The 54,066-nt window shown below is 65.4% G+C and carries 63 protein-coding genes and 1 riboswitch (1 of these 64 running past the window's edge); of the genes, 21 read left to right on the top strand and 42 right to left on the bottom strand.

Annotation, left to right across the window (positions count from 1 at the left end; translation table 11 throughout):
* On the bottom strand, positions 1-200 hold the 5' portion of the coding sequence (locus tag N0B71_RS15815; protein WP_259753496.1) for an acylphosphatase. 76 nt of this gene lie to the left of the window's left edge; the window shows 200 of its 276 coding nt (coding positions 1-200); it begins with the start codon at positions 198-200; the stop codon falls past the left edge of the window.
* On the bottom strand, positions 200-670 hold the full coding sequence (locus N0B71_RS15810) for a TlpA disulfide reductase family protein (protein WP_259753495.1): 471 nt from the start codon (positions 668-670) through the stop codon (positions 200-202). Before N0B71_RS15810 ends, N0B71_RS15815 begins: the two co-directional genes overlap by 1 nt.
* A gap of 30 nt (positions 671-700) precedes the next feature.
* Here N0B71_RS15810 and N0B71_RS15805 point away from each other — a divergent pair, with 30 nt between their 5' ends.
* A complete protein-coding gene (locus N0B71_RS15805; protein WP_259753494.1) occupies positions 701-2,110 on the top strand; it encodes a PilZ domain-containing protein in 1,410 nt (469 codons plus the stop codon).
* Between the two features lie 185 nt (positions 2,111-2,295).
* Complete coding sequence (locus N0B71_RS15800) at positions 2,296-2,691, top strand: hypothetical protein (RefSeq protein WP_259753493.1); 396 nt, start codon at positions 2,296-2,298, stop codon at positions 2,689-2,691.
* A gap of 4 nt (positions 2,692-2,695) precedes the next feature.
* Here the strand turns inward: N0B71_RS15800 and N0B71_RS15795 are convergent, their stop codons facing one another.
* Together N0B71_RS15795 and N0B71_RS15790 are read right to left on the bottom strand one after the other, a co-directional pair.
* Positions 2,696-2,890 carry a hypothetical protein gene (locus tag N0B71_RS15795; protein ID WP_259753492.1) on the bottom strand — a complete coding sequence of 65 codons (195 nt, stop codon included), beginning with the start codon at positions 2,888-2,890 and terminating at the stop codon, positions 2,696-2,698.
* Between the two features lie 158 nt (positions 2,891-3,048).
* The gene (locus tag N0B71_RS15790; protein WP_259753491.1) at positions 3,049-4,278 is read right to left on the bottom strand and encodes a YihY family inner membrane protein; all 1,230 of its coding nucleotides are present in this window, start codon (positions 4,276-4,278) and stop codon (positions 3,049-3,051) included.
* Positions 4,279-4,403: 125 nt separating this feature from the next.
* Here N0B71_RS15790 and arsC point away from each other — a divergent pair, with 125 nt between their 5' ends.
* From arsC to N0B71_RS15770, 4 genes are read left to right on the top strand one after another with little or no spacing between them, the layout of a single operon-like run.
* The gene (arsC, locus tag N0B71_RS15785; protein ID WP_259753490.1) at positions 4,404-4,757 is read left to right on the top strand and encodes an arsenate reductase (glutaredoxin); all 354 of its coding nucleotides are present in this window, start codon (positions 4,404-4,406) and stop codon (positions 4,755-4,757) included.
* Positions 4,754-5,350, top strand: coding sequence for an NAD(P)H:quinone oxidoreductase (gene wrbA, locus N0B71_RS15780; RefSeq protein ID WP_259753489.1), 597 nt, complete (start codon positions 4,754-4,756; stop codon positions 5,348-5,350). The genes arsC and wrbA overlap by 4 nt, the downstream gene beginning before the upstream one ends.
* Entirely contained in the window at positions 5,351-5,770 is a 420-nt protein-coding gene (locus tag N0B71_RS15775) for a DUF2069 domain-containing protein (RefSeq protein WP_259753488.1), read from the top strand. It abuts the gene before it with no gap.
* 3 nt (positions 5,771-5,773) lie between these two features.
* Positions 5,774-6,451 (top strand): alpha/beta fold hydrolase, encoded by a 678-nt coding sequence (locus N0B71_RS15770; RefSeq protein ID WP_259753487.1) that lies wholly within the window; start codon positions 5,774-5,776, stop codon positions 6,449-6,451.
* A gap of 13 nt (positions 6,452-6,464) precedes the next feature.
* On the opposite strand, the gene hda is transcribed toward N0B71_RS15770, so the two are convergent.
* Positions 6,465-7,169 (bottom strand): DnaA regulatory inactivator Hda, encoded by a 705-nt coding sequence (hda, locus tag N0B71_RS15765; protein WP_024764559.1) that lies wholly within the window; start codon positions 7,167-7,169, stop codon positions 6,465-6,467.
* A 145-nt stretch (positions 7,170-7,314) separates the two neighbouring features.
* The gene (locus N0B71_RS15760; protein ID WP_259753486.1) at positions 7,315-8,355 is read right to left on the bottom strand and encodes a DUF2066 domain-containing protein; all 1,041 of its coding nucleotides are present in this window, start codon (positions 8,353-8,355) and stop codon (positions 7,315-7,317) included.
* Between the two features lie 211 nt (positions 8,356-8,566).
* Here N0B71_RS15760 and purM point away from each other — a divergent pair, with 211 nt between their 5' ends.
* From purM to N0B71_RS15745, 3 genes are read left to right on the top strand one after another with little or no spacing between them, the layout of a single operon-like run.
* Complete coding sequence (gene purM, locus N0B71_RS15755; protein WP_259753485.1) at positions 8,567-9,628, top strand: phosphoribosylformylglycinamidine cyclo-ligase; 1,062 nt, start codon at positions 8,567-8,569, stop codon at positions 9,626-9,628.
* A complete protein-coding gene (purN, locus tag N0B71_RS15750; RefSeq protein ID WP_259753484.1) occupies positions 9,628-10,278 on the top strand; it encodes a phosphoribosylglycinamide formyltransferase in 651 nt (216 codons plus the stop codon). Before purM ends, purN begins: the two co-directional genes overlap by 1 nt.
* A 10-nt stretch (positions 10,279-10,288) precedes the next feature.
* Positions 10,289-11,005, top strand: a complete 717-nt coding sequence (locus tag N0B71_RS15745; RefSeq protein ID WP_259753483.1) for a DUF3108 domain-containing protein — start codon at positions 10,289-10,291, stop codon at positions 11,003-11,005.
* Positions 11,006-11,513: 508 nt separating this feature from the next.
* Here the strand turns inward: N0B71_RS15745 and N0B71_RS15740 are convergent.
* From N0B71_RS15740 to N0B71_RS15720, 5 genes are all read right to left on the bottom strand, one after another.
* On the bottom strand, positions 11,514-12,449 hold the full coding sequence (locus tag N0B71_RS15740) for a DUF2167 domain-containing protein (RefSeq protein ID WP_259753482.1): 936 nt from the start codon (positions 12,447-12,449) through the stop codon (positions 11,514-11,516).
* Between the two features lie 254 nt (positions 12,450-12,703).
* Positions 12,704-13,261 carry a glutathione peroxidase gene (locus tag N0B71_RS15735; protein ID WP_259753481.1) on the bottom strand — a complete coding sequence of 186 codons (558 nt, stop codon included), beginning with the start codon at positions 13,259-13,261 and terminating at the stop codon, positions 12,704-12,706.
* A gap of 48 nt (positions 13,262-13,309) precedes the next feature.
* A complete protein-coding gene (locus tag N0B71_RS15730; RefSeq protein ID WP_259759728.1) occupies positions 13,310-13,432 on the bottom strand; it encodes a hypothetical protein in 123 nt (40 codons plus the stop codon).
* Complete coding sequence (locus N0B71_RS15725; protein WP_259759581.1) at positions 13,429-14,622, bottom strand: MFS transporter; 1,194 nt, start codon at positions 14,620-14,622, stop codon at positions 13,429-13,431. The genes N0B71_RS15730 and N0B71_RS15725 overlap by 4 nt, the downstream gene beginning before the upstream one ends.
* A 73-nt stretch (positions 14,623-14,695) precedes the next feature.
* Positions 14,696-15,112, bottom strand: a complete 417-nt coding sequence (locus N0B71_RS15720; RefSeq protein WP_259753480.1) for a MarR family winged helix-turn-helix transcriptional regulator — start codon at positions 15,110-15,112, stop codon at positions 14,696-14,698.
* A gap of 173 nt (positions 15,113-15,285) precedes the next feature.
* Here N0B71_RS15720 and N0B71_RS15715 point away from each other — a divergent pair, with 173 nt between their 5' ends.
* On the top strand, positions 15,286-17,106 hold the full coding sequence (locus N0B71_RS15715) for an acyl-CoA dehydrogenase C-terminal domain-containing protein (protein ID WP_259753479.1): 1,821 nt from the start codon (positions 15,286-15,288) through the stop codon (positions 17,104-17,106).
* 124 nt (positions 17,107-17,230) lie between these two features.
* On the opposite strand, the gene N0B71_RS15710 is transcribed toward N0B71_RS15715, so the two are convergent.
* The 11 genes from N0B71_RS15710 to N0B71_RS15655 form a co-directional block, all read right to left on the bottom strand.
* The gene (locus N0B71_RS15710) at positions 17,231-17,896 is read right to left on the bottom strand and encodes an adenosylcobinamide-GDP ribazoletransferase (protein ID WP_442964681.1); all 666 of its coding nucleotides are present in this window, start codon (positions 17,894-17,896) and stop codon (positions 17,231-17,233) included.
* Positions 17,897-18,018: 122 nt separating this feature from the next.
* Entirely contained in the window at positions 18,019-18,606 is a 588-nt protein-coding gene (cobC, locus tag N0B71_RS15705; RefSeq protein ID WP_259753478.1) for an alpha-ribazole phosphatase family protein, read from the bottom strand.
* Positions 18,603-19,658 carry a nicotinate-nucleotide--dimethylbenzimidazole phosphoribosyltransferase gene (cobT, locus tag N0B71_RS15700; RefSeq protein WP_259753477.1) on the bottom strand — a complete coding sequence of 352 codons (1,056 nt, stop codon included), beginning with the start codon at positions 19,656-19,658 and terminating at the stop codon, positions 18,603-18,605. The genes cobC and cobT overlap by 4 nt, the downstream gene beginning before the upstream one ends.
* Positions 19,655-20,176, bottom strand: a complete 522-nt coding sequence (cobU, locus tag N0B71_RS15695; RefSeq protein WP_259753476.1) for a bifunctional adenosylcobinamide kinase/adenosylcobinamide-phosphate guanylyltransferase — start codon at positions 20,174-20,176, stop codon at positions 19,655-19,657. The genes cobT and cobU overlap by 4 nt, the downstream gene beginning before the upstream one ends.
* A gap of 211 nt (positions 20,177-20,387) precedes the next feature.
* Positions 20,388-21,827: a cobyric acid synthase gene (locus tag N0B71_RS15690; RefSeq protein WP_259759579.1), complete on the bottom strand. Its 1,440-nt coding sequence runs from the start codon at positions 21,825-21,827 to the stop codon at positions 20,388-20,390.
* Between the two features lie 8 nt (positions 21,828-21,835).
* Positions 21,836-22,837, bottom strand: coding sequence for a threonine-phosphate decarboxylase CobD (gene cobD, locus N0B71_RS15685; RefSeq protein ID WP_259753475.1), 1,002 nt, complete (start codon positions 22,835-22,837; stop codon positions 21,836-21,838).
* Positions 22,837-23,970, bottom strand: coding sequence for an adenosylcobinamide-phosphate synthase CbiB (gene cbiB, locus N0B71_RS15680; protein WP_442964613.1), 1,134 nt, complete (start codon positions 23,968-23,970; stop codon positions 22,837-22,839). The genes cobD and cbiB overlap by 1 nt, the downstream gene beginning before the upstream one ends.
* Positions 23,967-24,617: a 5,6-dimethylbenzimidazole synthase gene (bluB, locus tag N0B71_RS15670; RefSeq protein ID WP_259753474.1), complete on the bottom strand. Its 651-nt coding sequence runs from the start codon at positions 24,615-24,617 to the stop codon at positions 23,967-23,969. The genes cbiB and bluB overlap by 4 nt, the downstream gene beginning before the upstream one ends.
* On the bottom strand, positions 24,614-25,906 hold the full coding sequence (locus N0B71_RS15665) for a cobyrinate a,c-diamide synthase (protein ID WP_259753473.1): 1,293 nt from the start codon (positions 25,904-25,906) through the stop codon (positions 24,614-24,616). The genes bluB and N0B71_RS15665 overlap by 4 nt, the downstream gene beginning before the upstream one ends.
* A 226-nt stretch (positions 25,907-26,132) precedes the next feature.
* Entirely contained in the window at positions 26,133-26,744 is a 612-nt protein-coding gene (cobO, locus tag N0B71_RS15660; RefSeq protein WP_259753472.1) for a cob(I)yrinic acid a,c-diamide adenosyltransferase, read from the bottom strand.
* Positions 26,745-27,014: 270 nt separating this feature from the next.
* Positions 27,015-27,239: riboswitch (cobalamin riboswitch) on the bottom strand.
* A gap of 22 nt (positions 27,240-27,261) precedes the next feature.
* A complete protein-coding gene (locus tag N0B71_RS15655) occupies positions 27,262-29,304 on the bottom strand; it encodes an FUSC family protein (RefSeq protein WP_259753471.1) in 2,043 nt (680 codons plus the stop codon).
* Between the two features lie 131 nt (positions 29,305-29,435).
* On the opposite strand from N0B71_RS15655, the gene N0B71_RS15650 reads away from it, so the two are divergent.
* The 5 genes from N0B71_RS15650 to N0B71_RS15630 all read left to right on the top strand — a co-directional run bounded on the left by N0B71_RS15650 (position 29,436) and on the right by N0B71_RS15630 (position 35,194).
* Positions 29,436-30,584 (top strand): ABC transporter permease, encoded by a 1,149-nt coding sequence (locus N0B71_RS15650; RefSeq protein WP_259753470.1) that lies wholly within the window; start codon positions 29,436-29,438, stop codon positions 30,582-30,584.
* Entirely contained in the window at positions 30,581-31,366 is a 786-nt protein-coding gene (locus tag N0B71_RS15645; protein ID WP_259753469.1) for an ABC transporter ATP-binding protein, read from the top strand. The genes N0B71_RS15650 and N0B71_RS15645 overlap by 4 nt, the downstream gene beginning before the upstream one ends.
* A complete protein-coding gene (locus tag N0B71_RS15640; RefSeq protein ID WP_259753468.1) occupies positions 31,367-32,305 on the top strand; it encodes an MlaD family protein in 939 nt (312 codons plus the stop codon).
* Positions 32,302-32,934 (top strand): ABC-type transport auxiliary lipoprotein family protein, encoded by a 633-nt coding sequence (locus N0B71_RS15635; RefSeq protein ID WP_259753467.1) that lies wholly within the window; start codon positions 32,302-32,304, stop codon positions 32,932-32,934. The genes N0B71_RS15640 and N0B71_RS15635 overlap by 4 nt, the downstream gene beginning before the upstream one ends.
* 163 nt (positions 32,935-33,097) lie before the next feature.
* On the top strand, positions 33,098-35,194 hold the full coding sequence (locus N0B71_RS15630; RefSeq protein ID WP_259753466.1) for an acyltransferase family protein: 2,097 nt from the start codon (positions 33,098-33,100) through the stop codon (positions 35,192-35,194).
* Positions 35,195-35,252: 58 nt separating this feature from the next.
* Here N0B71_RS15630 and N0B71_RS15625 read toward each other — a convergent pair whose 3' ends face one another.
* From N0B71_RS15625 to N0B71_RS15615, 3 genes are all read right to left on the bottom strand, one after another.
* Positions 35,253-35,504 carry a hypothetical protein gene (locus tag N0B71_RS15625; RefSeq protein WP_259753465.1) on the bottom strand — a complete coding sequence of 84 codons (252 nt, stop codon included), beginning with the start codon at positions 35,502-35,504 and terminating at the stop codon, positions 35,253-35,255.
* A gap of 191 nt (positions 35,505-35,695) precedes the next feature.
* Positions 35,696-35,902 (bottom strand): hypothetical protein, encoded by a 207-nt coding sequence (locus N0B71_RS15620; RefSeq protein WP_259753464.1) that lies wholly within the window; start codon positions 35,900-35,902, stop codon positions 35,696-35,698.
* A 97-nt stretch (positions 35,903-35,999) separates the two neighbouring features.
* Positions 36,000-36,437, bottom strand: coding sequence for a hypothetical protein (locus tag N0B71_RS15615; RefSeq protein WP_259753463.1), 438 nt, complete (start codon positions 36,435-36,437; stop codon positions 36,000-36,002).
* A 255-nt stretch (positions 36,438-36,692) separates the two neighbouring features.
* Here N0B71_RS15615 and N0B71_RS15610 point away from each other — a divergent pair, with 255 nt between their 5' ends.
* The 5 genes from N0B71_RS15610 (at position 36,693) to N0B71_RS15590 (ending at position 40,874) form a co-directional block, all read left to right on the top strand.
* On the top strand, positions 36,693-37,694 hold the full coding sequence (locus N0B71_RS15610; protein ID WP_259753462.1) for a D-cysteine desulfhydrase: 1,002 nt from the start codon (positions 36,693-36,695) through the stop codon (positions 37,692-37,694).
* Positions 37,695-37,813: 119 nt separating this feature from the next.
* Positions 37,814-38,614 carry a cystine ABC transporter substrate-binding protein gene (gene tcyJ, locus N0B71_RS15605; RefSeq protein WP_259753461.1) on the top strand — a complete coding sequence of 267 codons (801 nt, stop codon included), beginning with the start codon at positions 37,814-37,816 and terminating at the stop codon, positions 38,612-38,614.
* Positions 38,614-39,285, top strand: coding sequence for a cystine ABC transporter permease (gene tcyL / locus N0B71_RS15600; RefSeq protein WP_171049556.1), 672 nt, complete (start codon positions 38,614-38,616; stop codon positions 39,283-39,285). The genes tcyJ and tcyL overlap by 1 nt, the downstream gene beginning before the upstream one ends.
* The gene (gene tcyN, locus N0B71_RS15595; RefSeq protein ID WP_259753460.1) at positions 39,282-40,049 is read left to right on the top strand and encodes an L-cystine ABC transporter ATP-binding protein TcyN; all 768 of its coding nucleotides are present in this window, start codon (positions 39,282-39,284) and stop codon (positions 40,047-40,049) included. Before tcyL ends, tcyN begins: the two co-directional genes overlap by 4 nt.
* 126 nt (positions 40,050-40,175) lie before the next feature.
* On the top strand, positions 40,176-40,874 hold the full coding sequence (locus N0B71_RS15590) for a pirin family protein (protein ID WP_259753459.1): 699 nt from the start codon (positions 40,176-40,178) through the stop codon (positions 40,872-40,874).
* A 62-nt stretch (positions 40,875-40,936) separates the two neighbouring features.
* Here the strand turns inward: N0B71_RS15590 and N0B71_RS15585 are convergent, their stop codons facing one another.
* The 6 genes from N0B71_RS15585 to ttcA form a co-directional block, all read right to left on the bottom strand.
* Positions 40,937-41,599 carry an O-methyltransferase gene (locus N0B71_RS15585; protein WP_259753458.1) on the bottom strand — a complete coding sequence of 221 codons (663 nt, stop codon included), beginning with the start codon at positions 41,597-41,599 and terminating at the stop codon, positions 40,937-40,939.
* A 15-nt stretch (positions 41,600-41,614) separates the two neighbouring features.
* The gene (locus N0B71_RS15580) at positions 41,615-42,145 is read right to left on the bottom strand and encodes a C40 family peptidase (protein ID WP_259753457.1); all 531 of its coding nucleotides are present in this window, start codon (positions 42,143-42,145) and stop codon (positions 41,615-41,617) included.
* An 80-nt stretch (positions 42,146-42,225) separates the two neighbouring features.
* Positions 42,226-42,852, bottom strand: coding sequence for a C40 family peptidase (locus tag N0B71_RS15575; protein WP_259753456.1), 627 nt, complete (start codon positions 42,850-42,852; stop codon positions 42,226-42,228).
* Between the two features lie 69 nt (positions 42,853-42,921).
* Positions 42,922-43,686 carry an NAD-dependent deacylase gene (locus N0B71_RS15570; RefSeq protein ID WP_259753455.1) on the bottom strand — a complete coding sequence of 255 codons (765 nt, stop codon included), beginning with the start codon at positions 43,684-43,686 and terminating at the stop codon, positions 42,922-42,924.
* Positions 43,687-43,714: 28 nt separating this feature from the next.
* On the bottom strand, positions 43,715-44,386 hold the full coding sequence (locus N0B71_RS15565; protein ID WP_259753454.1) for a DNA-3-methyladenine glycosylase I: 672 nt from the start codon (positions 44,384-44,386) through the stop codon (positions 43,715-43,717).
* Positions 44,387-44,406: 20 nt separating this feature from the next.
* The gene (ttcA, locus tag N0B71_RS15560; RefSeq protein WP_259753453.1) at positions 44,407-45,234 is read right to left on the bottom strand and encodes a tRNA 2-thiocytidine(32) synthetase TtcA; all 828 of its coding nucleotides are present in this window, start codon (positions 45,232-45,234) and stop codon (positions 44,407-44,409) included.
* Positions 45,235-45,487: 253 nt separating this feature from the next.
* Between ttcA and N0B71_RS15555 the strand changes: the two genes are divergently transcribed.
* Positions 45,488-46,405, top strand: coding sequence for a hypothetical protein (locus N0B71_RS15555; RefSeq protein ID WP_259753452.1), 918 nt, complete (start codon positions 45,488-45,490; stop codon positions 46,403-46,405).
* Positions 46,406-46,449: 44 nt separating this feature from the next.
* Here the strand turns inward: N0B71_RS15555 and N0B71_RS15550 are convergent, their stop codons facing one another.
* From N0B71_RS15550 to pflM, 11 genes are all read right to left on the bottom strand, one after another.
* Positions 46,450-47,442, bottom strand: a complete 993-nt coding sequence (locus N0B71_RS15550; RefSeq protein WP_259753451.1) for a phage integrase — start codon at positions 47,440-47,442, stop codon at positions 46,450-46,452.
* The gene (locus N0B71_RS15545; RefSeq protein ID WP_259753450.1) at positions 47,442-48,737 is read right to left on the bottom strand and encodes a hypothetical protein; all 1,296 of its coding nucleotides are present in this window, start codon (positions 48,735-48,737) and stop codon (positions 47,442-47,444) included. The genes N0B71_RS15550 and N0B71_RS15545 overlap by 1 nt, the downstream gene beginning before the upstream one ends.
* Positions 48,738-48,970: 233 nt before the next feature.
* Positions 48,971-50,266, bottom strand: a complete 1,296-nt coding sequence (locus N0B71_RS15540; RefSeq protein ID WP_259753449.1) for a zonular occludens toxin domain-containing protein — start codon at positions 50,264-50,266, stop codon at positions 48,971-48,973.
* 7 nt (positions 50,267-50,273) lie between these two features.
* Positions 50,274-50,630, bottom strand: a complete 357-nt coding sequence (locus N0B71_RS15535) for a DUF2523 family protein (RefSeq protein ID WP_259753448.1) — start codon at positions 50,628-50,630, stop codon at positions 50,274-50,276.
* 4 nt (positions 50,631-50,634) lie between these two features.
* Positions 50,635-51,669: a hypothetical protein gene (locus N0B71_RS15530; protein ID WP_259753447.1), complete on the bottom strand. Its 1,035-nt coding sequence runs from the start codon at positions 51,667-51,669 to the stop codon at positions 50,635-50,637.
* A 293-nt stretch (positions 51,670-51,962) separates the two neighbouring features.
* Positions 51,963-52,214: a major capsid protein gene (locus tag N0B71_RS15525; protein ID WP_192209854.1), complete on the bottom strand. Its 252-nt coding sequence runs from the start codon at positions 52,212-52,214 to the stop codon at positions 51,963-51,965.
* A gap of 12 nt (positions 52,215-52,226) precedes the next feature.
* Positions 52,227-52,478: a hypothetical protein gene (locus N0B71_RS15520; RefSeq protein WP_259753446.1), complete on the bottom strand. Its 252-nt coding sequence runs from the start codon at positions 52,476-52,478 to the stop codon at positions 52,227-52,229.
* 1 nt (position 52,479) lies between these two features.
* Positions 52,480-52,701 (bottom strand): hypothetical protein, encoded by a 222-nt coding sequence (locus tag N0B71_RS15515; protein WP_259753445.1) that lies wholly within the window; start codon positions 52,699-52,701, stop codon positions 52,480-52,482.
* Positions 52,702-52,717: 16 nt separating this feature from the next.
* Complete coding sequence (locus N0B71_RS15510; RefSeq protein ID WP_259753444.1) at positions 52,718-53,134, bottom strand: DNA-binding protein; 417 nt, start codon at positions 53,132-53,134, stop codon at positions 52,718-52,720.
* Between the two features lie 222 nt (positions 53,135-53,356).
* Positions 53,357-53,584: a hypothetical protein gene (locus tag N0B71_RS15505; protein WP_259753443.1), complete on the bottom strand. Its 228-nt coding sequence runs from the start codon at positions 53,582-53,584 to the stop codon at positions 53,357-53,359.
* Positions 53,585-53,587: 3 nt separating this feature from the next.
* Complete coding sequence (pflM, locus tag N0B71_RS15500) at positions 53,588-53,917, bottom strand: DUF5447 family protein (RefSeq protein ID WP_259753442.1); 330 nt, start codon at positions 53,915-53,917, stop codon at positions 53,588-53,590.
* Between the last annotated feature and the right edge of the window lie 149 nt (positions 53,918-54,066).

The raw sequence follows: 54,066 nt of genomic DNA, 5'->3' as shown, positions 1-54,066 counted from the left end.
ACCGGCCCTCGCGCCAGCCACTTCTCCAGCTCGCGCACCGCATCGTCCTCTCCCTCGATCAACAGCTCCACGCGCCCGTCGTCGAGGTTGCGTATCCAGCCGTCGATATCCAGGCGCTCGGCCTGTTCCTGCGTGCTCTGGCGGTAATATACGCCTTGCACCTTGCCACTGATGTAGCCGTGCAGACAGATCCTGGCCATCACTGCTTCTCCTCGCGCAATGCGCTCAAGCGCGCCTGCACGCCGGCGGCGGTCTGCTCGCCGAGCAACTGCTCGCGCATCTTGCCATCAGGGTCGACGATATAGGTGACAGGCAGCGCGTCGCTGCGTGGCAGGCCCAGACGCGGCGCGGGGTCGTCGGCCAGCACGGTGTACTGCACGCCCAGGGCCTGCGAGGCCTTCGCCAGCTCGGCATCGCGCAGCCCGTCGAAGTTCACCCCCAGCACCCGGAAGCCCTGCGTATTGCCCTGTTCCGCCAGCTGGTTCAGCTCGGGAATCTCCTTGCGGCATGGCGCGCACCACTCGGCCCAGTAATTGATCACTAGCCACTGGCCATCTACCTTCGCAGCGGGTACTTTCTGTCCATGCTGATCGGTGCCATAGTCCGCCGAGCAACCGGCCAGGATCAGGCCAGCCATCACGCCCATCACAATACGGAGCCGCACTCCCATGCCTTCAATCCTCGTGTATGCGGGGTGGTCATGATGCTCGATGCCCTGCGCCTGGAGGTGCCGGACATCCTCGAAGAAGATGCCGAGGCAATGAGCAACCTGGCGGTCAGGCTTCAGGAATCGCGGCTTCAGCCCCTGCAGGAAGGTCTGCAGAGAGCCCTGGGCACGCTGTTCCGCCTCAACCGGTGCGCGCTGACCTTACTGGAAAGGCAACGCGCCCTGCAAAGCCTCAGCGAAGAATACCGGTATTACGAACGCCTGATCCGCCAGGAAAAGACGCCGCCGGCACTGTTCGTACACTTCTGCAGCGAACTCGCCGCCGGCTTCAAGCGCCTGCTGCTGCAGATCCTCAACGGCCGCAAGCCGTCGCGGCCGCACATGGCCTGGTGCTTGTACATGGCCCAGCACTTTCTTGCCCAGGCCCTGCTGCGCCATTACCAGCAGTACCAGCAACCGCCGGGCAGCCTGTGGCGCGACAGCCATTTGCTGTACTGGATCGGCGAGCATCAGGATTGCCTGGACGAGCCGGTGGCGGCGGCGTTCGATCCCGTCCCGGCCGGCACCCTGCGCGGGCTGTACCAGCAGATACTGCTGCTGGCCCTGAGCAACCCGTTCCACCTGACCGAAGGCGAAGCGCCGCAACTGTTCAGCGCCCTGGCGTCCCTGGCCGCGCTGGGCCGGCTGCTGCCCTGGGACGACGATGAACAGGAAGGCTTCGTGGTCGACCTCGGCTCGGACGAGCCCTGCCTCGCCGCCGAGCAGGCCGCCGATGCGCCGGCCGAGCAGCTGCGGCGCCTGGAGCTGGGCGCCCTGCTCATCGCCCTGCACGATCCGGCGCCGCTGCGCCGCCTCGAACAAGGCGCACTGCTGGAGCGCGTGCGCCACCACTGGCTCGGGCATCAGCCGCGTCGCCATGAGCGCGCCGAACAAAGCGGCACCTGCCGCGTCGTGGTTGGTCTCCCGGCAATCCAGCAGCACCTGCTGGACAGTTCGGCCAGCCCCTGTCGGGAAGCGGCGCTGATGGATGCCAGCCCTGGCGGCGCGCGCATCCTCTGTGCCGGGCAGCAAGCCGGCCAACTGCCCGTCGGCCAGCTGCTGCTGATCCCAGGCAACGGCGGCACACCCACCCTTGCCGTGGTGCGCTGGCGGCATCTCAACAGCGATGGCCTGCACCTGGGGCTGCGTTATCTGAAAGGACTCCCTCGCCCAGTCTGGCTGCGCCGCGCACCGGACGCCCAGCGGCACCCCGGCGTCCTGCAGAGCACACCGGAACCGGGAAATGGCTGGTATCACGGGCTGTGGGTCGCCCAGGGGCAGTTCGTCGAAGGGGAGAACCTCTGGCTGCAGCTGGCCAGTTTCGACAACCAGACCATCCTGCCGCTGCCCGTCGCCAACCTCAGCACGCCCTTGGTAGCTCGCCACCCACTGCGCCTGGCCTGATTGTCGAATTTGGGAGAGAAGTCACAGGCAAGATCGGCAGTACGCCCGGATTGCCTGGCGCCCACCTTTTTATAATTCGAACGTTCGTTCTGACTTTCGGGACGATTCTCGCTCGCCGATCACTCAGCGACCTTCAGAATGCGCTTGGCGCCACGTACGCCGGCCTTCATCGACAGGACAGCCCGATGCAGCCCACAGACCAGCTTGTCAGCAAGGTTCCCAGCCATATCGTCGCCAGTGCGCGACCGGCCAACGCGGCCAATGGCGGGCGGTTGGCCGACTTCAACGTCGCAGTGTGGCTGCATCTGCCCGGCGTGGCGGACCTGCCGGTAACGCTGCTGCTCAGCTACCGCGATGGCGAGCGCAGCCGGGAGGTGGTGATCGACCATGGCACGGTCAACAAGCAGAGCCGCATCCTGCTGTCCGGGGTGGCGCGGCTGCCGTTCTCCCAGCGGATCGAAGAAGCGCAGATCAAGCTGCGCGCGGCCGTTTCCCTGTCGCGGGTCATCGCCGAGGAGGTCTTCATGCAGGCGGTGGAGCAGCAGGCAGGCGCGGCGCGCCCGGCCGTCACCAGCCTGTGACGCATCAGCCCAGCTGACGCACCAGGGTGTCGTCCGACGGCTCGGCCGCAACGGGTTCGGTGGTTTCCTGCGGAACGGACGGCAGGAGCGATTCGGGCCAGCTGCTGAAATGCAGACCAGTGATTCTATTCAACCGCTCCAGAGCGCTCGTCAGATCGCGCTGATGCAGGTGCACTACGTTGTTCTGGTCTTTTTTCATGGATTTACTGGCCCTGAAGGAACTTCTGAAGGACTCCTTTGTCCTGTCAGGTCTATAGCCAGAAGTGTGCCAATTCTGAAATAGCGAGAATTGGTGCCCCGTCAGGACCAGTGCAACACCGCGCAAGCAACAGTTTCGCCGCAAACTGACGTTTTGCGTCACTCGGAATGTGACGGCTTCAACCATTTCGCCAGGCTGTCCCCGAACAGCGCCTCACGATCAGCCTGATAGCGCGCCAGCGTCTCGCGCAATTGCGCGTACCAGGGTTCGTCCAGCTGTGCCGGCAACGCCTCCAGGCACGGCAGTGGCCAGGGGCTGCGGTTGAGCAGGTGATGCAGGCTGTAGCTGCCCAGGTCGCGGCACAGCACCCAGGCGGCGGTGGTCGAACCGGCGCGGCAGACCAGTTGTTCGCCCTCCAGGAAGTCCAGCACCTCTTCCCACTCGTCCTCCGGCAACAGCCAGCCAGCGCGGTGCAGGTGCGCCAGGCGCGTCGGCAGGCCGTGGCGCTGGCGGTCGAAGAACACCCGCAGCACGCCCAGGATCACCAGCAGGCGCGGCATCGCCCGACGGCGCCAGAGGCGGGTCGAGGACAGGTTGCAGACCAGCTCCGCGCCGAACAGTACGATCAGCCACGACAGATAAATCCACAGCAGGAACAGCGGCACCGTGGCGAAGGCGCCGTAGATCAGCTTGTAGCCGGGGAAGAAGCTGACATAGAAGCCGAACAGCGACTTGGCCGCCTCGAACAGGATCGCGGTGAATACCCCGCCGGCCAGTGCGTGCAACACCGGCACCCGCGCGTTGGGCACCGCCGCGTAGATCAGCGTGAAGGCCGCCACGCTGGCCAGCAGCGGCATGAACTTCAGCAGCATCGCCGCCCCCGGCAGCGCGTGGGGGCCGGAGAGCAACGACAGAGAAGTGATATAGGTCGACACCGCGAACCCCGTGCCCAGCAGCAGCGGGCCGAGGCTGAGGATCGCCCAGTACAGCAGGAAGCGGGTCACGCCCCGGCGTGGCTGGCGCACGCGCCAGATGGCGTTGAAGGCCTTCTCGATGGTCACCAGCATGGTAAAGGCGGTGACCGCCAGGAACGCCACGCCCAGCCAGGTAAGGTGGCGCGCCTGCACGGTGAAGTTGCGCAGGTAGGCCTCCACCGCCTCGCCGGTGGACGGCACGAAGTTGCGGAACACGAACAGCTGGATGCGCTCGCCCATGCCCTCGAAGGCCGGCACGGCCGAGAGCATGGCGAAGGTCACGGTCATCATCGGGACGACCGCGAACAGCGTGGTGTAGGTCAGGGCCGCGGCGCTGTTGGGCGCCTTGTCGGCGAGAAAGCGCTGGACCAGATAGCGGCCGAATTCGACCAGGCCCTGCAAGCGTTCGTGCATGAAGTGTCCTTTGGCTGCACCGAAAAAACCGTCCTCATGGATCACGGCGAACGACAGCGGTTCAGTCCAGTCCGAGGAGGCGGTTAGAATAGCCGCCACTTCATCGGCCTTGCGAGTCCCGGCACATGAGCCAGATTTCAATTTTCCACAATCCGCGCTGCTCCAAATCCCGTAGCGCCCTCGAACTGCTCGAAGCGCGCGGCATCCAGCCGGAGATCGTCCGCTACCTGGAAACCCCGCCCAGCGCCGCCGAGCTCAAGGCGCTGCTCGGCAAGCTGGGCATCGGTGCGCGCCAGCTACTGCGCACCGGCGAGGACGAATACAAGGAGCTGGACCTGGCCAACCCGGCGTTGAGCGACGACCAGTTGATCGACGCCATGGCCCGGCATCCCAAGCTGATCGAGCGGCCAATCGTCATCGTCGGGGACAAGGCGGTCGTCGGCCGTCCGCCGGAGAACGTGCTGGAGATCCTGCCTTGAGCACGCCCTACATCCTGGTCCTCTACTACAGCCGCCACGGCGCCACCGCCGAAATGGCCCGGCAGATCGCCCGCGGCGTCGAGCAAGGCGGCCTGGAAGCCCGCGTGCGCACGGTGCCGGCGGTTTCCACCGAGTGCGAAGCGGTCGCCCCGGACATCCCGGCCGAAGGCGCCCTGTACGCTACCCTGGATGACCTCAAGGACTGCTCCGGCCTCATCCTCGGCAGCCCGACCCGCTTCGGCAACATGGCGGCGCCGCTCAAGTACTTCCTCGACGGCACCAGCAGCCTGTGGCTGACCGGCGGCCTGGTGGGCAAGCCGGCCGCGGTGTTCACCTCCACCGCCAGCCTCCACGGCGGCCAGGAGACCACCCAGTTGTCGATGATGCTGCCGCTGCTGCACCACGGCATGCTCATCGCCGGTATCCCCTACAGCGAGCCCGCCCTGCTGGAAACCCGCGGCGGCGGCACGCCCTACGGTGCCAGCCACTTCGCCACGGCCGATGGCAAGCGAAGCCTGGACGAACACGAAATCACCCTGTGCCGCGCGCTGGGCAAGCGCCTGGCCGACGTCGCGCGCAAACTGGAGAGCTGAATGGCCCGCAAGAACAAACCGCTGCCGCCCATGGAATGGCTCAAACCCCGGCTGGCCGCCAGCCGCGCGGTCGCCCTCGGCAGCTTCATCGGGCTGATCCTGCTCATCGTCCTCTGGGATGTGCTGTTCGCCGACGCCCACGGCGGCGCGCAATGGGTGCCGTGGGTGTTTCTCGGCTTCAAGCTACTGCCGCTGCTCGTCGTAGCGCCGGGCATCCTGATCGGCAGCGCGCGCGGCCACGCCTGGGCCTGCTACGTGATCAACCTGTACTTCATCCTCGGCGTGCTCAACGCCTTCGATCCCAACCACGCCATCTTCGGCTGGGCGGAGATCATTCTCAGCGTGTCGCTGTTCTGCTCGGCGCTGATGTACACGCGCTGGCGCTTCCAGTACGACCGCAAGCTGGCTGGCGAGAACTGATCAGTGCGGTTGCTACTCCTGCCGGGTCTCAATGGTAGCAACCGCCTCTTCGCCCCACTGCTAGCCTGCCTCCCAGACAGCCTGCCGGTTGAGTGTCTCGAACTACCTGAGTGCGGGCCACAAGACTACCGAAGCCTGGCTGACTCGCTGTATCCCAGACTTGGAAGTGCCCCTTTCGTCCTGCTGGGGGAGTCATTCTCCGGCCCGCTTGCCCGGATGCTGGCTGGACGAAGGCCGATCGGGCTACGTGGCGTGGTCTTCGCGGCAACCTTTGCCAGCAAACCGAACCCGCTTCTCAGCCTTCTCAGATTGCTTCCCGTGCTGCCGCCATCGCTCCTCGCGCAGCGCAACCTGATTCGCCAGTTCTGTGCAGGGACAGACGCGCCAGAAGCGCTGGTAGCCCTGATCGCCGATGAAATCAGGCGCATGCCTGCCGCCTTGGCTCGCGCGCGTCTGACAGTTCTGGCTGACCTACGCAACACTAATGAACCGCTACCGTCTCCCTGCCTGAACCTGGTGCCATCCAATGATCGCCTGGTTACCAGCCGTGCACGCATCATGGCTGCTGACGGCTGCGGCACTATCAAAACGAAAGAAATCGACGGCCCGCACTTCCTCCTACAGAGCCGAGCACAGCCCTGCGCAACGGCCATCATGGGGTTTCTAAACGAGTTGAGCTGAAACCTGGCGGTGTTTACCAGCCCATGGTTTCCTTGAGGAAGGGAATGGTCAGCTTGCGCTGGGCCTGCAGCGAGGCCTTGTCCAGCTCGTCGAGCAGGTCGAAGAGGAACTGCATGCTGCGCGCGCCGCGGGTGAGGATGAAGCGCCCGACTTCGTCGGTCAGGTGCAGGCCGCGGCGCGACGCGCGCAGCTGGAGGGCGCGCAGCTTCTCGTCGTCGGTCAGCGGGTGCAGCTGGAAGATCAGCGAGAGGGTCAGGCGGGATTTCAGGTCCGGCAGCTTCACGCCCAGCTCGCGCGGCGACACCGAGGCCGACAGGAGCAGCTTGCGGCCGGAATCGCGCAGGCGATTGAACAGGTGGAACAGCGCCTCTTCCCATTCGCGCTTGCCGGCCAGGGCGTCGAGATCGTCCAGGCACACCAGCTCGCGCTGTTCGAGGTTGTCGAAGATTTCCGGGCCATAGGCCACCAGGTCCGCCATGGGCAGGTAGACCGACGGCTCGCCCAGCTGTTCGGAACGAATGCACGCGGCCTGCAGCAGGTGGCTGCGGCCCACGCCCTCGGCGCCCCACAGATAGATCAGGCTTTCCGTCCACCCCGCCTCGGGCTCGCACAGACGCTCGACGTAGCCGAGCGCCGCGGCGTTGGCACCGGGGTAGTAGTTGGCGAACGTTGCGTCATCGCGCAGACGTACGCTGAGTGGGAGCTGCATAGGAGTCATGCCGGGCCGGGCGTTTCTTCAATCGCTTGGGGTGGGCCTTGGTGACTGAAAGTTTATCCAAATCAGAAGGATAACGCAGCTACCACGTGCGACTCAGAGCCGCCGGCGCCGGGAAGCGGGACTTTGCCCGCCCCCGCAGCGTTGATCACCAGCGGAAGCGCAGGGTGTTCGGCCTGGCCACGGCCGCGTTGGGCACCGGCTGGCCGTTGGCATCCACTGCCGCTTGCGCCGGCTCCGCCGGGGCCTCCTGCAGGCGGGCCAGGCCCAACTGGGCGCGCAATTGTTCGGGGCTGGCGGTGACCTGGTACACCAGATTGCCACCCTGCACCTCGACCAGCTTGGCGCCCATCGGCTCCAGCAGGCGCGACACTTCGGCGTAGCGCGCCAGGTCGGCGCCCTCGATCTGCAGGACCTGGGCCGACGCCGAACCTGCCGAACCGACGAAACGCTGCGACAGGCGCTGCGAGACGCCCAGCATCACCGCATCGGCCAGTGCGTCCGGCGTATCGCCCTGGGCTTGGCCCTGCTCGCGGCTGTCACCCATCCACACGCGCCAGGTGGCGGTCCATTTGCCGTCGGCTTCCTTGGCGTCCACCGCCAGCAGGGCATCGGCACCGTAACGCTCGGAAGCGGCTTTCAGCGCGTCCGGCTGGGCGGCGTTGAGGTTCTCGGCAGTGCCGAGTTGTTGTTCGCCAAGATCAGCCATCGGCAGGCGCAGCGGCAGGCCGCGGCGCTGGGCGGCGCGGTTCAGCGGCGCGGACGCTTCCTGGCTGTCGCCCACCAGGCTGCTGCCGCTGGCGCTTTCGTTCAGCCACCAGGCCAGCACGCTCGGGCGGCTGGCGCCCCAGACCGGCAGGCCGGCCTGGCGCAGGGCGTTGTCGGTGGCGGTCGGGTCGAAGTCCACCACCAGCGCCAGGGGCGGGCCGTCCTCGTAGCCGTACTGGCTGATCAGCTGTTGCGGGTCCTTGAAGTACCCGGCCAGGGCCGGGTTCTGCGCAGCGCCGGTGTTGCCGGTCAGGCGCAGTACCAGGGTCTGCAGGGCGCGGGTCAGGCCGGCGTTGCGCTCGTCCGGCTGCTGGGAAGCGACCGGTTCGTGCACCTGGTAGAGGTTGCCCAGCGTTTCAGCAAAAGACGGCAGGCTGAGCAGCGACAGGCAGAGGATCAACAGGCGGGCGGTCAGACGCATGGCGGGCTCTCGCGGGAAAAATCAGAAATACCGACTGCTACGAGTCGGCAAGGAAGGCCTATACCTTAAACAGCCGTCCGGCCAGCAGCAACAGCGCGAGATGGCCGCTGCCGGGCAAGCCTGATAAAATCCCGCGCCTCCCGCGCAGGCCGGCAAGCGCGAACGGCGCACCGGCGGCAAGACGAATCATCCCTTCTATAGGCCTGGATTTATGAGCAACAAGCAACCCTCGTTGAGCTACAAGGACGCCGGTGTGGACATCGACGCCGGCGAAGCCCTGGTCGAACGCATCAAAGGCGTGGCCAAGCGTACCGCGCGTCCGGAAGTCATGGGCGGCCTGGGTGGCTTTGGCGCTCTGTGCGAAATCCCGGCCGGCTACAAACAACCCGTGCTGGTCTCCGGCACCGATGGCGTGGGCACCAAGCTGCGCCTGGCGCTGAACCTGAACAAGCACGACAGCATCGGCCAGGACCTGGTCGCCATGTGCGTGAACGACCTGGTGGTCTGCGGCGCCGAGCCGCTGTTCTTCCTCGACTACTACGCCACCGGCAAGCTCAACGTCGACGTGGCCGCCACCGTGGTCACCGGCATCGGCGCCGGTTGCGAACTGGCCGGCTGTTCCCTGGTCGGTGGTGAAACCGCCGAAATGCCGGGCATGTACGAAGGCGAAGACTACGACCTGGCCGGCTTCTGCGTCGGCGTGGTGGAAAAATCGGAAATCATCGACGGCTCGAAAGTGGTCGCCGGCGACGCCCTGATCGCCCTGCCCTCCTCCGGCCCGCACTCCAACGGCTACTCGCTGATCCGCAAGATCATCGAAGTCTCCGGCGCCGACATCGAAGCCACCCAGCTGGACGGCAAGCCCCTGGCCGACCTGCTGATGGCCCCGACCCGCATCTACGTCAAGCCGCTGCTGCAGCTGATCAAGCAGACCGGCGCGGTCAAGGCCATGGCCCACATCACCGGCGGCGGCCTGCTGGACAACATCCCGCGCGTACTGCCGGACAATGCCCAGGCCGTCATCGACGTGGCCAGCTGGCAGCGCCCGGCGGTCTTCGACTGGCTGCAGGAAAAAGGCAACGTCGACGAGACCGAAATGCACCGCGTGCTGAACTGCGGCGTGGGCATGGTCATCTGCGTGGCCCAGGACCAGGTCGAGGCTTCGCTCAAGGCCCTGCGTGACGCCGGCGAACAGCCGTGGGTCATCGGCAGCATCGACGCGTGCGCCCCCGACGCCGAGCGCGTGGTCCTGAACAACCTGAAAGGCCACTGATGTCCACACCTTGCAATGTCGTGGTGCTGATTTCCGGCTCCGGCAGCAACCTGCAAGCCCTGATCGACAGTCTCGCCGGCGCTGACACGCCGGCCGTCATCCGCGCGGTGATCTCCAACCGCGCGGATGCCTACGGCCTCGAGCGTGCGCGCCAGGCCGGCATCGAGACCCGCTTCCTCGACCACAAGGCCTACGCCGACCGCGAAAGCTTCGACGCCGCGCTGATCCAGGCCATCGATGGCTTCGACGCAGACCTCGTGCTGCTCGCCGGCTTCATGCGCATCCTGAGCGCGGACTTCGTGCGTCATTACCAGGGCCGCCTGTTGAACATCCACCCGTCCCTGCTGCCCAAGTACAAGGGCCTGCACACCCACCAGCGTGCGCTGGAGGCTGGCGACGCCGAGCACGGCTGCAGCGTGCACTTCGTTACCGAGGAACTTGACGGTGGTCCACTGGTCGTACAGGCGGCAATCCCGGTAGAGTCTGACGACACGCCGGAAACGCTGGCGCAGCGCGTTCACGTGCAGGAACATGTGATCTATCCGCTGGCCATGCGCTGGTTCGCCGAAGGCCGGGTACGGCTGGGCGAACACGGCGCCATGCTGGATGGTGAGCTTCTGCCCGCCTCCGGCTATTCGTACCGAACCTAGGAGATTCGCGATGCGTAGAGCCCTGCTGTTCCTGATGGCAGTACTGACCCTGCCGGCCCAGGCTTTCGAGCTCAAGCCGTTCGAGGCCAGCTACACCGCCGACTGGAAACAGATGCCGATCAGCGGGACCGCTTCCCGCAGCCTCAAGCAAGGCGACGGCGGCCGCTGGGAACTGGATTTCAAGGCGTCCATGCTGCTCGCCAGCCTCACCGAAAGCAGCACGTTCAAGGTGGAAAACGACACCTACCTGCCGCTGACCTACCGCTGGGCCCGCGAAGGCCTGGGCAAGAACAAGCAGACCGAGCTCGATTTCGACTGGGCCGAGAAGCAGGTGCTGGGCAGCGACCGTGGCGACCAGGTGCGCCAGCCGCTGAACAAGGGCCAGCTGGACAAGTCCACCTACCAGCTCGCGCTGCAGCACGATGTGGCCGTCGGCAAGAAGGCCATGAGCTACCAGGTGATCGAGGGTACCGACACCGATACCTACGACTTCCGCGTGCTCGGCGAAGAGAAGGTCCGCACCCAGGCCGGCCTGATCACCGCGATCAAGGTAGAGCGCGTGCGCGACCCCACCAAGAGCAACCGCAAGACCATCCTGTGGTTTGCCAAGGACTGGGACTTCCTCCTCGTGCGCCTGTACCAGCAGGAGTCCGACGGCAAGGAATATCAGATCATGCTCAAGGACGGCACCGTGGGCGGCAGGACCGTCCAGGGCGAGAAAGGCTGATCCTTCAGCGCAGACGAAAAAGCCGGGCAGATGCCCGGCTTTTTCATTTCTGCGCCACGCACAAGACCGGACCTGTAGGAGCGAGGGGCGCACAGCTCTTGCTCGCGAACTGCTTGGCGCCGACGGCGCCGGATACCCCGTTCGCGAGCAGGCTCGCTCCTCCGTCGATAATCCTGCGCGAAGGGGCGCCCTCACCCCAGCCCTCTCCCAGAGGGAGAGGGAACCGGTCGGTGCAAGGTGAAACCATGGCGCCAGCCGGGCACGATCTGCCCCCTCTCCCTCGGGAGAGGGCTGGGGTGAGGGGAAGCACAGGCACGGATTTGCCCAGCAGAAGAGTGTTGCTATCTGAATCACGCCCAGTACAGCACCTGCAGGAGCGAGGGGACGCCCATTTCCTGCTCGCGAACCGCTTGGCACCGACACCGCCGGAATCCACGTTCGCGAGCAAGCTCGCTCTTACCCACAACGAAAAAGCCGGGCATCTGCCCGGCTTTTCTTTAGCGGCGCATCAGCCTTCGTTCGACGGCTTGCGCTTGAAGCGCCGGGCGATCCAGCCGATGGCCAGGGCCGGGACGATCCACAGCTTCTTCAGCAGCACCAGCAAGGTGGCGAACAGGCCGACCTTGGCCGCGACCTTGCCGGCGATCAGCGCGCCCAGGCCGTAGGCGGCGACCTTGTCGACGCTGGGGTTGAAGTCGACGTAGCGGTTGCCCGGGTTGAACTCGGTCATCGCCAGTACCTTGCCGACGTTCTTCTCGATCTCCGGCAGTTGCTCCATGCCGGCGACGAAGTTCAGCACCAGCACGCCTTTGCGGCCCAGCGCGCGGATGTTGTAGTTCAGCGTGTGCTCCTTGGCGTCACCGAACTGCAGCTCCTTGGCCCAGTACAGCTTCTTCTCGGCGGCATCGTAGTGCGGCGGCGCGGCCCAGCCGATCAGCTGGATCGCCTCGAAGCCCTGCTGCTCACGCTGCGGATTGGCTTCCTTGAGGTCGTCCTGCATGTCCTTGAGCATTTCGGCGTAGTCGATCTTCGCCGCGTCCTCGTCGGAGACGTAACCGCTCTCCTCGTACTGCACGGTCACCGCCCAGGATTCCGCGGCAAAGGGCGACACACCGGCGGGCATCAGCATGCCCAGCGGCGGCTCCGCACTGGGTGGGTTGCCCCAGGCCTCGAGGACGCGCTCGGCATCCTTGCCATCGAGGAAGACGAAATCGGCGGGCAGATCGAAGGTGGCGAGGTTGTCGCCGACCACCACCTTGCCCTTCTGGAAGTGCAGGCTGGCGACGAAGGTCTCGGGCGACATCTCCTCGTCCGACTCGGCGGCCGCGGCAGGCGCAGTGGCGGCGGGCGCTTCGTTCTGGTTGGACGTGGCAGGCGCGGCGAATGCCGGTGCGGCAACGGCCTGGGCGAGCAGGGCAACGAGGAAAAGGGCTTTGCCATCCATGGGGAAAATCTCCTGAATCGAATCCATGACATCGGCGGCCAACGGGCGTGGCGCCGGACCCGAATTTTCGCATTCACATCGGATTCTGTAACAGGAATTTTCTGCTCATTCGGCACATGCGCACAAAAAAGCCCGGCATTCGCCGGGCTTGATGGCTGCCTGTAGGAGCGAGCTTGCTCGCGAAACGCTTGATACAGATGTTCAAGGTCTGTTCGCGAGCAAGCTCGCTCCTACGAAAAAAGAAAAACGGCGCCTCAGGGCTGGCTGGCGATGGCCTTCTCGATGGCGGCTTGCAGCTGCGGATCATCCGGCTTGGTCAGGCTGGAGAACTGCGCCACCACCTTGCCCTGGCGATCCACCACGTACTTGAAGAAGTTCCAGCGCGGCGCCTGGTCCGCCTGCTGGGCGAGATCCTTGAACAGCGGGATCGCCTCGTCGCCGCGCACGTGCTGCACCGACGTCATGTTGAAGGTCACGCCGTAGTTGCCGTAGCAGATCTTCGCGGTCTCGGCGGCGTCGGCGTCTTCCTGCTTGAAATCGTCGGAAGGCACGCCCAGCACTTCCAGCCCCTGCCCCTTGTACTGCTGGTAGACGGCCTCCAGCCCCTTGAACTGCGGGGTGAAGCCGCAATGGCTGGCGGTGTTGACGATCACCAGGGGTTTGCCGGCGTACAGCTCGCAGAGGTCCAGCACGTCCTTGGAACGCAGCTTGGGCAGCTCGCCCTGGGTCTTGAGCAGTGCCGGGCAGTCGGCGGCCTGCGCGGCCAGGGGCAGCAGCAGGGTAAGGGCGAGCAGGGAAAGACGTGGGCGCATCGTGGGAATCCTCTGGTGATCAGGCCACGCTACCCCGAGCGCCGGGTATCAGCAACTGCCCATGCCCAATTGCATGAGCGCCAGTCCGCCACGCTGCCAGCCCCACCACGCGGCGCCCGCCAGCGCCAGGCCGAGGCCCAGCGCAAGGGCGAGCAGCACGGGGCGCTTCACGCTGCCCCCAGCGCGGCGCGCTCGACCGGGCGCTCGCGCACCGGCCAGTTGAGCAGGCCGGCCAGCAGGCTGAGGAGGATGGAAATCTGCCAGACCAGGTCGTAGTTGCCGGTGTGGTCATACACGTAGCCGCCCAGCCAGCCGCCCAGGAAGGCGCCGACCTGGTGGAACAGGAAGGTGATGCCGCCGAGCATCGACAGGTTGCGCACGCCGAACAGCGTGGCGACCGTGCCGTTGGTGAGCGGCACGGTGGACAGCCAGAGCAGGCCCATGGCGATGCCGAAGAGGTAGGCCGTCCACACCGTCAGCGGCGCCCAGAGGAAGGTCACGATCACCACGCCGCGCAGCAGGTACAGGCCGGTGAGCAGCTTGGGCTTGCTCATCCGCCCGCCGAGCCAGCCGGCGATGTAGGTGCCGAACACGTTGAACAGGCCCACCAGCGCCAGCACCGTGGTGCCGACGGTGGCCGGCAGGTGGCGGTCGACCAGGTAGGCGGGCAGGTGCACGCCGATGAACACCACCTGGAAACCGCAGACGAAGAAGCCCAGCGACAGCAGCCAGAAGCCGGAATGCCCGGCCGCCTCGCGCAGCGCCTCGCCAAGGGTCTGTTCATGGCCCTGGGCGGGCAGCGGCTTGTCGCGCATCAGCGCCGCCAGCGGCACGATCAGCGCCACCAGCAGCCCCAGCGCCAGCAATGCGGCGGACCAGCCCAGCCAGCCGATCAGCCCGAGGGTGCCCGGCAGCATGGCGAACTGGCCGAACGAGCCGGCGGCCGCCGAGATGCCCATGGCCATGCTGCGCCGCTCCAGCGGCACCGCGCGGCCAACCGCGCCAAGGATCACCGAGAACGAGGTGCCCGACAGGCCGATGCCGATCAGCAGGCCAGCGCTCAGCGACAGGCTGAGGGCCGAGTCGGAATAGCCCATCAGCACCAGCCCGACAGCGTAGAGAATGCCGCCTATCACCACCGTGCGCATGGCGCCGAAGCGGTCGGCAATGGCCCCGGTGAAGGGCTGGGCGATACCCCAGATGAGGTTCTGCAGGGCAATGGCGAAGGCAAAGGTCTCGCGGCCCCAGCCGAACTCCGCGCTCATCGGCGCAAGGAACAGGCCGAAGCCATGGCGGATGCCCAGGGACAGGGCGAGGATCAGGGCGCCGGATAGCAGTATCCAGAACCCCGTGCGCGACAGCTTCGACATCGATTGCTCCTATGCGGGTATATGCCCGCTTTTATGCATTCCTACCGTTGCAAGGCGGCCACCGCTAGCGCTCCAGCGCGGCCAACTCATCCAGCAGGGTTTCCAGTTGACGACGTTTTTCCTCACCCAGGTACGCGGCGACGTCCTGCTGCGCCGCATCCCAGGCATCGCGACCGCGCACGATGCGTTCGAGCCCGGTCGGCGTCAGCACCACGATGCGGTTGCGCTGGTCCTCACCCTCTTCCAGCTTCACCAAACCCTCGGCTTCCAGCGGCTTGAGGTTGCGCCCGAGGGTACTGCGGTCCAGCCCCATGGCGTCAGCCAGGGCGGAAATGCTCGGTTGCTCCAGCCGCGACAGGTGCCGCAGCAGGGAGAATTGCGCCGTGGTCAGCCCGATACCCTTCAGGGCATCGTCGTACACGCGGGTCACCGCGCGGGCCGAGCGGCGCAGTTTGGTACACAGGCATTGGGTCGTCAGCATGGATACGTGTATATACCCGCATCATCGCCCGGTCAATGGCCGGCGCGACCGATTGTCCCATCTGCCAGCGCCGGGCGTTGGCGCAGCCAAGGGCACCGCGGCGCCCCGGCCGTATAACTGCGGCCATCCAGCCCCGCGCTTTCGACGGGGCGCATCACGGTCCGAGGTCCCCGATGCCCGTCTATAAAGCCCCGCTGCGCGACACCCGCTTCCTGCTCAACGAAGTCTTCGATTTCCCCCACCACTACCAGAACCTGGTCAACGGCGGCGACGCGACGCCGGACATGGTCGATGCCATCCTCGGCGAATGCGCCAAGCTCTGCGAGGAAGTGATCGCCCCGCTCTACCACAGCGGCGATGAGGAAGGCTGCCACCTGGAGAACGGCGAAGTGCGCACGCCCAAGGGCTTCAAGGAAGCCTACGACGCCTACGTCGCGGGCGGCTGGCAGGGCCTGTCGCACCCGGTGGAATACGGTGGCCAGGGCCTGCCGATGAGCCTGGGCGCGCTCAAGCAGGAAATGCTGGGCACCGCCAACTGGCCGTTCTCCATGTACCCGGGGCTGTCGCTGGGGGCGATGAACACGCTCATGCAGCACGGCACCGAAGAACAGAAACAGACCTACCTCACTCCGCTCACCGAAGGCCGCTGGGGCGGCACCATGTGCCTGACCGAGCCGCAGTGCGGCACCGACCTGGGCCAGGTGAAGACCCGCGCGCAACCCAGCGCCGACGGTAGCTACGCCATCACAGGCACCAAGATCTTCATCTCCTCGGGGGAGCACGACCTCACCGAGAACATCGTGCACATCGTCCTCGCCCGCCTGCCGGATGCGCCCAAGGGCACGCGCGGCATCTCGCTGTTCATCGTGCCGAAGTTCCTGCCGGGCGAAGGCGGCAGCCTCGGCCCGCGCAACGGCGTCACCTGCGGCGCGCTGGAAAAGAAGATGGGCATCAAGGCCTCGGCCACCTGCGTGATGAACTTCGACGCAGCCACCGGCTACCTGATCGGCGAGCCGAACAAGGGCCTGGAGTGCATGTTCACCTTCATGAACAGCGCGCGCATCGGCACCGCCATCCAGGGTGTGGCCACCGCCGAACTGGCCTACCAGGGCGCGCTCGCCTACGCCCGCGAGCGCCGCTCCATGCGTGCCCTGTCCGGCACCAAGGAGCCCGGTGAGATCGCCGACAGCCTGATGCACCATGGCGACGTGCGCCGCATGCTGCTGACCCAGAAGGCCGTGGCCGAGGGCGGCCGCGCGCTGATCTACCTGGCCACCCAGTACGCCGACAAGATGATCCAGGGCCTGCTGACCCACGACAACGCCGAGTACGACCGCTGGGACGACAAGCTCGGCTTCCTCACGCCGATCCTCAAGGGCTGCCTGACCGAACTGGGCCTGGAGAGCGCCAACCTGGGCATGCAGGTGTTCGGCGGCCACGGCTACATCAAGGAACACGGCATGGAGCAGATCGTCCGCGACGCACGGATCGCCACGCTCTACGAAGGCACCACCGGCATCCAGGCGCTGGACCTGCTCGGCCGCAAGGTGTTGCTGATGACCCAGGGCAAGGCCGTGCGTGACTTCACCGCCCAGGTGGCGAAGTTCGCCGTCGAACTGCTCAAGCAGGAGCCGGCCATGCGCGGCCGCGCGCTGACGCTGCTGAAACTCTGCGCGCAGTGGAACCTGCTGACCCTGCGCATCGCCCTCACCGCCCGCAAGCAGCGCGACCTGGTGAGCACCGCCAGCCACGACTACCTGATGTTCTCCGGCTACGCCGCGCTGGCCTACGCCTGGGCGCTGCAGGAAGCCACCGCACGCAAGCGCCTGCGCCAGGGCGGCAGCGAGTCGAGCGACTTCTACAAGGCCAAGATCGCCACCAGCGACTTCTACTTCGCCCGCCTGCTACCACGCGCCAAGGGGCATGCGGCGGCGATGGCCAAACCGGTGCGTTCGATCATGGGCCTGAAGACGGAGCATTTCGCCTTCGATTGACGCGCTTGTTGTAGGAGCGAGCTTGCTCGCGAGCGATCTCGCCGGACGCACCCGTGCCATGCGGTTCGCGAGCAAGCTCGCTCCTACAGAGTCAAGTCCGCGCGGATACTGAGCAGATCCATCCTCACAGCGCCAACGCCACCAGCACAGCGCACTCGATCATCTCCAGCATCGCCCCGGCGGTGTCGCCGGTGGTGCCGCCCAGGCGGGCGATGAAGCGGCTGCGCAGCCAGACGAACAGCACCAGTGCCACCACCAGCGCGAGCAGTCCGGCAAGCCCCGCCAGCACCATCAGTGCCGCGTTGGCCGCCAGCATCCACGGCAGCGCGCCGCGTGGCAGGTGATCGGCCAGCGCCTGGCCCAGGCCGCCCTTGCGCGCGTAGTCGGTGGTGAAGAACAGCAGCGGCAAAGCGCAGCGCCCCAGCCACGGTGCCAGCAGCAATCCCCAGTGCGGGTGATTGCCGAGCAGTGCACTGATCGCCGCGAATTTCAGCAACAACAGCAGCACCAGCGCGACCACCGCCGCCGGGCCGCAGCGCGGGTCCTTCATGATCGCCAGGGTGCGTTCGCGGTCGCCCAGCCCGCCGATCCAGGCATCGGCCGTGTCGGCCAGGCCGTCGAGGTGCAGCGCGCCGGTCAGGGCCACCCACACCAGCAGGATCAGCGCCGCCTGCAACAGCAGGTGCACGCCACTGAGCAGCTCGCCCATGGCGAACAGCACGGCACCGATCAGCAGGCCCACCAGCGGGTAGTACAGGGTGGCGCGGCCGAACTGCTCCGGCGTCGGCATGTGCCGCAGGCGCACCGGCAGGCGCGTGAGGAACTGCACCGCCACCAGGGGCAGCAGCCAGTCGCTGAGCGGCTCGGCGGGACCAACTGGCTCTTGCTCGCGCTGCGGATGCGGGTCGTTCATCAGCACTCTGCCTTGTGGATGCGCCAACCGGCGCCGTCGCGGGTCACGTCCAACGCCATGCATTCGCCATGGGCCACCACCACCTCCAACAGCCGCTTCGCCGGCAGGCCATTGGCCAGGGCGCCCAGCAGGCGCATCACCCCACCGTGGGTAATGACCAGCACGGACGAGCCGGCATGGGCCTGGTAGACGCGTTCCAGCGCCGCGAAGACGCGGGATTCGAAATCGCCCATCGTCTCGCCGCCGGGCGGCGGGTAGGCGTACGGATCGCTCCAGAAGCGCTCCAGCGCCGCGGCGTCGGTCTCCATCAGCGTAGCGGGCGACAGACCTTCCCACTGGCCGAAGTCCAACTCCTGCAACCCCGGCTCGACGCCCAGCGGCAAGCCGTGGCGCGCCGCCAGTTCCTCGGCGAACGCCGCGCAGCGCTGCAACGGCGAGCTGACCAGCGCCGACCAGCGACACGCATCCCCCAGCGCGCCGCGCATCTGCGCCCAGCCGGTTTCGGTCAGCGCGTCATCCAGGCGGCCGCGAAAGCCGCCGCCCCGTTCGGTCTCGCCGTGGCGCAGCAGCTCCAGGCGCAGCGTCATGCCGGGCGATCCGACACCGCCGCCTCGGCGAAGGTCGCCATGCCCGCGTGCAACCGGCAGGCCTGGCGCAGCAGCGGTACGGCCAGCGCCGCGCCACTGCCTTCGCCGAGGCGCAGGCCGAGGTCCAGCAGCGGTTGCGCATTGAGCGCAGCGAGCACGCGGTTGTGTCCCGGCTCGGCGCCGGCATGGGCGAACAGCAGCCAGTCGCGGCAACCGGGGTTCAGCTGCGTGGCGCACAGCGCGGCGGTGGTGCAGATAAAGCCGTCCACCAGCACCGGGATGCCTTTCTGCGCACAGGCCAGGTAGGCCCCCACCAGCGCGGCGATCTCGAAACCGCCGAGACGGCACAGCGCCTCGAAGGGCTCGTCGCACTGCGTACGGTGCAGCGCCAGCGCGCGGTCGATCACCTCGACCTTGCGCGCGACGCCCTGCGGGTCCAGCCCGGTGCCGGGGCCCACCAGCGCCTGCGCCGGCTCGTCCAGCAAGGCGCAGGCCAGGGCCGCCGCGGAGCTGGTGTTGCCGATGCCCATTTCGCCGCCGATGAACAGCTCCGCGCCAGCCTGTTGCGCGCGGCGCGCCGATTCGCGGCCGGTCTCCAGGGCGATCAGGCACTGGGCGGCGGTCATCGCCGGCTCCCGGGTGAAGTTCGCGGTGCCGGCGCCCACCATCACGTGCAGCACGCCCGGCAGCGGCTCCAGCGGCGTGGCGGTGCCGAGGTCGATCACCTCCAGGCGCGCATCAAGGTCGCGGGCCAGCACGCTGATCGCCGCACCGCCGCGCACGAAGTTGCGCAACATCTCGACGGTCACCGCCTGCGGATAGGCCGACACGCCCTCCGCCACCACGCCGTGGTCACCGGCGAACAGGGCGATCCAGAGGTGCTCCAGGCCCGGCCGCTCGCGGCCCTGCAGGCCGGCCAGGCGGATGGTTTCTTCTTCCAGCCGGCCCAGCGCGCCGCGCGGCTTGGTCAGCTGGTCCTGGCGCGCAGCGGCCTTGTCCTGCGCCACGCGGTCGATCGGCTGGGTCGATTGCAGCCACCATTGCAGACTCATAACGCTTCCCCCTTGAGCACCATGGGCAGGCCGGCGACGGTGAACACCACGCGCTCGCTGACCTCGGCCAGCGACTGGTGCAACCAGCCGGCCTCGTCGACATATCGGCGGCTGAGCTCGCCCATCGGCACCACGCCCAGCCCGGTTTCGTTGCTGACCAGGAGGATGCGCCCGGGCAGTTGCGGCAGGGTTTCCAGCAGGGCATCGATCTCGCCGCGCAGGCGCCAGCCGTCTTCATGGATCAGCAGGTTGGTGACCCACAGGGTCAGGCAATCCACCAGCACGCACTGCTGCGGCGCCGCCAGGCGCTCCAGCGCATCGGCCAGGGCCAGCGGCTCCTCCACCAGGCCCCAGTGTGCGGGGCGGCGCTCGCGATGCTGGAGGATGCGCGTGGACATCTCGCCATCGCCGGCCTGGGCCGTGGCGACGTAGGTGACCGGCAGGCCGCTTTCCAGCGCCAGGCGCTCGGCCAGGCGGCTCTTGCCCGAACGGGCGCCGCCGAGGATCAGTTCAAGCATATTGTCTCCGCGCAAACCATGACCTGTAGGAGCGAGCTTGCTCGCGAACGTTTTTTGCCGGCCACGTCAGTGTCGTGCGGTTCGCGAGCAAGGACTGGGGCGTCCCCCTCGGTCCTACGAAAAGCTGCCGTAAGGCGCATAACGCCCCAAGCGTTATCCGCCGAAACGTTGGCAAGCAGAAGCGGCGGATAACCGCGAACGGTTATCCGCCCTACAGTCCGCACAGCCGCCTCAGTTTTTCCGTATCCAGATGCGCCTCGACCTGGTCGGCCAGGCGCTCGATGTCGCGTTCGCGCAGGGCGTGGTAGTCGATGCCCTGCACCTCGCGCAGGCCGGCCCAGCGCAGCAGCGCCGAGCTGGCGGCGGCGGACTCGAACAGGCCGTGCAGATAGGTCCCCATCACCTGCCCGTCCTCGCTGAGCGCACCGTCGCTGCGGCCGTCGCTCAGGCGCACGGCCGGGTTCGACAGGGCCGGGCCTTCGCTGACGCCGGCATGAATCTCATAGCCGCTCACCGGGGCGTCTTCCAACGCCAGCCGGCCGCTGACATTGCGCAGCTGCTTCTCCGGCTCCAGCACGGTGTGGAAGTCCAGCAGGCCCAGGCCGTCGCTCTCCCCTGCCGCGCCCTCCAGGCCGTGCGGGTCGGCAAGGCGCCGGCCGAGCATCTGCAAACCGCCGCAGATGCCCAGCAGCTTGCCGCCATAGCGCAGGTGACGGCGGATCGCCTCATCCCAACCCTGGGCGCGGAGGAAGGCCAGGTCCGGCCGCACGCTCTTGGAGCCGGGCAGGATGATCAGGTCCGCCGGCGGGATCGGCTGGCCGGGGCCGACGAAGGTCAGCTCCACCTGGGGGTGCAGGCGCAACGGGTCGAAATCGGTGTGGTTGCTGATGCGCGGCAGTACCGGCACCACCACGCGCAGGCGCTCGCCGCTCTTGGCGGCCTGGCGAGTGTCGATGGCGTCCTCGGCCTCCAGGTGGAAATCCATGAGGTACGGCAGCACGCCGAGCACCGGCACGCCGGTGCGCTCCTCCAGCCAGTCGAGGCCGTTCTGCAGCAGCGCGATGTCGCCGCGGAAGCGGTTGATGACGAAGCCCTTCACCCGTGCCTGTTCGCTCTCGCTGAGCAACTCCAGCGTGCCGACCAGATGGGCGAACACACCGCCGCGGTCGATGTCGGCAATCAGGATTACCGGGCAGTCCACCGCCTCGGCGAAGCCCATGTTGGCGATGTCGTTGGCGCGCAGGTTGATCTCCGCCGGCGAGCCCGCACCCTCCACCATCACCACGGGATACTGCGCGCAGAGGCGCCGGTGGGATTCGAGCACCGCCTGCATCGCCACGCGTTTGTAGTCGTGGTAGGCCACGGCGTTCATGCTGGTCACCGCGCGGCCGTGGATGATCACCTGGGCGCCGGTGTCGCTGTTGGGCTTGAGCAGCACCGGGTTCATGTCGGTGTGCGGCGCCAGGTGGCAGGCCTGCGCCTGGACCGCCTGGGCGCGGCCGATCTCGCCGCCGTCGTCGGTGACCGCGCTGTTGAGCGCCATGTTCTGCGGCTTGAACGGCGCCACCGCCACGCCCTGCCGGCGCAGCCAGCGGCACAGTGCGGTCACCAGGGTGCTCTTGCCGGCATCGGAGGTCGTGCCCTGCACCATCAGCGTGCTCACCGCAGGCTCTCCATCTGGTTGAAGGTGCGCAGGCCGTGCTCCAGGCGCTCCCAGCCCTTCTCGTCCGGCGGCAGCCCGAAGCGCAGGCTTGCCGGGGTTTCGAACAGGCGCACCAGAATGCCCTGGCGCGCCAGGTGATCGCGCAGCGCCTGGGCGCGCATCGATACCACCCACTGGAACAGCGCCGTGCCGCCCTGTGGGGCGAAGCCGTGCTCGCCGAGCACCCCGGCCAGCCGCCGGCTGCCGTCATGCAGGTCGCGGCGGCGCTGGATCTGCTCCTGGAACTCGCCCAGCACCGCCTGGGCTATCCAGCGCGTCGGGCCGTTCACCGACCAGGGGCCGAGCAGCTTCGCCAGGCTCTCCAGCAGGCGCGGCTCGGCGAAGGCGAAGCCCAGGCGCGCGCCGGCCAGGCCGAAGAACTTGCCGAAGGAGCGCAGCACGATCAGCCCTGGCCGGCTGGCGCAACTGGGCGCCAGACTGTGCTCGGGCGTGCAGTCCATGAAGGCTTCGTCCACCACCAGCCAGCCGCCACGCTCCAGCAGGCGCGCATGCCATTCCAGCAGCACGCCGGCATCGATGCGCCGGCCGGTGGGGTTGTTCGGGTTGACCACCACCAGCACGTCGAAGCGCTCCAGGTGATGGGGCACTTCCTGGTCGCTGACCTCGCGCAGGATGTGCCCGGCGGCACGCCAGGCCTCGGCGTGCTCGGCATAACAGGGCGACACCACGCCAACCTTGCCCGGCCGGCGCAGGCGCGGCAGCAGCTGGATCGCCGCCTGGCTGCCGGGCAGCGGCAGCAGCTTCTCGGCGCCGTAGTAGCGGCGCGCGGCGGCTTCCAGGCCGTCGCCGTCTTCGGGCAGGCGCATCCAGGCGGCGGCCGGCACGCTGGGCAGCGCCCAGGGCCAGGGCGAAATGCCGGTGGACAGGTCCAGCCACTCGGCGAGTGGAATGCCGTATTGCTGCGCCGCTTTGCGCAGCCGTCCGCCATGTTCGAGCATCAGAGCACTCCGAGGATGAGGATGACCGCCAGCCACAGCAGCACGCCCTGGCGCACCAGGGCCAGCGCGCGCCAGATGTCCGCGGCGGTCGGCGCCGGGCCGTCGCCCAGTTGCGGGCGTTGGTGCAGCTCGCCGTGGTAGCGGGCGGAGCCGCCGAGGGACACGCCCAGCGCGCCCGCGCCGGCCGCCATCACCGGGCCGGCGTTGGGGCTGTCCCACTGCGGCGCCTGCGTGCGCCAGCAGCGCAGGGCGAGGCGGGTGTGGCCGAGCAGCGCGTAGGTGCAGGCCACCAGGCGCGCCGGGATGTAGTTGAGCACGTCGTCGATCTTCGCCGCGGCCCAGCCGAAGCGCTCGAAGCGCGCGTTGCGGTAGCCCCACATGGCGTCGAGGGTGTTGCTCAGGCGATAGAGCACCACGCCCGGCGCGCCCGCCACGGCGAACCAGAACAGCGCGGCGTAGACGGCGTCGCTGCCGTTCTCCAGCACCGATTCGGTGGCGGCGCGGGCCACGGCGGTGTCATCCAGTTCGGCGGTTTCGCGGCTGACCATGTACCCCACGCGCAGCCGGGCTTCGCTGAGGTCACCGGCACGCAGAGCCAGCGCCACCGGCTCGGCATGTTCGCCCAGGCTGCGCAGGCCCAGCGCGGCGTACAGCGCCAGCGCCTGGACGACCCAGCCGACGCAGGGCAACAGGCTGAGCAGCAGTGCGATCAGGGTCAGCGGGATGACGGCGATGATCCAGGCGGTGACACCGTGGCTGCGCCAGGCGAGGCCGGGGGTGTCGCTTCCTGAGATTTCGGAGCAGGTGGGAGGCCCCTCTCCCCCGCCCTCTGACTGGGCGTCCCCCCCATGAAGGGAGAGGGAGTTAGTCTGGAGCTGCAGGCCAGCAGTGCGCTCGCCGGAAGCCTCGAAATTTGGCACAGCTCGACTATCCCCTCCCCCTTCGGAGCGGGGCGCGCAGCCAGGGTTAGGGAGAGGGGGCTTTTCGGTGCTATCCGCCACTCGCGAACGATTGAACCGCCGCTCCAGCCGATCCGCCAGGCGCCCGAAGGCCACCAGCGGGTGCCAGCGCTTCGGCTCGCCCAGCAGGGCATCCAGCGCCACGCCAAGGACGCTCAGCAGGGCCAGGCTCATGGCTGCTCTCCCCAGCGGTTCTCGAACAGCAGCTCGCTGAGCGCGCGAGGTTGGCGCCAGCCTTCCAGGGCCAGCATCGGCGCCGGGTAGAACTCGCTGACCGGGCCGAGGCAGATCACCGCCACGGCCTCGGCCCCCGCCGGCAGGCCGAGCAGTTCGCCCAGCGCCGCCGGGTCGAACAGCGACACCCAGCCCATGCCCAGCCCCTCGGCCCGCGAGGCCAGCCAGAGGTTCTGGATGGCGCAGGACAGCGAGGCCAGGTCCATGTTCGGCAGCGTGCGACGGCCGAAGACGTGCGCCTCGCGGCCATCCATCAGCGCGGCCACCAGCACTTCGGCGCAATCCAGCACGCCCTCGACCTTGAGCCGCATGAATTCGTCGGAACGTTCGCCCAATGCCTCGGCAGTGCGCACGCGCTCCGCTTCCACCAGCCCGTGGATCGACTGGCGCAGCGCCCGCGAGGTGACGCGGATGAAGCGCCACGGCTGCATCAGGCCGACGCTGGGCGCCTGGTGCGCAGCTTCGAGCAGGCGCGCGAGCAGGTCGGGCGCCACCTCGCCGCCACAGAAGTGGCGCATGTCGCGGCGCTCGGCGATGGCGCGGTAGAGCGCGGCGCGCTCCTCAGGGCTGTAGGCGTGCTCGGTCATGGTCTCAGCAGCGCGGCGGCGGCGTCCGGGTCGGACGGCAGGTAGAAGTGGATATAGGACGCGGTGAGCCGGCCGCGGCGGAACACCGCTTCGGCCACCGGTTTGCCGTTGGGGCAGACGCCACGGGCCAGCGGCGCGTCGCCGCTCTCCAGCAGCGAATGGTGGAAGGTGTGCCCGCGCAGGGTGCCTTCGGGCAGCTTCACCGCCTGCAACGCCAACGCGGCGAGGCGTTTCTGCATGCGCGCCTCGCCAGGCAGCAGGCCGACCAGCGCGGCGCGCTCGCCGGCCACGTCGGTCAGCGCGTCGAGCAGATAGAGCATGCCGCCGCACTCGGCGAGGATCGGCTTGCCCCTCGCGTGGTGCGCGTGGATGGCCCGGGCCATGGCGCGGTTTTCCGCCAGCGCCGGCAAGTGCAGCTCCGGGTAGCCACCGGGCAGGTAGAGGCTGTCCACCGCCGGCAAGGCCTCGTCACGCAGCGGCGAGAAGAACAACAGCTCGGCGCCCAGCTCGCGCAACAGATCAAGGTTGGCCTGGTAGAGGAAGGCGAAAGCATTGTCTCGCGCGACGCCGATACGCACGCCATCAAGGCGCGGCGACGCGCGGCGCGGCGCGGGCGCGGCAAAGCTCACCGGCGCCGGCAGCTCGGTACTGGCGCTGGCGGCCAGGGCATCGGCGGCGGCGTCCAGGCGGGCGTCGAGGTCGGCCAGCTCGTCGGCCTGCACCAGGCCGAGGTGGCGGCTGGGCAGCTCCACTTCGGTATCGCGCGGCAGCGCGCCGTACCAGCGGATCCACTCCGGCAGGCTGTCGCGCACCAGGTCGCGGTGACGCTGGCTGCCGATGCGGTTGGCAAGCACGCCGGAGAACGGCAGGTCGCTCTGGTAGGTTGCCATGCCGACGGCCATGGCGCCGAAGGTTTGCGCCATGGACTGGCCATTGATCACCGCCATCACCGGCACGGCGAAACGCCGCGCCAGGTCGGCGGCCGAGGGCGAGCCGTCGAACAGGCCCATCACCCCTTCGATGAGAATCAGGTCGGCCTCGCCGGCCGCTTCCCAGAGCAGGCGACGGCTCTCTTCCTCGCCGACCATCCACAGATCCAGCTGGTAGACCGGCGCGGCACTGGCGCGGGCGAGGATCATCGGATCGAGAAAATCCGGGCCGCACTTGAACACCCGCACGGTGCGCCCGAGGCGCGTGTGCAGGCGCGCCAGGGCGGCGGTCACGGTGGTCTTGCCCTGGCCCGAGGCGGGGGCGGCGATCAGCAGTGCGGGGCATTGGCGCGCCGTCATCGGGAGCGCTCCCCATGGTGAGTAAAGAGCACCCTCACCCCAGCCCTCTCCCAGGGGGAGAGGGGGCCGTTCGGCGTGCCGCGATCCATTGGTGCTCGCCAGCAACTGTTCTGTGGGAGCGCAACGGCAGCGTAGTCGTCAATCGACTGATGGCATTGCAGCAGGACGCACCCAACTGCTCCCTCTCCCCTCGGGAGAGAGCTGGGGTGAGGGCGAGCCCCGTACATCAGAACTCCACCCCTTTCTGCGCCTTGATGCCGGCCTTGAAGGCATGTTTCACCAGGCCCATCTCGGTCACGGTGTCGGCGGCCTCGACCATCGCCGGCTGCACGCCACGGCCGGTGGCGACCACGTGCTGCATGGGCGGGCGCGCAGCGATATCGGCCAGCACGGTGTCCAGTTCCAGGTAACCGTGCTTGAGCGCGATGTTCACTTCGTCCAGCACCACCAGGCCGACCTGCGGATCGCCGAGCAACTGGCGGGCGACGTCCCACGCGGCCTGGGCCTTGGCGATGTCGCGCTGGCGGTCCTGGGTTTCCCAGGTGAAGCCTTCGCCCATCACGTGGAAGCTGACTTCCTCGGGGAAGCGGCGGAAGAACGCTTCCTCCCCGGTCGTCGCGGCGCCCTTGATGAACTGCACCACGCCCACCTTCATGCCGTGCCCCAGGGCACGGGCGACCATGCCGAAGGCCGCGCTGCTCTTGCCCTTGCCGTTGCCGCTGTTGACCAGGAACACCCCGCGCTCGCCCTGGGCCTGGGCGATCTTCTCGTCGATCACCGCCTTCTTGCGCTGCATGCGCGAACGATGGCGCTCGTCCTTGTCCGGGGATTCAGTCATGGCAGGGGACTCCTGAAAGGCAATGCACGAGCGTCGGCCTGCCGGCCAGGTGGCAGCGCGCGGGAAGAGGAAAAAGCAGGGACGCACCGCCGGCGCACGACGGCGCCACGCGGTAGTGGCCGCCCAGCGCAAAGGCTGGCGACCCGGGGAATAGGGATTTCACCTGAAGGATTCTCCGCCGCTCTCACCCGCGCGGCACTGACCAGTCGGGGCAGACGGAGGACGGCAACGCGCGGCGCGATGCGCCGACGTCGGCAGCGCCTCCCGCGATGCCATGCGATGCAGCAGGCCGGTCTCCGGGCTTGCGAGTGGAAGCGCCTGGCGTTTCCCAAGGAACCGCGCCTTCCCATGCAGGAGCACAGTGGCGGAATGCGGTTCGAAGCTCGCTTACCGTTGCGGGGGCAGCGCCGGAATGGTCGATTGCGCATCGACGTCACCGGCTTCCCTGTTTCACTCGCGGCTTGCGCCGAGAGCACCTGAAGCAGGCGCGCAGCTTAGTGGCTGGCGCAGGCCACGGTCAATTGCGCCGTTCGGCCAGGCCGATACCGGCGAGCAGCGAGAAGGTCTCGCGCGGCATCTCGTGGCACCAGCGCACCCAGATGGCACGCAGTTGGCCTACCGCGGCCCGCGCCTGGCGACGCGCACCTTCGTCCAGCCAGGGATTGGCCTGCAGCGCGTGCAACAGCACCTGCTCCACCTCGTCCAGGGCCTGTTCGCGATGGCGGCGCGGCCCGCCATCGAGCAGCAGTTGCCGCAGGCGCGCCAGGTAGGCCTCGCGTGCCCGCCGCAACGGCCCGCGCGCCTGGCTCAGGCTGTCGCGCAGGAACAACAGCTCATCGGCCATGCCCAGCACGAACAACCCGCCCCGCCAACGGGCGCGGCGCTCCTCCGGCAGGCTGTCCTGGTAGCGCATCAGGCGCAACAGGCGGTCCGCGCTGCGGCCATCGAACCACCCTTCCAGCTTCGCCAGCGGGCCGCGGGTCAGCCAGGCGAGGTCGGCCAGCAGTGCGCCCAGCACCCGCCGGTAGTGGCGCTGGCCCGGCCGCAGTTCGACGAGACTGAACACCAGCACGGCAAACCCCACTCCCAGCACGGTGGCCAGTGCGCCATTGAGGAAGTGGTCGAGGTCATAGACCATCTGGTTGCTCGGCCCCACGTTCTTGACGAAGAAGATGCAGAACGCCGAGGCCACCGCCGCGATGGGCGGCCGGGTCATGCACAGCGCAGCGATGAACAGCGGCACGCCCAGCACGCCATACAGCGCGGCGAAGCCCTCGCACAGCGGCAGAATCAATAGCAAGGCGACGGCGGCGACCGGAATCGATATCACGATGCCGCGCAGGAAGTTCAGGCCGGCGGCGGCTGGATTGTCGCGACTGGCGAAGAGGCTCAGCACCACGCCGGTGATGGACGCCGCGCCCAGGCCACTGGGCCAGGCCGTCACCACCCAGAAACCCGCGATGCAGAGGAAGGCCAGTGCGCTGCGCACGCCCGCCAATACGCCGCGCTCGATGTCCCGGTGCCAGATGATCGGTGTCGGCGCGCCCGGCACCGCTTCGCCGTAGACCAGCGCCTCCAGGCTGCGCCGCGACTGGCTGGCGCGCTCGACCACGGCCAGCAGGTGCTGCAGGTAACTGCGCGCCGGGGCGGTCTCTGCACGCTCCAGCGCGCTCGCCAGACGCGCCTTGCAACCGGCGAAATCCGGCTGGCCTTCCGCATCCAGGCAGTCGCGCACCTGCTCGCGCCACGGGAGCAGCGACGGCGCGTCAGGCGCGTCGAGCAACCGTCCTTCCCGCGCTGCGCGGCGGGCGGAGCGCAACAACCCGAGCAAATCGGCGTTCAGCGCACGCAGCGCCGACACCCGCAGGCGCCCGCTCGGGCCTTCGAACCAGGCCTGCTCCTGGCGGCCATCCAGCTCCAGAATGCTGCCCAGCGTGGCGATCAGCGGGCCGCGCTCATCGCTGCCGAGCATTTCCGTGGAGGCGGCCTTCAGCGCCGCCGACCAGACCTTGCGCGCCTGCTCCAGCAGCTGCTGCTCGGTGCTTCGCGGCCACAGCAGCATGCTGAACAGGGAGGCGCAGACGATGCCCAGGCTGATCTCCGAACACCGCGCCACGGCCTGGTCGAATACCGTCAAGGGCGCCGCCGACGCCGGCAAGGCCACCACGGCGGCGGTATAGCCGGCCAGCACGAAACCGTAGGAAGCGAAATTGCGCAGCATCGACGCGCCGGCCGTGCAGAACGCCAGCCATGCCGCCATCGCCAGCAGGAACGGCAAGGGCGCCTGCCCCAGCCAGGCGACCAGCGCCACCGACACGCCAGCCCCAGCGAGGGTGCCGAGCAGGCGGAACACGCTCTTGGCCAGCACCATGCCGCTCAGCGGCTGGCTGACCACGAAGACGGTCATCAAGGCCCACGCCGGCTGCTTCAGCTCGAAGTAAAACGCCAGGTACAGCGCGATGCCGCCCGCCAGCACCGACTTGGTGGCGAACTTCAGATCAACCAGGCGCGGTCGCAATACCGCGCGAAGGAATTCGGACAACAACGGAAAAGCAGGCATGGCGGCGACACCGCTGAATGACCGGCGGACATTGTTAGTTAGCTTGCTAACAATGTCCAGAAACATCCCGTAACCCCATCATTTCCATCCCGACCAATGGAGTCGGCAGAGAATTTCGCTAGACTCGCAGGATGACCGCGACCGCTCAAGCCGGCCAGATCCGGCTGGACCCCACCCCGCCCCAACCTTCGTTGCAGATCAGCGGCGACTGGACGCTCACCCATTTCGCCGAGCTTCAGCGGCAAGTGCACAGCCTAGGCGAACAGGGCAAAGACGCCACGACCCTCGACTTTACCGGCCTCGGCGCGCTGGACACCGCCGGTGCCGCGTTGCTCGCCGAGATCATCGGCAGCGCGCGCATGGGCCAGCTGGAACAGGTCGCCCGCAACCTGCCCGCCGAACGCCAGGCGCTGCTGCGCGCGGTGGGCAGCGCCATCACCCAGTGCCGGCTGGACGAAAAGGCGCCGGCGCCGAGCAACGCCCTGATCGATGTGCTGGAGCGCATCGGCATTGCCACCCTGACCTTCCGCGAACATGTGGTCGGCCTGCTCGGCTTCATCGGCCTGACCCTGCAGACCCTCGTGCGCAACCTGCTGCGACCGCGTCGTTGGCGTCTCACCTCGCTGGCCGCGCACATGGAGGAAACCGGGCTGGACGCCGTGCCCATCGTCGCCCTGCTCACCTTCATGGTCGGCGCGGTGGTGGCCTTCCTCGGCGCCACGGTGCTGCAGAAGTTCGGCGCGGCGATCTACACGGTGGACCTGGTCGGGTTTTCCTTCCTCCGTGAATTCGGCGTGCTGCTGACCGCGATCCTGCTCGCCGGCCGCACCGCCAGCGCCTTCACCGCACAGATCGGCTCGATGAAGGCCAACCAGGAAATCGACGCCATCCAGGCCCTGGGCCTGGACCCGGTGGAGCTGCTGGTGCTGCCGCGGGTGCTGGCCCTGCTGCTGACCCTGCCGATGCTGACCTTCCTGGCGATGATCTCCGGCATCTTCGGCGGCGGCGTGGTCTGCGCCCTGGCGCTGGACATCTCGCCGCGCATGTTCCTCTACATGCTGCAGAACGACATCGCCGTGCAGCACTTCCTGGTGGGCATCGTCAAAGCCCCGGTGTTCGCCTTCATCATCGCCGTGATCGGCTGCCTGGAAGGCTTCCGCGTCAGCGGCAGCGCGCAGTCGGTGGGCGAGCACACCACCTCCAGCGTGGTCCAGTCGATCTTCGCGGTGATCCTGCTGGACGCGGTGTTCGCGCTGTTCTTCATGGAGATGGGCTGGTGAGCGAACCGATCATCGTCGTCCGCGACCTGGCCAACCGCTTTGGCAGCCACGCCGTGCACGAGCACCTCGACCTCGACGTGATGAAGGGCGAAATCCTCGGCGTGGTCGGCGGCTCCGGCACCGGCAAGTCGGTGCTGCTGCGCAGCATCATCGGCCTGCGCCAGCCCAGCGAGGGCAGCGTCCATGTATTCGGGCAGAACCTGCCGGCCTTGCCGCCGCTGGAACGCTCGAAGCTGGAACGGCGCTTCGGCGTGCTGTTCCAGAACGGCGCGCTGTTCTCCTCGCTGACCGTCAGCGAGAACATCTGCCTGCCGCTGATCGAGCATGCCGGGCTGTCCCGCGCCGATGCGCAGTTCATGGCCAAGGTGAAGATTTCCCTCGCCGGCCTGCCACCGGACGCCGGCGCCAAGTACCCGGCCGAGCTCTCCGGCGGCATGGTCAAGCGCGCCGCCCTGGCCCGCGCCCTGGCGCTGGACCCGGACATCCTGTTCCTCGACGAACCCACTGCCGGCCTCGACCCGATTGGCGCGGCGGCCTTCGACCAACTCATCCTGACCCTGCGCGACGCCTTCGGCCTCACCGTGTTCCTGGTCACCCACGACCTGGACACCCTCTACACCATCTGCGACCGCGTCGCCGTGCTGTCGCAGAAACGCGTGCTGGTGGTAGGGCCGCTGGACCAGGTCGCCCAGACCGACGACGCCTGGGTGCAGGACTACTTCCACGGCCCGCGTGGCCGTGCTGCGCTGCAGGCCACCGAACACCTGCGGGAGGAAAGCTGAATGGAAACCCGTGCCCATCACGTGCTGATCGGCCTGTTCACCCTGGTCGTGTCGATCGGCGCGCTGCTCTTCGCGCTCTGGCTGGCGCAGTCGAGCAACGACCAGAAGTACAAGGTCTATGACGTGATCTTCAACGAGGCGGTGACCGGCCTGTCCGAGGGCGGCACCGTGCAGTACAGCGGCATCCGCGTCGGCGACGTGGTGTCCCTGCGCCTGGACCCCAACGACCCGCGCAAGGTGCGCGCGCGCATCCGCGTCTACGACAGCACGCCGATCCGCGAAGACACGCGCGCCAAGCTGGCCCTCACCGGCGTCACCGGCCAGGCCATCATCCAGCTTTCCAGCGCCGCCCAGGACAGCCCCCCGCTGGTGGCCCAGGACGGCCAGGTGCCGGTGATCAAGACCATCCCCTCGCCCTTCGCCAAGCTGCTGGCCAACGGCGAGGACATCGCCACCAACGTCAACAACCTGATCAACAACGTCAACCGCATGTTCTCCCAGGAGAACGTCGACCGCATCAGCCGTACCCTCGACCACATCGACCAGGCCACCGGCGTGGTCGCCGAGCAGCGCGACGACATCCGCCAGACCTTCAAGGAGCTGGCCGCCGCCAGCGAGCAGGCGCGCATCACCCTGGCCAACGCCAGCCAGTTGCTCGAACGCGCCAACCAGACCCTCGGCACCCGTGGCCAGAGCATCCTCGACGACACGCAGAAAACCCTCACCGCCCTGCGCAGCAGCAGCGAACGGATCGAGCAACTGGTCAACAGCAACTACGACTCGGTGAACGGCGGCCTCAGCGGCGTGGGCGAACTCGGCCCGGCGATCCGCGAACTGCGCTCCACCCTGGAAGACCTGCGCGGCGTTACCCGCCGCCTGCAGGAAAACCCCACCGGCTACCTGCTCGGCCGCGAACGCAACAAGGAGTTCCAGCCATGACCGCCCTCCCCCGCCTGCTCGGCGCCGCCGCCCTGGTCGGCCTGCTGGGCGCCTGCTCGATCCTCCCGGAAGCGGAGAGCCCGGACTTCTACGTGCTGCCGGCCACCCAGCAACCGGCACGCGGCCCGGCGACGGTAAACTGGTCGCTGCGCGTCAGCGCGCCCACCGCCAGCCTGGCGCTGGACACCAACCGCATCGCCGTGGTCCCGCAGGGCAACCAACTGAGCAGCTACCAGGGCGCGCGCTGGAGCAACCGCGCCCCGGGCCTGCTGCGTGACCGCCTGCTCGACGCCTTCACCGCCAACGGCAGTATCCACGCCCTGAGCAGCGACGAAACCAGCCTGCAGGCCGACCTCGACCTGACCGGCGACCTGCGCGCCTTCCAGAGCGAGTACCAGAACGGCCGGCCGGTGATCCACATCCGCTACGACGCCCGCCTGGTGCGCACCCTCGGCCAACGCATCGTCGCCTCGCGCACCTTCGAGGTCAGCCAACCGGTGGACGGCAAGCAGGTGCCCGAAGTGGTCAGCGCCTTCGGCAAGGCCGCCGACCAACTCTCCGCGCAGGTGGTGGAGTGGACGTTGCAGCAGGGGCAGCAGCAGAGGCTCCCGCTGCCGACGCAGCAATAAGCAGAAGGCCGGCGATTGCCGGCCTTTTTCATGGCCCCCCAAGCGGCTCTATCCCGTGGAACCTTCCTTCACGGAATCCACTCATATTTTGTACAAAATTTAAACAATGCCTATCGGACCATCAAGGCTCCGCTAATGGCATTTAGGTATCAGGCACGATACATTGCGGCGCCCTGCCGGCTCGACCGCAGGGCTCTCCAATTTTCTCGCGCGGTGCTGCCGGCTGGCAGCGCCCGATCGGCAGTTCGAGGAACCTTCGTTGCGCAGTCCAGGCAGTTTCCGTTACGACATCAATGGCCTTCGGGCCTGGGCAGTCGTCGCGGTGGTGTTGTATCACTTCGGTATCAAAGGCTTTACCGGCGGCTTCGTCGGGGTCGACGTTTTCTTCGTCATCTCCGGCTACCTGATGACCGGCATCATCCTCGGCGCCCTGGCCGCGCCCGCCGGCTTTTCCTTCTGGAACTTCTACCTGGCCCGCGCACGCCGCATCCTGCCGGCGTTGCTGGTGCTTTGCGCGGTGCTACTGGTGCTGGGCTGGTTCTTCCTGCTGCCATCGGACTACCAGCGCCTGGGCAAACACGTCTGGGGCAGCGTACTGTTCATCTCCAATCGCATGTTCCTGAAGGAGGCTGGCTACTTCGACGTCGCCTCCCATGACAAGTGGCTGCTGCACACCTGGTCGTTGTCAGTGGAGTGGCAGTTCTACCTGCTCTTCCCTGTGCTGCTGGTAGCCGCTTGGCGATGGTTCGGTGGCCGTCGCTGGCTTCTGCCATTACTGGGCGCTGCGGCGTTGGCTTCGCTGGCCTACTGTGTGGTGCTGGCCGGCAAGGACCCGTCGAAGGCGTTCTACTTCTTTCCTTCTCGCGCCTGGGAACTGCTGGCCGGTGGTGTGATCTTCCTCATCCAGAACCGCTGGCAGCCCGACGTTCGCCTCAGCCTGTGGATAGAGCGCGCCGGCATGGCACTCATCATCGGCTCGCTATTGCTCATCACCCCGCAAATGAGCTGGCCGGGGCTGCTGAGCCTTGTCCCGGTCTGCGGAGCCGCACTGGTACTCCTGGCGCGCCGCGACGACGCGCGGCTGACCGCCAACAGCACCGCCCAATGGCTGGGTACCCGCTCCTACTCGATCTATCTCTGGCACTGGCCAGTGGTCGTGGCGCTGGCCTATCTGGAGCTCTCCGGGCAGCTGCTGGCTATCGCCGCAGGCCTGGTGCTGACCCTGATACTGGGGCACCTTTCTTATCACTGGATCGAGCAGCCCAGCGGTCGCCGCCTCGGCCACCTCCGCCCGCTGGCGGCGACCGCCTGCGTGGTCGTCGCCATGCTCGTGGTGATGGGGCCAGCAAAAGTGGTGCGCAAGGCGGACTTCGAGCAACGCCTGCCTCAGGCGGTGCAGCGCGTGGACGACGAGCGCGAGAATCGCAATCCGCGCCTGGACGAATGCGACGCCAAGACCGAATGCCAGTACGGCGGCCCGAATACTCGCGCCATCGTATTGGGCGACAGCCACGCGCAGGCAACGGTGAGCGCCATCGTCGCCAGCCTGCCCGACGCGCAGGATGGTGTTCTGTTCATCGGCACCAGCGGCTGCCCGATCATCTTCGGTGCCCAGCTGGACACGCCCAAGCAGGAGATTTGCCAGAAGATCCTCGGACGCCTGCAGCAGCGCCAGGCCAGTCTTCTGCCGGGCACTCCGGTGATCGTGATCAACCGGGCGTCCTACTACCTCTTCGGCGGGCTTGCCGGCGAGGCGGACGAGACGCCGAACAAGCCGAAGCTGTATTTCACCGAACCGGCGGCATCCCCCAGTGCGGCCCTGCTGGAGGAGTACCGGCAGCACTACGTGGCAACCGCGTGTGAGTTGGCGGCGCATCATCCGCTCTATCTGGTGCGCCCGACGCCGGAAATGGGCGTGCGCGTACCAGAGGCAATGGGCCGCGCCATGTTGCTCAAGCGCGAGCGCAAGGTGTCCATGAGCCAACAGACCTACCAGCAACGCAACGCCTTCGTCAGCCAGGTACAGGACCTTGCAGGCCAGCAGTGCGGCGCCCACGTGCTGGACCCCATCCCCTACCTGTGCGATGGCCAGCAGTGCTCGGCCAGCCTTGATGGTCGTCCGCTGTATTACGACGATGATCACCTGAGCGAATTCGGCAACCGCCTGCTGGTACCGATGTTCAAGCCGATTTTCGCCGAGCAAATGGTGGGCGAGAGCCACGCCGCCTCTACTCGCGAAGGCAAGCAATCACCGCTCTGAGCAATGGCCGGACGATACAGCGAATCGTGGGGCCCCGGCGTTCCCCGGGGCCTCGCACTCAATGGCAGTGGTAAGGGCTTTCGCCCTCCAGCTCCTGGTCTGTCTCGACATCCTTGATGGTGACGATGGCCTTCGGGTAGACCGAGCAGAGGGAGTTGCGCACGGTGTAGATGCCGCTGCCGTGGGCAAGGAACTTGCCGTTGCTCAGGGCTTTGCCGGACTCGTCATGGGCGCTGACTTCGTAATTGCCGGTCATGGTGATGCAGCCGGCGAGTGCCAGCAGGGAAAGGACAGGAACGAGGACTTTCATCGATTCTCCTTGGACGCGAGGCGCCCCGCATGGCGCGGCGCGGGTGTCTATCCGTGACAGGTTCGCGAGAGCGGAAAAATGGCCAGCCAGCATGGCAAGACCGATGCGGATACGACCGACGCCGATCACCGCAGTTCAGCCAGCGCCTCCGCGAGAGCGCCGGCTGGCGTTGTTTCAGACGAGAGGCTGCCTCAGCGTTTGCCCATCGAGCGGCGCGAGCCGCGCGGATGCGGTGGGCGGTACTCTGCCTTGTCGTGCGGCTTGCGGTGCTGGTAGGCGCCATTGGCCTGCTGCTGGGCGGCCAGGGCGGCCTTGGCCAGCTCGGCCAGGGAAAGCTTGGGTTGTTCTGGCGCGTTGTCGGCGCTGTCGTCGCGGGGCGGCTGCTGGGAGGAGGTCATGGGTAAACCGGTTCTGAAAGGTTCGAAACGGCGATCATGATAGCCGAAGTCGCCCTCCTCTGGCTGCCTGCCCGCACGAGCGGCGCGGATAACGCCGTCAGCTGGTGGGCGGGAAGAGCGTATCCGGCCGGGTCACGTATTCGGTCGCTTCCGCCTCGGTCATCACCCAGATCTGGCTGACCCGGCTGTCCAGGCCCATCTTGATGCCGACGAACTTGCCGGTGATCTTCGGCAGCAGGCCGTAGACCATGAAGCGGTTGTTCTCGTCGCGGATACGGATGGTCACCGACAGCGGATAGCTGATGGTTTTCTTGTACAGCCCGATGGTGATCACCTGGCGCAGCAGGCTGGGTTTGGGCCGCTTCAGGGTAATGACCGGGTACATGGCACTGTCGACGAAGCCCACCAACATTCCCGAAGGCAGCTCCCGGGCGGCCAGCGCCGGGTTGCTCAGCCCCACCATCAGGGCCAGCGCGCCGAGCAGCTGAAGCGTCCAGCGTTGCAGCGAAGCGCGTGAAGGTACTGCTGAAGTCATCGGATTTCCCCGCCCTGGTTTTCCTGTTTTCGTTATCGCCCGGTTAAAGATTCCGGATCTGTGCGTGGAGCGTAGCGGTTCGCCGCGCGGCTGTCCGCACATTGATTCACAGCCTCTGGAGTTTTCACCTGCGAAGGGTGGATCTTCGGCGCGACATTCCCGTGCAAGGCGGCGTCACGGGCTCGCCCAGCGGATTGCGGCGGGCCTTCGCGCACTCTATCGTGACGCATCCTGCCGCCACACCGAGTATTTCTGATGAGCGCCCTGCGTGAAGCCCTCGCCCGCTTTCCCCGTCTCGACCTGGCCGGCGGCCCGACGCCGCTGGACAAGCTGGAGCGACTCTCCGCACACCTGGGCCGCGACCTGTGGGTAAAGCGCGACGACACCACGCCCTTTGCCCTGGGTGGCAACAAGGTGCGCAAGCTGGAATTCCTCGCCGCCGATGCGCTGAAAGCGGGAGCCGATACGCTGGTGACCGCCGGGGCGATCCAGTCCAATCACGGGCGCCAGACCGCTGCCGTTGCGGCGAAGCTGGGGCTGCGCTGCGTGGCACTGCTGGAAAACCCCATCGGCACTGATGACCGCAATTACCTGAGCAACGGCAACCGCCTGCTGCTCGACCTGTTCGGCACCGAGGTCGAACTCGTGCCGAACCTCGACACCGCGGACGAGTTGCTGGCGCAGACCGGCGAACGCCTGCGCCGCGAGGGCCGCCAGCCCTACCTCGTGCCCGTTGGTGGCTCCAATGCGCTCGGTGCGTTGGGCTACGTGCGCGCCGGGCTGGAACTGGCGGAACAGATCCGCGCCAGCGGTCAGGCGTTCTCCGCCGTGGTGCTCGCCTCCGGCAGCGCCGGCACCCATGCCGGCCTGGCGATTGCACTCGCCGAGGCCCTGCCGGAACTCGACGTGATCGGCGTGACCGTCTCGCGCACCGATGCGGCGCAGCGGCCGAAAGTCGAAGGACTGGTGCAGCGCACCCTGGAATTGCTCGGCCATGAAGCGCCGGCGGTGCCAACCATTCATCTGTGGGACGACTACTTCGGCCCGCGTTACGGCGAACCCAATGCCGGCACGCTCGACGCCGTTCGCCTGCTGGCCAGCCACGAGGGCCTGCTGCTGGACCCGGTCTACACCGGCAAGGCCATGGCCGGCCTGCTGGATGGCATCCGCCGCGAACGCTTCGCGAATGCGGGGCCGATCCTGTTCCTGCACACCGGTGGTTCGCCGGCGCTCTTTGCGTACCACCCTGCGAGCTGAACAAAATAACTTGCAGAACTAGGTATGTAATTTTTTATTATTTTATTGCATAACGATTCTGCCCATATAGTCGCCACGCGTTGACTAACCTGCTTAAAACACCAAAAACGGGGCCCACCATGACCTTTTCCGCACTGCGACGTCATTTCCTGCTTGCCAGCCTGACCCTCAGCCTCGGCGCCAGCCTCTTCGGCCAGGCCCAGGCCGCCGACGACCTGCTCGCCCAGATCAAATCCAAGGGCGAAGTCCGCGTCGGCCTGGAAGGCACCTACCCGCCCTTCAGCTTCCAGGACGAAAACGGCAAGCTCGCCGGCTTCGAAGTGGACTTCTCCAACCTGATCGCCAAGGAGCTGGGCGCAACCGCCAAGCTGCAGCCGACCAAGTGGGACGGCATCCTCGCCGCGCTGGAATCCAAGCGCCTCGACCTGGTGATCAACCAGGTGACCATCTCCGAGGAGCGCAAGAAGAAATACGACTTCTCCGACGCCTACACCGTGTCCGGCATCCAGGCGCTGGTGCGCAAGGGTGACGAAGGCAAGTACGACGCGCCGGAAAAACTCGCCGGCGTGAAAGTCGGCGTGGGCCTGGGCACCAACTACGAGCAGTGGCTGCGCGAGCACGTACCGCAGGCGGACGTACGCACCTACGAAGACGACCCGACCAAGTTCCAGGACCTGCGCAGCGGTCGCATCGACGTGATCCTGGTGGACCGCTTGGCGGCCTTCGACATGGTCAACAAGACCAAGGGCGCCATGGCCCTGGCCGGCGCACCCTTCGCTCGCCAGGAAGCCGGCATCGCCCTGCGCAAAGGCAACCCGGAACTGCTCGCGGCGCTGAACAAGGCCATCGAGAAATTCAGGGCCGATGGCACGCTGAAGAAACTCTCGGAGAAATGGTTCCAGGCTGACGTCACCCAATGATCGAAGAAAGCCTGCAGCTAGCGCTGGATTCCGCGCCCTTCCTGTTGAAGGGCGCGGTCTTTACGGTAGTCCTCAGCGTTGGCGGCATGTTCTTCGGACTGCTGCTCGGATTCGTACTGGCGCTGATGCGCCTGTACGGATTCACCCCCGTGCGCTGGATCGCGCGCATCTACGTGTCGTTCTTCCGCGGCACGCCGTTGCTGGTCCAGCTCTTCATGATCTATTACGGCCTGCCCCAGGCTGGCATCGAACTCGACCCGCTGCCCGCGGCGCTGATCGGCTTCTCGCTGAACATGGCCGCCTACGTCTGCGAAATCCTGCGGGCCGCCATCGGCTCCATCGACAAGGGCCAATGGGAAGCGGCCGCCAGTATCGGCATGACCCGCGCCGAAACCCTGCGCCGGGTGATCCTGCCGCAGGCCGCGCGCACCGCCCTGCCGCCGCTGGGCAACAGCTTCATTTCGTTGGTCAAGGACACCGCCCTGGCCGCCACCATCCAGGTTCCGGAACTGTTCCGCCAGGCCCAACTGATCACCGCGCGCACCTTCGAGGTCTTCACCATGTACCTCGCCGCCGCGCTGATCTACTGGATCCTCGCGAGCATCCTGTCGCACCTGCAGAACCGCCTGGAAGACCGGGTCAACCGTCACGACCAGGAGCACGACGCATGATCGAAGTACGCCAGTTGACCAAGCAGTTCCGCGGCCAGGAGGTGCTCAAGGGCATCGACCTGACCGTCGAGCCTGGCGAAGTGGTCGCGATCATCGGCCCCAGCGGCTCGGGCAAGACCACCCTGCTGCGCTGCCTGAACCTGCTGGAAGTGCCCAACGGCGGGACCATCCAGGTCGGCGACATCCGCATCGATGCCTCCAAGCCGCTCAGCGGCCAACAAGGGTTGATCCGCAAGCTGCGCCAGCACGTGGGCTTCGTCTTCCAGAACTTCAACCTGTTCCCCCACCGCACCGCGCTGGAGAACGTGGTGGAAGGCCCGATCATCGTGAAGAAGGAGCCGCGCGCCCAGGCCATCGAGCGCGCTCGCCAACTGCTGGCGAAGGTCGGCCTGGCCGGCAAGGAAGACGCCTATCCCAAGCGTCTTTCCGGCGGGCAGCAACAGCGCGTCGCCATTGCCCGCGCCCTGGCCATGCAGCCCGACGTGATCCTGTTCGACGAGCCCACCTCGGCGCTGGACCCGGAACTGGTCGGCGAGGTCCTGGCGACCATTCGTGGCCTGGCCCAGGAAAAGCGCACCATGGTCATCGTCACCCACGAGATGAGCTTCGCCCGCGACGTCGCGAACCGGGCGATCTTCATCGACAAGGGCGTGATCGTGGAACAGGGTGATGCGAAGGCGTTGTTCGCTCAGCCGAAGGAGGAGCGCACGCGCCAGTTCCTCAGCAAATTCCTCGATCAAGGCGAGAAGCGCGCGGCCGAGTAAAATCGAATTTCTCGATTAATATCTGCCGATATTTGCGCTTTTTTATCGATCATCTGCGCGAGAAGATAGCCCCATGAACCGCGCGGACTGGCCCACCGGCCAGCCGCGCCCCATGAGGACTAAGTCATGATCGAACGCAGACCCTTCCAGCAACTCGGCGGCGCCAACCACGGCTGGCTCAACGCCAAGCACCATTTCTCCTTCGCCGAGTACTACGACCCCGAGCGTATGGACTGGGGCAACCTCCGCGTCTGGAACGATGACGAAATCGCCGCCGGCACTGGCTTCCCGCCGCACCCGCACCGCGAGATGGAAATCATCACCTATGTCCGCCAGGGTGCGATCACCCACCAGGACAGCCTGGGCAACAAGGGCCGTACCGAAGCGGGCGACGTGCAGGTGATGAGCGCAGGCTCGGGAATCGTGCACTCCGAGTACAACCTGGAGAAGGATGTCACCAAGATCTTCCAGATCTGGATCATCCCCTCGGTACGCGGCGGCACGCCGTCCTGGGGCGCCAAACCCTTCCCGAAGGGCGACCGCGCCGGGCGCTTCGTGACGCTGGCCAGCGGCTATGAGAACGACGCCGACGCCCTGCGCATCCGCGCCGATGGCCGCCTGGTCGCCGCCACGCTGAAGGCCGGCCAGACTGCCGAGTACGAGCTGGGCAACGATCGCCGCGCCTACCTGGTGCCGGCGGTGGGCAAGGTCGAGGTCAACGGCATCGAACTGCTGGCCCGCGACGGCGCCGCCATCTCCGACGAGACCGTGGTCAAGGTCACGGCGCTGGAAGACAGCGAAGTGATTCTGGTGGATGTGGCCTGATCCAGGCGCTGGTAACGAAAAAGGCACGCCGATTGGCGTGCCTTTTTTCTGTCCGGTGGCGCTCAACGCTTGCGGCAAAGACTCATTCCGTCGCCGATCGGCACCAGAGAATAGTCCACGCGCTCGTCCCGCTTCAGCGCCAGGTTGAGTTGCTGAATCGCACGGGTATCCGCGCTCTCGGGATTCGCTTCCAGCACCCGCCCGCTCCACAGCACGTTGTCGAACACCGCCAGGCCACCGACGCGCAGCAAGGTCAGCGCGTGTTCGAGGTAAGCGGGGTAGTTGGCCTTGTCGGCATCGATGAAGACCAGGTCGAAGCTGCCGTGCTGGTCGCCGGCTATCAGCGCCTCCAGCGTGGTGAGCGCCGGCCCGAGGCGCAGCTCGATGCGCGAATCGACGCCGGCGTCATGCCAGTAATGGCGCGCGATGTCGTTGTAGTCCCCCGGCAGGTCACAACACAGGATATGGCCGCCGTCGGGCAAGGCCTCGGCCATGCACAAGGCGCTGTAGCCGGTGAAGGTGCCGATTTCGAGGACTCGCTTCGCGCCGATCAGCCTGACCAGCAGGGCGAGGAATTGCCCTTGCTCGGGGGCGACCTGCCAGCGGGACATGGGCAGGTTGGCGGTCTCGGCGCGCAGGCGAGCCTTGACGGGCGAGTCGCGCAGGGAGACGTCGAGAAGGTACTGGTAGAGGGAGTCGTCGAGGTTCAGCGTGCGAGTGGTCATGGGCCCTCCTGAGAATCAGGGATGGAGGGCGAGACTCTGCACGGCGAGGACGCGCTTGGCTTCGAGGAATGCCTTTTGCCAATAGGCGCTGTCGAGGCTGTCCAGGCGTACGGTTCCACCCGTTCTGGGCGCGTGCACGAAGCGCCCGTCGCCAACATAGATACCCGCATGACTGACACCCCGTCCACCACTGGTGGCGAAGAACACCAGGTCGCCGCTCTGCAGCGATTCGCGGCCGACGGTGGGCGCGCGCATGGTAATCATCTCGCGGGTGGAACGCGGCAGCATCAGGCCGGTGGCGTCGCGGTAGACGTAGCCGATCAGGCCGCTGCAATCAAAACCGCCGTCGGGCGTATTGCCACCCCAGCGATAGGGCGTTCCGACCAGGCCAATCGCGCGGATCAGTACATCGTCAGCAGCCTGGGTGTTGTAGACGGGAGCGGCGGGCGCGTTCACCACAGGGGGTGGGGACGGCGGTGTGCGGCTGGCGCAGGCGGCCAGCGAGGCGAGAATAGCGAGAAGAACGATGCGCTGAGGAACGAGCATGTGATGGCATCCCGTCAAGGAGTGCCATCACTTTGTATCAACAGCGACTTGAACGCAATACTTAAAGTAAAACTTTAAGTTTAGCGAGTCGCTGTCTTCGGCTCGTAGCCGGGCTCGAGTACGCGCTTGGCTTCCATGTAGCTCAGGCGCCAGTAGCTCTCGTCCAGGCTGTCCACCCGCACACCACCGCCACGGCGGCTGGCGGAGTGGATGAACTGGCCATCGCCGATATAGATGCCGGCGTGGCTGACGCGACCGCGACCACGGTTGTTGAAGAAGATCAGGTCGCCCGGCTGCAGGTCTTCTTTGGAGACCAGCGGGACGTCCATGTTGATCATCTCACGCGTGGAGCGCGGCAGGCTGATGCCCGCTTCTTCGCGGAACAGGTAGCCCACGAAACCGCTGCAATCGAAGCCCGTCCGCTCGGATTTCCCACCAAAGCGGTACGGCGTACCGATCAGCGAGAACGCGCGGTCCAGAATGTCGGATACATGGGCAGTCGAACTGCCGTTATCGTTTTTGGCCCCCTCGTCCTGCGACTCATTCACCAGCGCTATCTTGTGCTGGTTAGCCTGGATCGCGGCTCGAGTGGCAGGCGTTGAAGCGACCTGGTTCGGCTGCGATTCCGGCGAATGGCTGGCACAAGCGGCCAGCAGCAGAACGAAACTCATGGGCACGAGGGGTGCGAAGCGTTTAAGCATGGGCACGACCGTGTCTCATTAGTTCCATTTAATAGCGGGGTAATTTGCCCGCTCAATGGGGCTAATGCAAGTTTTTTATCGCGGAATGTGACCCAGCAGGCGCGGCATAATGTCTAAGGCTCGACCCACCATTCTTTCTTCGACCACGGAACTGAGGTCGGTCAGTCCTGGATTCACCTCGGCAGTGAAGCCTCCCGCTTCCCGCGTGCGCAGCACCGGCTCGATGATATAGGGGAAGCTCGCGGTGGTTCCCACCAGCAGCACGGCGTCGAATCCCTTGTGCAGTTGCGCGTACAGGGTGTCGATCGCCTCTTCGGGCAGCATCTCTTCGAACAGCACCACCGGCGGGCGCAAAACACCGGCGCAGCGGGCGCATGTCGGCGGCAGTCGGCCGTCCAGGTGCGCGGCCAGCTCGGCGCTTTCCAGCCCGCACGACTGGCAGTACAGCGGCGCCAGCTGGCCATGAATCTCAATCAGCCGTTCCGGCGGCGAGCCGGCCCGGCGGTGGAAGCCATCGATGTTCTGCGTCAGCACCCAGCACTGCGGCTTGAGCCGTTGCAGTTCGGCGATGGCCTCGTGGCCGGCATTGGGTTGCGCATTCAGGCAAGCCTTGCCCAGTTCTGCCAGGTATTTCCAGCACAGCGCCGGGTCCTTCTGCAGCATCGGGCCGGAGATCGCGACCTCGATGGGTATCCCTTCCGCGGTGCGGCCGTTGTACAAGCCGCCCAGGCCGCGATAGGTAGGCATGCCGGAGTCGGCGGAGAGCCCGGCGCCGGTAATCACCAGGATACGTTCGGCGCGCGCCAGTGCAGCGCCAGTGCGTTCGATCGCCGAATCCATGCGCCCTCCCTCGCGGCCAGGCCGCGCGTCAGTGGTTGACCGTGTACGACAGCATCATCGAGATATGGCACAGCGGACGGCCGCTTTGTTCCTGCCAGGTATTGAAGGCCGCCTGGACCTGGGCCAGGTCTTTCTGGCTGGTCGGCGCCTTGTCGACGATCTCCTGGGCCTTGAGCGCGGCGACGACGTCGTCGCTGAGGACGAAGGTATCCTTGCCGGCCATGCGCAGGAAGCGCGGCGCGGACATGCCGCCCAACTGGTTGCCGCGCTTGGCCAGCAGCTTCCACAACCCCACGATGTCGCTGGACGGCCACTGCGCCAGCAGCTTGCCAAAGCTGCCGTATTCGCGGGCGATGTCCAGGACGAACTGGGCATTGCGTGGCACGCTCTTGAGCTTGCCCAGGTGGCGGATCAGCCGGGCATCCTGCATCAGATTTTCCAGGCGCTCGCCGCCCATGAGCACAACCTTCTCCGGATCGAAGCCGAAGAAGACTTCCTCGAAGGCCGGCCACTTGGCGTCCACCAGGCTGTGCTTGAGGCCAGCGCGGAAGATGCGCAGGCTGATCAGCGACAGGTAGCGATCATCACTTACCGCCGCCAGTTCGGCCGGCGTCTTGGCCTGCGGCAGCCGGGCTTCCAGCGCTTCGACCGAGCCGAAGCGGTTCAGGCAGTATTCGTACAGCCACGGGTAATCGCGCATCGGGCGTCCTTGCAGGGGAATTACAGGTTCATCACGTCGAGGAAGCGCGGGGTGGCGGTCTCGTCGATACGCAGGCTGTTGAAGTCGAACAGGTTGCGGTCGGCCAATTGCGACGGCACGACGTTCTGCAGCGCGCGGAACATGATCTCGGTGCGCCCCGGCGATTTGCGCTCCCAGTCCAGCAGCATTTCCTTGACCACCTGGCGCTGCAGGTTCTCCTGCGAACCGCACAGGTTGCAGGGGATGATCGGGAATTCCTTGAGCACCGAGTAGGCCTCGATGTCCTTCTCGTTGCAGTACGCCAGCGGGCGGATCACCACGTTGCGACCGTCGTCGGACAGCAGCTTGGGCGGCATGGCCTTGAGGGTGCCGCCGTAGAACATATTGAGGAAGAAGGTTTCCAGGATGTCGTCGCGGTGATGCCCCAGCGCCATCTTGGTCGCACCGATCTCGTCGGCGTAGGTATAAAGAGTGCCACGACGCAGGCGCGAGCAGAGGGAGCAGGTGGTCTTGCCCTCCGGGATCTTCTCCTTCACCACCGAGTAGGTGTCCTTCTCGATGATGTGGTACGGCACGCCGATGGACTCCAGGTATTGCGGCAGCACGTGCTCGGGGAAGCCGGGCTGCTTCTGGTCCATGTTCACCGCGACGATCTCGAACTGAATCGGCGCCACCTTCTGCAGGTACAGCAGGATGTCCAGCAGGGTGTAGCTGTCCTTGCCGCCGGACAGGCAGACCATCACCTTGTCGCCGTCCTCGATCATGTTGAAGTCGGTGACCGCTTCGCCAACCTGGCGGCGCAGGCGTTTCTGCAGTTTGTTCTGGTTGACCGAAAGGGTGCTGGCCATGGTGCTCTGGAATCCGAAGGGCAAGACGAAAAGCCGGTCATTTTACGCGCAAATCGCCTACCAGTGACACCGCCACCTCAAGCCACTGATCTAAAAGGGATTTTCTCTTGATAATCTATCAGGTGTCGAAAGAGTGTCGAAAACCTATGCGGTATGGGCAACACTGCCAACCACCTAGGCGCCGAGGCAGACAAGGTTTAAGCCTGAAGGAAGTCGAAAAGGTATTTAAAGCCACACCGACGAGACTATACGGATGAAGTCAGAACAGCACTATCTAAAAATCGCAGCTTTGGGAAAATTCCCCAAGCTTAAAATCACTCCAATAGAGTACAACTCCATTATTCGCGCCCGGGAGATACTTACCGCTGCGCTAGAGGTGGAAGAAAAATACGATCTTGTAATTGGAAATTTCCTCGACCTTGAAAAAGAATTGCTGAATCTCACTATAGAAAAGGTCGTAGATCACAGATTCGACTACAGCAGAGCGTACACGCTAACAAGCACTCTCAACAGAAGAATATCCAACTTCATCTTATCTGGAAAAAACTATACAGAGCTAATAGCAAGCAAAGCTTCAAAATGCACGAAAAACAAAGAAGAAACTGAAAACACAATCACTCAGCTAACAAACAAACACTACGACGAAAATCTTGACTACCGCTTAATGGAAGCACTGAGAAATCATATCAGCCACAGCGGCGCAGCGATCCACCAAATACAAAATCCAGACGGGTGGATTACAAACGATAAAAACGAGGCAACCCATCTTGTCTTTAACATCGGAATCTATGCGCTTAAGGAGAGACTTTCGAGCAACGCCGGTTTCAAAGCAGCTGTCTTAAAGGAATTACCCGAAAAAGTCGATCTCAAGAGGGCCTCACGACATTACATCGGAGCAATTAGCAACATCCAAGAGGAAGTTCGAAAAATTACAAAACCCTCCATTGAGGACGCAAGAGCTACAATAGAAAAATTTATTGACGCATACAAAGAAATAAATAACGGCGAGGCATTCGCAGTGGGAGCCTATCAGCCGGGCACTATAAAAGAAAACAAGAAACCAATCATCCTGCTACTCGATTGGGATGACGTCAGGATTGGGTTACAGAAAAAAAATACGTCAATCACAAATATGGAAAAGCGATACGTTAGTAGCGCAATCACCGAATAACTCACAAACCAACGATACGACACCATATATCATCAACTGTCAATCTAATCACTAATGAAGCATATAGGATTGAGTTTTACCGCATCTTGTAAGTACTCTGGCGATAGATGGGCATAGCGCATCGTCATGTTTAGCGACGTATGCCCAAGGATCTCTTTGAGCGCCAGGATGTTCCCGCCATTCATCATGAAGTGAGACGCGAAGGTGTGGCGTAGGACGTGGGTGCATTGGCCACGCGGTAGCTCGATACCGCAGCGTTTCACCATACGGGCGAATGCCTCTCGGCAGAACGGGAAACGATCTTTCTTGGCGAAGTAGGCCTCAAGACGGTCTTGCAGCTCCTGGGAGATAGGCACAGAGCGGACACGCTTCGACTTGGTATTGGCGAACACCACACAGCCGGCACGAACCATCGGCCAAGTCAGACGTTGAGCCTCCGACCATCTCGCTCCCGTAGCCAAGCAAATCTCCGATATCAGCGCCAAGTGTGGGAACGTCGAATAGTCCCGCAGCGCAGACACCAGGGTCGCAACCTGAGCTTTCGACAGGAACGACACCACCTCCTGCTGAGGCTTCAGCGGCTTCAATGTGTCCAGGGGATTGGCATAGTCGATGTCACCCAGCCGGCGCAGCTCGGTATAGATGGACTTGAGGTAGGAGTAACGCACGTTGATCGAGCGCGGGAGCGCCCCCTCCTCCAATTCCACCTTACGCAGTGCCACCAAGTCTGAGACGGTAAACGTCTGAGCGATGGGATTCCCCAGTTTCGCAGCGATGAACAGCAGCATGTTCTTACGACGACGCCCGCTGGTGATTGCGTGCCCGTGGAGCTCATACCAACGCTCAATGAGCTGAGACAGTCGGCGTGTGTCCTTCGGCCTGGGATTCCACTCCGGTGTCACTGCCAGCTTCGCACGTACCGAAGCTTCGAAGCGTTGAGCCTCGCCCTTGGTCTTGAACCGCTTGCGGAAGCGTTTCCCCTTAATGGGTTCGACGTCGACGAACCAGCGCCCATCCTCCAGCTTGGTGATCGCCATTAGATCGCGTACCCCCGCTTCAAGTACCGATCATTAATGAGCCCAATAACGTGCCTTTCGAGGTCGCGAGTGCTGTAGCCCTTGGCGGTGTAGTGATCTTCGATCACGTGCCAGAAGGGAAGCGTTCTCCCGACCTCAAGGGCTTTTTTTGGTGGTACGCGCTCCCGTGCAATCAGGCTGGCGAACTGGCCCAGGAACATCTCGCAGTTCTTCCCCGAGAAACCCTGAGCTGTCTTGTAGTAGCGGCGATATTCAGTGCGATCAATGAGCGGATCGGCCTCTACCTGCACCTGGGTGTCCAGGGTGATGAGCGACCAGAACGGATTGAACTCCTTCGCACTATCCAACAACCGGAAGTTCTCACAGGCGTAGCCCCACAGGCCTTGCAGATGCGGGCACAGGCCCGCGTAGGTACGGCAGCCGATCACCTCGCCCGAAGTCATCGTGGATCCTTCGGAGAACTGCTGTACCACCGAATGGTGGAAGCGGAATTCGATACGCCACACCGTTTCCAGCGGGTTGAAGGCGGGTTCGCCATCACCGAAGGGATCACCGTTCAGGGAGGCCCAGACGTTTTCCCAGTAGTCGAGTTTGTCGGTCGCCCGGGCTTGGAGCGTCTTGTTGTAGATGCTCAGTTGCAGACCGCTAGCCGAGCCGAACATGTACGTTTCACCACGGCCGTAGACCGAGGCGTTGCCATCGAACTCGATGCGCTCGATGCCACTGATTTGGCGAACACGCCGGGACCGGCAATGCATGCGATCCACCAAGTCAGACGGAGGCGTCCAACCCTGCACGTCAAGCGCAAGATGCACCGCGCATTGATTGGTTTCGCAGGCTGAGAGCACGCCTGCGGCCAAGTCATCGAGCACGCCTTGCAGGATCGCTGGATCAGCGCCATCCAGGGCATGTGGTGACACTTCGATCTTCAGATGTGGGCCGATGTTCTCCAGCTTCACGTTATGGTTCTTGATCAGCAGGATCAGACCCATATCGGCGTTCTGTAGCCGGTACTGGTAGCCGGAGTCGCGACCAACACGGCCCTTGGCCCACTGGTAGCCGGCGAACTCCACGATGTCTTCCGGCTCATCGAAGATCGCCATAACCTCGGGCCGAATCAGGCCGTTGTACAACTGCCGGACCGTATCCACGCCGCAGCGCAACAGACGCACCCCGGAAAGGTCGGTGAACTCCCCTGCCCTACTGCTGAAAAAGATGCGCCCTTTGGGCGACTCGAAGAACTGCCCGTCTTCCTGAAGTACTGCGCGAATCTGGTGTTCTGCTGCCTTAGTCATGATTCAAACCTATCCAATGCTATCCAATGAGTAACTGGGTTATCCGACGTGTTACAGGGTCGTCGGCCGCGCCTTCGGCCTACCGCTCGTGCCTGGCGCTCCCGGCCGGCGGCGCGGCTCGCCGACTCAAAACGGAAACGCTCCGACCGGCTGCATCACCTGCAGCGCGGTGAGGAAGCCGAGCGCATACGCGAATGCGAGCAGCCCAAGGGCGTTGATCAGGCCATGCAGGGTCATTGAGTCCTCCAAGGGCGTGCGGGGTATTCGGAGTCGGGGACGATGGTGAGATTCGGCGTGCTGGGTTCTGCCGGGGCGGCAGTGACTACGACGGGCTGTGTAGGGGGCGTTTGCGCCAGCCTGGGGAGGGCTCCCGCACACACGATGGTTTCGTGGTAGCTCTGATAGAACAGCTCGGCGACGCACTCTGACCGGGGCCGCACGCGGTAGCCGGACTCGCTCAGCTGTTGCGAATTGAGCATCAGCCGGCGCCCTTCGCTGTCGGTGATGGCGAACATGTAGAGCGCGCCTTTCTTGCCGAACTGCTCGCCCTGTTTATCTCCCTTCACCACGCCGGCCACGACGATCTGCCGCCCGGCGAAGGGGTGCTCAGCTAGTGGAAGAGTCGAAACACTTGGTTGGCCAAAAACAGCACCAGCAGGAAGAGTGCTACGCGCAGCAGCAGGCGCTGGAGCAGGTACAGCAGTCCCTTGAGGATGAGGTGGAGCGCTTTGCTGAGGATGGGCAGGATCAGGGCTTTGCTGAGCCCCACCACCCACGACCTTGAGAGGCCCCATATAGCTAACAAAGCCAATAGTGCCGGCCAGCAGTGCCAGTAGAAGAACCAACTTAGGCGACCGGAGCAGGCTTTTCCCTGCCTTGGTGTCCTGGGTTTTGCCGGTGGCAGTGGATTGGTAGAGGCGGAAGGTCTGCTTTCGGATTCGCTTGTATTCGACGATGGTGCCGTCAGCGGGTGGTCGGTTGAGCTGGGCGTCATGCTGGGCCTCCTTGTACCGGCCGGGGATGCCGATCACTGCGAGGTTGGAATGCTTGTAGGCCATCTCGCAGGTCATGCGGATGTCGTCGCGGATGTAGCTGATGTTCGGGGTGGTGAGGACGATGTCCCAGTTGAAGTGCCGGTGCCGAGTCCAGGCATCCAGCCAGCCCATAGGCCGATCCGCTTCGTGCGCCGCCTCGGGACCGCCAGGGAAGTCGAACTTTTCCAGATCACGTTCGCGCCAGGACTTGGGGAACAGCAACTGGGTTTCGTCGAAGATCAGGAACGCGCCCCGCGGCGCCCACTGAAACCACGTGCGCATCTTTTCGAGGTCGGCCAGCGATTCGAGATCGAGGTTGATGATCTGCGCGGTGTTGGGGAGATCAGGGAAGACGGTGTAGGCCCGTTCCAAGGTGAAGCCCCGGACGTTGGTGATAATGACGCGGCCTTCCTTGAGCGCGGGGACGGCATCGTCCTGAATCGCGCCGGAGGTTTTGTACGAGCCGTTGGGGCCGTGGTGAATCTTGATCGACATAATTCACTCACCTCCCTATGAACGGCACGAAGCGCATGCAGAAGCGCGTGGCCAGGGCGGAGAACAGAATGTTCAGGGCTTGCGGTACGCCGAGGAATTGCAGCGCGGCCGCCAGCGGGCCCGGGAGCGTGGCGTACATGGAGCGGACCATGTTGGAGACGCCCAGGCTGTCGATCAGCTCGCGCGCCACGGTGTAGCTGACATCGAGCAGGAACAGGAATCCCTGGAGCGCGCTGTACATCGCCCACTTGGTGGCCACGACGAAGCCATCCTTGATGAAGTCGTAGATCCCTTGGGTCATGAAGTCCCAGATCCACTGGAAGAACAGGATGATCTGGTCAAAGAAGCTGGAGAGCCATTCCATAAGATCACTCCTTCAAGATGGCGAACGCAGCCAGCACCGATGCCATGAACATCAGCGCGTAGCGCAGGTAGGAAAGTTTTTCTTCATAGGCGGTGAAGCAGAGGCTGACGGGCTTCTTCCACACGGTGAAAGTGTCGCAAGGGAGCTTGCCGCCGCCCTCGCCGAGGTTCACATCGAACACGCCTTTGAGCTGATCGGCGTTCTCTTTGATCTTGTCGCGGAACTGCTCCTTGGCCTCTTCGACCTTGGCGTCCCACTCTTCGAGCGCTTCATCCCAACTGCCTTGCTTGGGCTGCTCCAGGGATTCGCTCGGGCCGTCGCCGCCATCGGTGCCGTTATCACTGCCGCCACCGGAATTGCCACCGCCGTCGCTGCCGCCGTCGCCGCCGCCCGTGCCGGGGTTGGTTCCACCCTCGCTGCCGCCCCCCGTGTTACCGCCGTTGTTGCCACCACCGGAGCCGCTGCCGCTGTTGTTGTTTTCAGCGGGGCCACCGGGCGTGGCGACGCACGTGGTGCCGGACCATGAATAGCCGGGGAAACATTTGTCTTCGGGGTCGACGTCGGGCGGGGTCTGCTGAGCGTTGGTGCAGCCGACCGTGCCGTTGACGGTCTTCACGCAATCGAACTTCTTGGCGAGCTCGTCCAAGTAGTCCTGCAGTTGCTGGTCCGGGTTCTCCGGGTTATCGCTCATGTCGTCGTTGCCGGACGGCGACATGTCGAATTCACACTGAGTGCTGGTGCAGTTTTTCGGCTCGCCGGGTTCGTAGATGCACTGGTCCTTTACCTCGGGATCTACCGAGATAACGGCCTGGCCATCAACGAAGGAGAACTGAACGATCTGGGTGTAGGCGTCGCGAGTTTTGCACTCAGCGTCGGTAGGCTTTGTCGCGACGCAACTGCCGGTAGTGGGATCGAACTCATGGTTGGCCGGGCAGCTATCGCCATAGCGGCTGATGTCCAGATCATTCGCTTGCGAACTTCCGGCAGACTTCAGGCTACAGCGCCACCAGGTGTCCTGCAGCTTGTAGATACGGACCAAGGTGCTCCCCTGCTGAGCGACCAGTAGTCGGCAAGATGCATCCGGGGAGTCAGCCCGTGTCGAAGCCTGTCCACCAGTCATCCAGTAATAGTCCTGAGCGGCAGCTGAGCAGCAGGCACAAAGCAAAACGAGGAAGACGGGGATTCGCATGTGAATTCGTCCGGGAAAAAAGAACCCCGCCGAAGCGGGGTCCAGGTTCGGCCACGTGAGTGGAGTTAGAAGAATTCGCCGCAGCGGTACCCAGTGATGAAGGCGCCGGCGAAGAACGCCCCCAACCACACCGACCAGAGCACTTACGCCTTGCGCAACATGCTGTAGATCAGGCCGGCGACCGCGAGGATGACCAAGGCACCAACGATGTAGCCGCCGATGTTGGACATGTCCGACTTGCCGTCGGTGATGGCCTGTTCCACCGCGCTGGTGTCGATGACGCTGGCGGCGAAGGCCGGCACCGAAGTCACGGCGGTGACGGTGCCGGCAATGCACAGGTTGCGGAACGAGCGGACCGGGTTGAACTTGGCGATCTGTTGTTTCATGGCGTTCATGGTGTTTCCTCTCTACTTGGCTTTACGAAGAAGTGACGCGACCCAGCCAGTTAAAAGCCCCGTCACGAATGCCCCGAGAACGCCCGCAGCACCGATGCTGAAGGCCTCCAGGGAGAACCCGCCGTTGACCAGGATTTCAATTGCTCCAGCGGCCTCGGGCGGAATCAGATAGGCCTGTTGCCACTCGATGCGCTGGCACTGCATGAGGCCGTCCGCCGCGGACGCCCAGCTGGTGCAGACCTGAATGGCAACCACGCCTGACATGTCAGCGGGCCTCCTTGCGGGGGCGGTCGCACCAGCTCCAGAAGGAGCGCAGGACGAACCACCAAATACCGAAGAAGGCGAACGCCGCCGCGACCACTGCGATCACGGAATCCAGCGGGTAGGGTTCGAGGAACTCGCGCACCGCACGCACGGCAGGCGATACGGCGCAGAGGATTGCCACGTACAGAACCCAGCCGAAGGCGAAACGGAGCGGCGCTTTCATCTACCTACCCTCCCCCTCAGGACTTGCTGCTGTCGGAGGGTTTCTCAGCGGTGGGCTGAGTCGGGCGCTGGGCTTGCGGCTGAGCGGCGGGACGGGCGGCCGGAGTCGGCGCGCTGGCTTCTTTGCCCACGGCCAGCAGTTCGGTCAGCACCTGGGTATTGGTGGTGCGGCCGAAACGGTCCTGGGTCGGGCGAACGACGCTGGCGAACTTGCAGAGCACCGGAGCGCCTTCGAAGACGATGGAATCCAGCAGGGTCGGCTCAACGTTGTATTCGCTGATCTCGAAACCCTTGGCGTTGCCGCGAGCGGTTTCCGGGATCGGGGAGATGGCCTGGACGCTGGCGAAGATCTCGCCGCTCTTCGTGGAGGTGTAGGTGTCGGTCTTGGTGACCCAGAGTTCGACTACGCCGCCAGTGGTTGCAAACATGTTCATCTGAAGCTCCTTTGCCTTTTCGGGCATGAGTTGGCCCGCTGCTGCAAATTGGGCGCGTTGGTGGCCGTCTTTCAGCGGGTGTGGTGGTGCCAGGGTTTTGCGGTGGTGCGGGTGGCGAGGTTCGAAACACCAAGGGCTCTGCCCTTGTCATCCCGCTCTCGCCGCCGAGGGCTCAGGAGCGCGGGGCGGTGAAGCTGCCCCTCACTCCCGAGCGGAGGCTATTCAGGGAGGGGGACGGTCAAGGGTGCGCTTCGCCCGGCGCTCCGTTTGACCGAACGGGAAAGCGCGTTCGGACAAGCCGGTGCGGCGGCCCTGGACCTGATTGGCCTGGATGCGGCTATGGCGGTCGGCCCACTTCGAAATTTCGTGGGCCACGCACATCAGCGGAAAGCCAACGCAGGTGAGAAGAGCAACCAGCAAGGTAAGGTTGAAGGCGGCGTCAGTGTGCATGGCTCAGGCCTCCAACTCGAAGGGATCTCGGATCGGCACGAAGGGAGTCGGCTTGCCGCTGTCGTAGATAACGTGCCAGTACTTCGGCGGACGGAGCGCGGGCATGTGTTTCGCGCAGGTAAAACCCGGTTCCACCCGGTACGTCGAGTGGATCGAGCGCCACACTCCCGCAACCTTGGCCATCGTAGTAACGACCGTGAAGACTCGCGTAGGGCGGCACTCGGTGCAGGGTGTGAACTGGGAGGCTGCGGGCTTTGCCAGTTCGCGACGGGACCAGCAAACAGAGCAGTCGCAGTCCGGGGCGTGAGGTTGACGGACGTACTTCGACAGCATCGGAAGTCACCTCGCGATCAGTAGGCAGACGCGGATGAATCACGGCGACGGAGAACAGGCACCGCATAGAAGGAAGAATGTCGTCATCGCGATTGGCTTCAACGGTCAAACGTGCGGAGGCAAGCTCCATCCGCCCTTCCTCGTGGAAT

The organism is Pseudomonas sp. GCEP-101, assembly GCF_025133575.1.
In the GTDB taxonomy this organism is placed as follows: domain Bacteria; phylum Pseudomonadota; class Gammaproteobacteria; order Pseudomonadales; family Pseudomonadaceae; genus Pseudomonas; species Pseudomonas nitroreducens_B.
The sequence above is the reverse complement of the archived record's forward strand: the minus strand, read 5'-3'. Positions and strand labels throughout refer to the sequence as shown.

Coding starts and splice junctions, on each gene's coding strand:
- N0B71_RS15810 (WP_259753495.1), bottom strand. CDS start 670: ATGGGAGTGCGGCTCCGTATTGTGATGGGCGTGATGGCTGGCCTGATC.
- N0B71_RS15805 (WP_259753494.1), top strand. CDS start 701: ATGATGCTCGATGCCCTGCGCCTGGAGGTGCCGGACATCCTCGAAGAA.
- N0B71_RS15800 (WP_259753493.1), top strand. CDS start 2,296: ATGCAGCCCACAGACCAGCTTGTCAGCAAGGTTCCCAGCCATATCGTC.
- N0B71_RS15795 (WP_259753492.1), bottom strand. CDS start 2,890: ATGAAAAAAGACCAGAACAACGTAGTGCACCTGCATCAGCGCGATCTG.
- N0B71_RS15790 (WP_259753491.1), bottom strand. CDS start 4,278: ATGCACGAACGCTTGCAGGGCCTGGTCGAATTCGGCCGCTATCTGGTC.
- arsC (WP_259753490.1), top strand. CDS start 4,404: ATGAGCCAGATTTCAATTTTCCACAATCCGCGCTGCTCCAAATCCCGT.
- N0B71_RS15775 (WP_259753488.1), top strand. CDS start 5,351: ATGGCCCGCAAGAACAAACCGCTGCCGCCCATGGAATGGCTCAAACCC.
- hda (WP_024764559.1), bottom strand. CDS start 7,169: ATGACTCCTATGCAGCTCCCACTCAGCGTACGTCTGCGCGATGACGCA.
- N0B71_RS15760 (WP_259753486.1), bottom strand. CDS start 8,355: ATGCGTCTGACCGCCCGCCTGTTGATCCTCTGCCTGTCGCTGCTCAGC.
- purM (WP_259753485.1), top strand. CDS start 8,567: ATGAGCAACAAGCAACCCTCGTTGAGCTACAAGGACGCCGGTGTGGAC.
- purN (WP_259753484.1), top strand. CDS start 9,628: ATGTCCACACCTTGCAATGTCGTGGTGCTGATTTCCGGCTCCGGCAGC.
- N0B71_RS15745 (WP_259753483.1), top strand. CDS start 10,289: ATGCGTAGAGCCCTGCTGTTCCTGATGGCAGTACTGACCCTGCCGGCC.
- N0B71_RS15740 (WP_259753482.1), bottom strand. CDS start 12,449: ATGGATGGCAAAGCCCTTTTCCTCGTTGCCCTGCTCGCCCAGGCCGTT.
- N0B71_RS15735 (WP_259753481.1), bottom strand. CDS start 13,261: ATGCGCCCACGTCTTTCCCTGCTCGCCCTTACCCTGCTGCTGCCCCTG.
- N0B71_RS15720 (WP_259753480.1), bottom strand. CDS start 15,112: ATGCTGACGACCCAATGCCTGTGTACCAAACTGCGCCGCTCGGCCCGC.
- N0B71_RS15715 (WP_259753479.1), top strand. CDS start 15,286: ATGCCCGTCTATAAAGCCCCGCTGCGCGACACCCGCTTCCTGCTCAAC.
- N0B71_RS15710 (WP_442964681.1), bottom strand. CDS start 17,896: ATGCCGACGCCGGAGCAGTTCGGCCGCGCCACCCTGTACTACCCGCTG.
- cobC (WP_259753478.1), bottom strand. CDS start 18,606: ATGACGCTGCGCCTGGAGCTGCTGCGCCACGGCGAGACCGAACGGGGC.
- cobT (WP_259753477.1), bottom strand. CDS start 19,658: ATGAGTCTGCAATGGTGGCTGCAATCGACCCAGCCGATCGACCGCGTG.
- cobU (WP_259753476.1), bottom strand. CDS start 20,176: ATGCTTGAACTGATCCTCGGCGGCGCCCGTTCGGGCAAGAGCCGCCTG.
- N0B71_RS15690 (WP_259759579.1), bottom strand. CDS start 21,827: ATGGTGCAGGGCACGACCTCCGATGCCGGCAAGAGCACCCTGGTGACC.
- cobD (WP_259753475.1), bottom strand. CDS start 22,837: ATGCTCGAACATGGCGGACGGCTGCGCAAAGCGGCGCAGCAATACGGC.
- cbiB (WP_442964613.1), bottom strand. CDS start 23,970: ATGAGCCTGGCCCTGCTGAGCGTCCTTGGCGTGGCGCTGGATGCCCTG.
- bluB (WP_259753474.1), bottom strand. CDS start 24,617: ATGACCGAGCACGCCTACAGCCCTGAGGAGCGCGCCGCGCTCTACCGC.
- N0B71_RS15665 (WP_259753473.1), bottom strand. CDS start 25,906: ATGACGGCGCGCCAATGCCCCGCACTGCTGATCGCCGCCCCCGCCTCG.
- cobO (WP_259753472.1), bottom strand. CDS start 26,744: ATGACTGAATCCCCGGACAAGGACGAGCGCCATCGTTCGCGCATGCAG.
- N0B71_RS15655 (WP_259753471.1), bottom strand. CDS start 29,304: ATGCCTGCTTTTCCGTTGTTGTCCGAATTCCTTCGCGCGGTATTGCGA.
- N0B71_RS15650 (WP_259753470.1), top strand. CDS start 29,436: ATGACCGCGACCGCTCAAGCCGGCCAGATCCGGCTGGACCCCACCCCG.
- N0B71_RS15640 (WP_259753468.1), top strand. CDS start 31,367: ATGGAAACCCGTGCCCATCACGTGCTGATCGGCCTGTTCACCCTGGTC.
- N0B71_RS15635 (WP_259753467.1), top strand. CDS start 32,302: ATGACCGCCCTCCCCCGCCTGCTCGGCGCCGCCGCCCTGGTCGGCCTG.
- N0B71_RS15625 (WP_259753465.1), bottom strand. CDS start 35,504: ATGAAAGTCCTCGTTCCTGTCCTTTCCCTGCTGGCACTCGCCGGCTGC.
- N0B71_RS15620 (WP_259753464.1), bottom strand. CDS start 35,902: ATGACCTCCTCCCAGCAGCCGCCCCGCGACGACAGCGCCGACAACGCG.
- N0B71_RS15615 (WP_259753463.1), bottom strand. CDS start 36,437: ATGACTTCAGCAGTACCTTCACGCGCTTCGCTGCAACGCTGGACGCTT.
- N0B71_RS15610 (WP_259753462.1), top strand. CDS start 36,693: ATGAGCGCCCTGCGTGAAGCCCTCGCCCGCTTTCCCCGTCTCGACCTG.
- tcyJ (WP_259753461.1), top strand. CDS start 37,814: ATGACCTTTTCCGCACTGCGACGTCATTTCCTGCTTGCCAGCCTGACC.
- tcyN (WP_259753460.1), top strand. CDS start 39,282: ATGATCGAAGTACGCCAGTTGACCAAGCAGTTCCGCGGCCAGGAGGTG.
- N0B71_RS15590 (WP_259753459.1), top strand. CDS start 40,176: ATGATCGAACGCAGACCCTTCCAGCAACTCGGCGGCGCCAACCACGGC.
- N0B71_RS15585 (WP_259753458.1), bottom strand. CDS start 41,599: ATGACCACTCGCACGCTGAACCTCGACGACTCCCTCTACCAGTACCTT.
- N0B71_RS15580 (WP_259753457.1), bottom strand. CDS start 42,145: ATGCTCGTTCCTCAGCGCATCGTTCTTCTCGCTATTCTCGCCTCGCTG.
- N0B71_RS15570 (WP_259753455.1), bottom strand. CDS start 43,686: ATGGATTCGGCGATCGAACGCACTGGCGCTGCACTGGCGCGCGCCGAA.
- N0B71_RS15565 (WP_259753454.1), bottom strand. CDS start 44,386: ATGCGCGATTACCCGTGGCTGTACGAATACTGCCTGAACCGCTTCGGC.
- ttcA (WP_259753453.1), bottom strand. CDS start 45,234: ATGGCCAGCACCCTTTCGGTCAACCAGAACAAACTGCAGAAACGCCTG.
- N0B71_RS15555 (WP_259753452.1), top strand. CDS start 45,488: ATGAAGTCAGAACAGCACTATCTAAAAATCGCAGCTTTGGGAAAATTC.
- N0B71_RS15550 (WP_259753451.1), bottom strand. CDS start 47,442: ATGGCGATCACCAAGCTGGAGGATGGGCGCTGGTTCGTCGACGTCGAA.
- N0B71_RS15545 (WP_259753450.1), bottom strand. CDS start 48,737: ATGACTAAGGCAGCAGAACACCAGATTCGCGCAGTACTTCAGGAAGAC.
- N0B71_RS15540 (WP_259753449.1), bottom strand. CDS start 50,266: ATGTCGATCAAGATTCACCACGGCCCCAACGGCTCGTACAAAACCTCC.
- N0B71_RS15535 (WP_259753448.1), bottom strand. CDS start 50,630: ATGGAATGGCTCTCCAGCTTCTTTGACCAGATCATCCTGTTCTTCCAG.
- N0B71_RS15525 (WP_192209854.1), bottom strand. CDS start 52,214: ATGAACGCCATGAAACAACAGATCGCCAAGTTCAACCCGGTCCGCTCG.
- N0B71_RS15520 (WP_259753446.1), bottom strand. CDS start 52,478: ATGTCAGGCGTGGTTGCCATTCAGGTCTGCACCAGCTGGGCGTCCGCG.
- N0B71_RS15515 (WP_259753445.1), bottom strand. CDS start 52,701: ATGAAAGCGCCGCTCCGTTTCGCCTTCGGCTGGGTTCTGTACGTGGCA.
- N0B71_RS15510 (WP_259753444.1), bottom strand. CDS start 53,134: ATGAACATGTTTGCAACCACTGGCGGCGTAGTCGAACTCTGGGTCACC.
- N0B71_RS15505 (WP_259753443.1), bottom strand. CDS start 53,584: ATGCACACTGACGCCGCCTTCAACCTTACCTTGCTGGTTGCTCTTCTC.
- pflM (WP_259753442.1), bottom strand. CDS start 53,917: ATGCTGTCGAAGTACGTCCGTCAACCTCACGCCCCGGACTGCGACTGC.